The sequence below is a fragment of the Pseudoalteromonas haloplanktis ATCC 14393 genome (genome assembly GCF_000238355.1).
In the GTDB taxonomy this organism is placed as follows: Bacteria; Pseudomonadota; Gammaproteobacteria; order Enterobacterales; family Alteromonadaceae; genus Pseudoalteromonas; species Pseudoalteromonas haloplanktis.
This window is the reverse complement of sequence record NZ_AHCA01000012.1, coordinates 1-57,671: the sequence shown is the minus strand read 5'-3', so window position 1 is coordinate 57,671 and position 57,671 is coordinate 1. Positions and strand designations below refer to the sequence as shown.

The 57,671-nt window shown below is 41.1% G+C and carries 50 protein-coding genes, 2 tRNA genes and 1 pseudogene (1 of these 53 running past the window's edge); 33 read left to right on the top strand and 20 right to left on the bottom strand.

What is annotated here, in order from left to right:
- A protein-coding gene (locus PHAL_RS0118675) for a LysR family transcriptional regulator (protein WP_016709957.1) crosses the window boundary here: on the top strand, positions 1-209 show its end. The gene continues 661 nt to the left of window position 1, outside the view; 209 of the gene's 870 nt are visible here — the last part of the coding sequence; the start codon falls outside the window, past its left edge; the stop codon is at positions 207-209.
- A 67-nt stretch (positions 210-276) separates the two neighbouring features.
- Positions 277-768: a glutathione peroxidase gene (locus PHAL_RS0118670; protein WP_016709956.1), complete on the top strand. Its 492-nt coding sequence runs from the start codon at positions 277-279 to the stop codon at positions 766-768.
- Positions 769-817: 49 nt separating this feature from the next.
- Here the strand turns inward: PHAL_RS0118670 and PHAL_RS0118665 are convergent, their stop codons facing one another.
- The gene (locus tag PHAL_RS0118665) at positions 818-1,006 is read right to left on the bottom strand and encodes a PA3496 family putative envelope integrity protein (RefSeq protein WP_029216238.1); all 189 of its coding nucleotides are present in this window, start codon (positions 1,004-1,006) and stop codon (positions 818-820) included.
- 408 nt (positions 1,007-1,414) lie between these two features.
- On the opposite strand from PHAL_RS0118665, the gene PHAL_RS0118660 reads away from it, so the two are divergent.
- Positions 1,415-2,212, top strand: coding sequence for a YggN family protein (locus PHAL_RS0118660; protein WP_016709954.1), 798 nt, complete (start codon positions 1,415-1,417; stop codon positions 2,210-2,212).
- 69 nt (positions 2,213-2,281) lie between these two features.
- On the opposite strand, the gene PHAL_RS0118655 is transcribed toward PHAL_RS0118660, so the two are convergent.
- Positions 2,282-3,724 carry an aminotransferase-like domain-containing protein gene (locus tag PHAL_RS0118655; RefSeq protein WP_016709953.1) on the bottom strand — a complete coding sequence of 481 codons (1,443 nt, stop codon included), beginning with the start codon at positions 3,722-3,724 and terminating at the stop codon, positions 2,282-2,284.
- A 128-nt stretch (positions 3,725-3,852) separates the two neighbouring features.
- Between PHAL_RS0118655 and PHAL_RS0118650 the strand changes: the two genes are divergently transcribed.
- Positions 3,853-4,782 carry a DMT family transporter gene (locus PHAL_RS0118650; RefSeq protein ID WP_016709952.1) on the top strand — a complete coding sequence of 310 codons (930 nt, stop codon included), beginning with the start codon at positions 3,853-3,855 and terminating at the stop codon, positions 4,780-4,782.
- A 59-nt stretch (positions 4,783-4,841) separates the two neighbouring features.
- On the opposite strand, the gene PHAL_RS24620 is transcribed toward PHAL_RS0118650, so the two are convergent.
- Both PHAL_RS24620 and PHAL_RS24615 read right to left on the bottom strand, forming a co-directional pair.
- Complete coding sequence (locus tag PHAL_RS24620; protein ID WP_232321867.1) at positions 4,842-5,294, bottom strand: diacylglycerol/lipid kinase family protein; 453 nt, start codon at positions 5,292-5,294, stop codon at positions 4,842-4,844.
- Between the two features lie 74 nt (positions 5,295-5,368).
- Positions 5,369-5,710 carry a diacylglycerol/lipid kinase family protein gene (locus PHAL_RS24615; RefSeq protein ID WP_232321868.1) on the bottom strand — a complete coding sequence of 114 codons (342 nt, stop codon included), beginning with the start codon at positions 5,708-5,710 and terminating at the stop codon, positions 5,369-5,371.
- Positions 5,711-6,033: 323 nt separating this feature from the next.
- Between PHAL_RS24615 and PHAL_RS24405 the strand changes: the two genes are divergently transcribed.
- The 4 genes from PHAL_RS24405 to PHAL_RS0118625 all read left to right on the top strand — a co-directional run bounded on the left by PHAL_RS24405 (position 6,034) and on the right by PHAL_RS0118625 (position 7,857).
- Positions 6,034-6,174: a hypothetical protein gene (locus PHAL_RS24405; protein WP_016709951.1), complete on the top strand. Its 141-nt coding sequence runs from the start codon at positions 6,034-6,036 to the stop codon at positions 6,172-6,174.
- 211 nt (positions 6,175-6,385) lie between these two features.
- Positions 6,386-6,476: transfer RNA gene (locus PHAL_RS0118635), tRNA-Ser, on the top strand.
- Positions 6,477-6,527: 51 nt separating this feature from the next.
- Positions 6,528-6,620 (top strand) — tRNA-Ser (locus tag PHAL_RS0118630).
- 670 nt (positions 6,621-7,290) lie between these two features.
- Positions 7,291-7,857 carry a sugar O-acetyltransferase gene (locus PHAL_RS0118625; RefSeq protein WP_016709950.1) on the top strand — a complete coding sequence of 189 codons (567 nt, stop codon included), beginning with the start codon at positions 7,291-7,293 and terminating at the stop codon, positions 7,855-7,857.
- Between the two features lie 25 nt (positions 7,858-7,882).
- Here PHAL_RS0118625 and PHAL_RS0118620 read toward each other — a convergent pair whose 3' ends face one another.
- Positions 7,883-8,659: an amidohydrolase gene (locus PHAL_RS0118620; RefSeq protein ID WP_016709949.1), complete on the bottom strand. Its 777-nt coding sequence runs from the start codon at positions 8,657-8,659 to the stop codon at positions 7,883-7,885.
- Positions 8,647-9,789 (bottom strand): methionine aminotransferase, encoded by a 1,143-nt coding sequence (locus PHAL_RS0118615; protein WP_016709948.1) that lies wholly within the window; start codon positions 9,787-9,789, stop codon positions 8,647-8,649. The genes PHAL_RS0118620 and PHAL_RS0118615 overlap by 13 nt, the downstream gene beginning before the upstream one ends.
- Positions 9,790-9,879: 90 nt before the next feature.
- On the opposite strand from PHAL_RS0118615, the gene PHAL_RS0118610 reads away from it, so the two are divergent.
- The 5 genes from PHAL_RS0118610 (at position 9,880) to PHAL_RS0118590 (ending at position 13,225) form a co-directional block, all read left to right on the top strand.
- Positions 9,880-10,497 (top strand): methylthioribulose 1-phosphate dehydratase, encoded by a 618-nt coding sequence (locus PHAL_RS0118610; protein WP_016709947.1) that lies wholly within the window; start codon positions 9,880-9,882, stop codon positions 10,495-10,497.
- On the top strand, positions 10,494-11,180 hold the full coding sequence (mtnC, locus tag PHAL_RS0118605) for an acireductone synthase (RefSeq protein WP_016709946.1): 687 nt from the start codon (positions 10,494-10,496) through the stop codon (positions 11,178-11,180). The genes PHAL_RS0118610 and mtnC overlap by 4 nt, the downstream gene beginning before the upstream one ends.
- Positions 11,177-11,719 (top strand): 1,2-dihydroxy-3-keto-5-methylthiopentene dioxygenase, encoded by a 543-nt coding sequence (locus tag PHAL_RS0118600; RefSeq protein ID WP_016709945.1) that lies wholly within the window; start codon positions 11,177-11,179, stop codon positions 11,717-11,719. Before mtnC ends, PHAL_RS0118600 begins: the two co-directional genes overlap by 4 nt.
- A gap of 24 nt (positions 11,720-11,743) precedes the next feature.
- A complete protein-coding gene (locus PHAL_RS0118595) occupies positions 11,744-12,079 on the top strand; it encodes a gamma-glutamylcyclotransferase family protein (protein WP_016709944.1) in 336 nt (111 codons plus the stop codon).
- A gap of 81 nt (positions 12,080-12,160) precedes the next feature.
- On the top strand, positions 12,161-13,225 hold the full coding sequence (locus PHAL_RS0118590) for a RelA/SpoT domain-containing protein (protein WP_016709943.1): 1,065 nt from the start codon (positions 12,161-12,163) through the stop codon (positions 13,223-13,225).
- 3 nt (positions 13,226-13,228) lie between these two features.
- Here the strand turns inward: PHAL_RS0118590 and mtnA are convergent, their stop codons facing one another.
- Positions 13,229-14,254 carry an S-methyl-5-thioribose-1-phosphate isomerase gene (gene mtnA, locus PHAL_RS0118585; protein WP_016709942.1) on the bottom strand — a complete coding sequence of 342 codons (1,026 nt, stop codon included), beginning with the start codon at positions 14,252-14,254 and terminating at the stop codon, positions 13,229-13,231.
- A 132-nt stretch (positions 14,255-14,386) separates the two neighbouring features.
- On the opposite strand from mtnA, the gene mtnK reads away from it, so the two are divergent.
- Positions 14,387-15,604 carry an S-methyl-5-thioribose kinase gene (gene mtnK / locus PHAL_RS0118580; RefSeq protein WP_016709941.1) on the top strand — a complete coding sequence of 406 codons (1,218 nt, stop codon included), beginning with the start codon at positions 14,387-14,389 and terminating at the stop codon, positions 15,602-15,604.
- A 49-nt stretch (positions 15,605-15,653) separates the two neighbouring features.
- Here the strand turns inward: mtnK and PHAL_RS0118575 are convergent, their stop codons facing one another.
- Both PHAL_RS0118575 and PHAL_RS0118570 read right to left on the bottom strand, forming a co-directional pair.
- Positions 15,654-17,135 carry an FMN-binding glutamate synthase family protein gene (locus PHAL_RS0118575; protein WP_016709940.1) on the bottom strand — a complete coding sequence of 494 codons (1,482 nt, stop codon included), beginning with the start codon at positions 17,133-17,135 and terminating at the stop codon, positions 15,654-15,656.
- A 189-nt stretch (positions 17,136-17,324) separates the two neighbouring features.
- Complete coding sequence (locus PHAL_RS0118570) at positions 17,325-19,094, bottom strand: DUF885 domain-containing protein (RefSeq protein WP_016709939.1); 1,770 nt, start codon at positions 19,092-19,094, stop codon at positions 17,325-17,327.
- Positions 19,095-19,447: 353 nt separating this feature from the next.
- Here PHAL_RS0118570 and PHAL_RS0118565 point away from each other — a divergent pair, with 353 nt between their 5' ends.
- The 12 genes from PHAL_RS0118565 (at position 19,448) to PHAL_RS0118510 (ending at position 32,061) form a co-directional block, all read left to right on the top strand.
- Positions 19,448-20,434, top strand: a complete 987-nt coding sequence (locus PHAL_RS0118565; RefSeq protein WP_016709938.1) for a GGDEF domain-containing protein — start codon at positions 19,448-19,450, stop codon at positions 20,432-20,434.
- A 102-nt stretch (positions 20,435-20,536) separates the two neighbouring features.
- Complete coding sequence (ubiE, locus tag PHAL_RS0118560; RefSeq protein WP_016709937.1) at positions 20,537-21,292, top strand: bifunctional demethylmenaquinone methyltransferase/2-methoxy-6-polyprenyl-1,4-benzoquinol methylase UbiE; 756 nt, start codon at positions 20,537-20,539, stop codon at positions 21,290-21,292.
- Positions 21,293-21,332: 40 nt separating this feature from the next.
- Positions 21,333-21,938, top strand: coding sequence for a ubiquinone biosynthesis accessory factor UbiJ (locus tag PHAL_RS0118555; protein WP_016709936.1), 606 nt, complete (start codon positions 21,333-21,335; stop codon positions 21,936-21,938).
- 17 nt (positions 21,939-21,955) lie between these two features.
- Complete coding sequence (gene ubiB / locus PHAL_RS0118550; RefSeq protein WP_016709935.1) at positions 21,956-23,560, top strand: ubiquinone biosynthesis regulatory protein kinase UbiB; 1,605 nt, start codon at positions 21,956-21,958, stop codon at positions 23,558-23,560.
- A gap of 67 nt (positions 23,561-23,627) precedes the next feature.
- Positions 23,628-23,867 carry a Sec-independent protein translocase subunit TatA gene (tatA, locus tag PHAL_RS0118545; protein WP_016709934.1) on the top strand — a complete coding sequence of 80 codons (240 nt, stop codon included), beginning with the start codon at positions 23,628-23,630 and terminating at the stop codon, positions 23,865-23,867.
- A gap of 5 nt (positions 23,868-23,872) precedes the next feature.
- Complete coding sequence (tatB, locus tag PHAL_RS0118540) at positions 23,873-24,205, top strand: Sec-independent protein translocase protein TatB (RefSeq protein WP_016709933.1); 333 nt, start codon at positions 23,873-23,875, stop codon at positions 24,203-24,205.
- 47 nt (positions 24,206-24,252) lie between these two features.
- Positions 24,253-24,996 carry a twin-arginine translocase subunit TatC gene (tatC, locus tag PHAL_RS0118535; RefSeq protein WP_016709932.1) on the top strand — a complete coding sequence of 248 codons (744 nt, stop codon included), beginning with the start codon at positions 24,253-24,255 and terminating at the stop codon, positions 24,994-24,996.
- The gene (locus PHAL_RS0118530) at positions 24,997-25,527 is read left to right on the top strand and encodes a hypothetical protein (RefSeq protein WP_016709931.1); all 531 of its coding nucleotides are present in this window, start codon (positions 24,997-24,999) and stop codon (positions 25,525-25,527) included.
- Entirely contained in the window at positions 25,527-26,309 is a 783-nt protein-coding gene (locus PHAL_RS0118525) for a TatD family hydrolase (RefSeq protein ID WP_016709930.1), read from the top strand. The genes PHAL_RS0118530 and PHAL_RS0118525 overlap by 1 nt, the downstream gene beginning before the upstream one ends.
- 2 nt (positions 26,310-26,311) lie before the next feature.
- Entirely contained in the window at positions 26,312-28,162 is a 1,851-nt protein-coding gene (locus PHAL_RS0118520; RefSeq protein WP_016709929.1) for a sensor domain-containing diguanylate cyclase, read from the top strand.
- Positions 28,163-28,171: 9 nt separating this feature from the next.
- Positions 28,172-29,179 carry a porphobilinogen synthase gene (hemB, locus tag PHAL_RS0118515; protein ID WP_016709928.1) on the top strand — a complete coding sequence of 336 codons (1,008 nt, stop codon included), beginning with the start codon at positions 28,172-28,174 and terminating at the stop codon, positions 29,177-29,179.
- Positions 29,180-29,319: 140 nt separating this feature from the next.
- Entirely contained in the window at positions 29,320-32,061 is a 2,742-nt protein-coding gene (locus PHAL_RS0118510; protein WP_016709927.1) for an ExeM/NucH family extracellular endonuclease, read from the top strand.
- Positions 32,062-32,141: 80 nt separating this feature from the next.
- Here PHAL_RS0118510 and PHAL_RS0118505 read toward each other — a convergent pair whose 3' ends face one another.
- The 10 genes from PHAL_RS0118505 to PHAL_RS0118460 all read right to left on the bottom strand — a co-directional run bounded on the left by PHAL_RS0118505 (position 32,142) and on the right by PHAL_RS0118460 (position 44,611).
- Complete coding sequence (locus tag PHAL_RS0118505; protein ID WP_016709926.1) at positions 32,142-32,573, bottom strand: hypothetical protein; 432 nt, start codon at positions 32,571-32,573, stop codon at positions 32,142-32,144.
- A 412-nt stretch (positions 32,574-32,985) separates the two neighbouring features.
- The gene (fusA, locus tag PHAL_RS0118500) at positions 32,986-35,070 is read right to left on the bottom strand and encodes an elongation factor G (RefSeq protein ID WP_016709925.1); all 2,085 of its coding nucleotides are present in this window, start codon (positions 35,068-35,070) and stop codon (positions 32,986-32,988) included.
- A gap of 197 nt (positions 35,071-35,267) precedes the next feature.
- A complete protein-coding gene (locus PHAL_RS0118495) occupies positions 35,268-35,990 on the bottom strand; it encodes a response regulator (protein ID WP_016709924.1) in 723 nt (240 codons plus the stop codon).
- 93 nt (positions 35,991-36,083) lie between these two features.
- Positions 36,084-37,706 carry an ATP-binding protein gene (locus tag PHAL_RS0118490; protein ID WP_016709923.1) on the bottom strand — a complete coding sequence of 541 codons (1,623 nt, stop codon included), beginning with the start codon at positions 37,704-37,706 and terminating at the stop codon, positions 36,084-36,086.
- Positions 37,707-37,717: 11 nt separating this feature from the next.
- Positions 37,718-39,259 carry a tripartite tricarboxylate transporter permease gene (locus PHAL_RS0118485; RefSeq protein WP_016709922.1) on the bottom strand — a complete coding sequence of 514 codons (1,542 nt, stop codon included), beginning with the start codon at positions 39,257-39,259 and terminating at the stop codon, positions 37,718-37,720.
- Between the two features lie 3 nt (positions 39,260-39,262).
- The gene (locus PHAL_RS0118480; protein ID WP_016709921.1) at positions 39,263-39,730 is read right to left on the bottom strand and encodes a tripartite tricarboxylate transporter TctB family protein; all 468 of its coding nucleotides are present in this window, start codon (positions 39,728-39,730) and stop codon (positions 39,263-39,265) included.
- Positions 39,731-39,741: 11 nt separating this feature from the next.
- Positions 39,742-40,644: a Bug family tripartite tricarboxylate transporter substrate binding protein gene (locus PHAL_RS0118475; RefSeq protein WP_374954839.1), complete on the bottom strand. Its 903-nt coding sequence runs from the start codon at positions 40,642-40,644 to the stop codon at positions 39,742-39,744.
- 81 nt (positions 40,645-40,725) lie between these two features.
- On the bottom strand, positions 40,726-41,979 hold the full coding sequence (locus tag PHAL_RS0118470) for an OprO/OprP family phosphate-selective porin (RefSeq protein WP_016709919.1): 1,254 nt from the start codon (positions 41,977-41,979) through the stop codon (positions 40,726-40,728).
- A 202-nt stretch (positions 41,980-42,181) separates the two neighbouring features.
- The gene (locus tag PHAL_RS0118465) at positions 42,182-42,916 is read right to left on the bottom strand and encodes a substrate-binding periplasmic protein (protein ID WP_016709918.1); all 735 of its coding nucleotides are present in this window, start codon (positions 42,914-42,916) and stop codon (positions 42,182-42,184) included.
- Positions 42,917-42,964: 48 nt separating this feature from the next.
- The gene (locus PHAL_RS0118460; RefSeq protein WP_016709917.1) at positions 42,965-44,611 is read right to left on the bottom strand and encodes a methyl-accepting chemotaxis protein; all 1,647 of its coding nucleotides are present in this window, start codon (positions 44,609-44,611) and stop codon (positions 42,965-42,967) included.
- 295 nt (positions 44,612-44,906) lie between these two features.
- Between PHAL_RS0118460 and PHAL_RS0118455 the strand changes: the two genes are divergently transcribed.
- The 6 genes from PHAL_RS0118455 to PHAL_RS0118430 all read left to right on the top strand — a co-directional run bounded on the left by PHAL_RS0118455 (position 44,907) and on the right by PHAL_RS0118430 (position 55,141).
- Positions 44,907-46,184 carry an efflux RND transporter periplasmic adaptor subunit gene (locus PHAL_RS0118455; RefSeq protein WP_016709916.1) on the top strand — a complete coding sequence of 426 codons (1,278 nt, stop codon included), beginning with the start codon at positions 44,907-44,909 and terminating at the stop codon, positions 46,182-46,184.
- Positions 46,181-46,936, top strand: a complete 756-nt coding sequence (locus tag PHAL_RS0118450; protein ID WP_016709915.1) for an ABC transporter ATP-binding protein — start codon at positions 46,181-46,183, stop codon at positions 46,934-46,936. The genes PHAL_RS0118455 and PHAL_RS0118450 overlap by 4 nt, the downstream gene beginning before the upstream one ends.
- A gap of 1 nt (position 46,937) precedes the next feature.
- On the top strand, positions 46,938-49,391 hold the full coding sequence (locus tag PHAL_RS0118445) for an ABC transporter permease (protein WP_016709914.1): 2,454 nt from the start codon (positions 46,938-46,940) through the stop codon (positions 49,389-49,391).
- Between the two features lie 53 nt (positions 49,392-49,444).
- Positions 49,445-50,821 (top strand): sigma-54-dependent transcriptional regulator, encoded by a 1,377-nt coding sequence (locus PHAL_RS0118440; RefSeq protein WP_016709913.1) that lies wholly within the window; start codon positions 49,445-49,447, stop codon positions 50,819-50,821.
- Positions 50,821-52,104 carry a sensor histidine kinase gene (locus PHAL_RS0118435; protein ID WP_016709912.1) on the top strand — a complete coding sequence of 428 codons (1,284 nt, stop codon included), beginning with the start codon at positions 50,821-50,823 and terminating at the stop codon, positions 52,102-52,104. Before PHAL_RS0118440 ends, PHAL_RS0118435 begins: the two co-directional genes overlap by 1 nt.
- 88 nt (positions 52,105-52,192) lie before the next feature.
- Entirely contained in the window at positions 52,193-55,141 is a 2,949-nt protein-coding gene (locus PHAL_RS0118430) for a DUF3857 domain-containing transglutaminase family protein (RefSeq protein ID WP_029216235.1), read from the top strand.
- A gap of 772 nt (positions 55,142-55,913) precedes the next feature.
- On the opposite strand, the gene ylqF is transcribed toward PHAL_RS0118430, so the two are convergent.
- A complete protein-coding gene (gene ylqF, locus PHAL_RS0118425; protein WP_016709910.1) occupies positions 55,914-56,867 on the bottom strand; it encodes a ribosome biogenesis GTPase YlqF in 954 nt (317 codons plus the stop codon).
- A 470-nt stretch (positions 56,868-57,337) separates the two neighbouring features.
- On the opposite strand from ylqF, the pseudogene PHAL_RS23960 reads away from it, so the two are divergent.
- Positions 57,338-57,544 (top strand): annotated as a pseudogene (locus PHAL_RS23960) (transposase); the annotation flags it as partial.
- Positions 57,545-57,671 lie beyond the last annotated feature (127 nt).

Here is a 57,671-nt window from a genome sequence, read left to right as displayed (position 1 = left end):
TCAGCGCGTCTTTAGCTGGCTTAGGTATTGCTCACTTAGCCAGTGATATTGTTCAGCCCTATGTGCAACAAGGTCAGCTGGTAACTTTACTTGATGAATATCAAGTGACCGATAATGCATCTTGGCTGGTGTACCCTCGCAAGGATTTAATGCCCTACCGTGTTCGATTACTAATTGAATACTTATTAACTAGTTTTTCTAATGACTAAAATTTAAACTTTAAGTCTGTCGCTACACAGGATAAACTTTAACAAACAAAAATAAAAAACCTCCAATATGAACGACTTTTATCAGCTTAGCGCCACCAGCCTGCAAGGGCAATCTATTGAGTTTAATGACTTTAAAAACAAAGTTGTGCTTGTGGTTAACACCGCTAGTCAATGTGGCTTCACCCCACAATATGCTGGCTTACAAGCGCTGCATGAAAAATATCATCAGCAAGGCTTAGTCATTATTGGCTTTCCATGTAATCAGTTTGGCAAGCAAGAACCAGGCAGTGCCAAAGATATTGAGCAAGGGTGCTTAATTAATTACGGTGTAGACTTTGTGATGATGAGCAAGGTAGATGTCAACGGTGAACACGCTCATCCGGTGTTTAGGCACTTAAAATCGGCTTTGCCTGGGTTTTTAACACGTAAAATAAAGTGGAATTTTACTAAGTTTTTAATAGGCCGAAATGGCGAGGCAATTAAACGCTTTGCACCATTTACTAAGCCGCAGCAAATCGAAGGTGCTATTATTAAAGCCCTTAAAAGCAGTAATACGTAAACACTAAAAGCAATAAAGAGGCAATCTGCCTCTTTATCTAAATTATCACTTAGTCGTTTAAGTACTCATCCAAGTCATCTTCGCCCAAGTTTTTACGCAAGCGTTTTTGCTCAAGGTAGTCTTCCAACTTTTTCTTAACCTTTTGCTTATTCTTGTCGTGTTGATTACGCCCGACCATTTCGTACTCGTCTTCAACAAAATCGTCATCTAGCGCATCGTAACTAAATGTCTTACCCACAACCCACTCCATAAAGTGTTTGAGACCAATTAAGGATTTTTTATCACTGTCATTGGTGAAATTAAAAATGTTCAGCACAATTTCATACGTCGAAAGTGCACCAAAATAAAGCCACAACCCAATCTTAAAATGGTGTCATGTCAATATTGTGAATAAATAGCGCTAAATTTTAATTCTGGAAAGTGAGAGTTTTTTATCGAAACGATAAACATATTTTATTAATACAACAAAGTTAGTCAAAATGACTAAAAAGTAGTTTTATTATTATCTACTCATACGATTAAAAATATAAAAAAAACAACTAATACATTGTTTTATAATGTTAAAAATTATTGGCATCAAACTTGATAAGTTTTAAATACGAAAAATACGCACTCGTTAAAATCAACAAATTTGCAGGATATTAAAATGAAAAAATTACTATTAATCGGCTCTTTTTTTATTGCCACAGGGGCAGTAGCGCATACTGATAATGAGACTAATATTTCTTTCAGTGGCGATTCTTGCGACGTCGAATTTAAAAATGACGTGCGTATAAACCCAAATGAGCTAGAAATCTTTACCGCAGACAACAACACGATGAGTTTTGCCGAGCAAGGCGATCTAAAAATAAATGGCCAAACAGTGGCACTTAACAATCAACAACGCCAAGCAATTACGACGTATTCAAATAGCCTACGCAGCCAATTACCTGAAGTCGCAAACATTGCCCTTGACGGTGTTAAAATTGCTGGTGTTGCCATTGAAGAAGTGGCTAATGCATTTAATATTGATAGCCTGGATAGCATTAATGAGCTAATGGCTGATATTAAAGTGGAAGTTGAGAATACCTTTTATCAACAAGGTACATTTGTGATGGGACAGCAGAGTTTTCAGCAGTTTGGTGAAAACTTTGAAAGCCAGTTTGATGAGCAAATAGAAACAGCTGTGCAATCAGCCATGATGCAATCAATGGGCAGTATTTTAATGGCGGTAGGTTCAGAACTAATGGGCTCCGGCGGGGACATGCAAGCCTTTGAACAACGTATGGAGAACATGGGCGCAGAAATCGAAGCCAAGGTTGAGCAACAAGCGAATCAATTAGAAAAACGCGCTGACGCACTGTGTGGTAACTTTTCTACCATTGCAGAGCAAGAGCAACAACTGGTGAAACTAGTACCAGAATTAAAAGATTATCAACTGTTTAGCTATAAAAAAAATAACTAAGCAGAGTCTTTAGTTAACGACAAAAATTTGATATCCCTTTAGCAGCACTCTTTTTAAGGTGCTGCTTTTTTATTTTTTCGCTAAATGAATAAGTTCACCCAGTGTTTTTATGGCTTGCTCAAGTTTTTCAGTCCACGGCAAACCATAACTTAACCTAATGCAATTACGGTATTTATTGGTGGCAGAAAAAATGTAGCCTGGAGTAATACTAATGCCATTTTCAAGCGCAAGCTGAAACAGTTTAACGCTATCATAACCGCTACCTAGCTCAACCCAAATCACACAACCACCTTGCGGATCGCTGATCCGCGCAGTACTCGGAAACGCTTGTTGTAAACACCAGATCATCCGCTCTTTGTTATTTCGTAAACGCTGTTTCAGTAGCTTAAGATTACGCTCGTATTCACCGCTTTGCACAAACTCATATAACGTCCACTGATTGATCAACGAAGTCGAACAACTCAATGCACGTTTATAGCGCCGAGCTTGGGCAGCAAACTTACCAGCAATCAACCAACCAACGCGATAGCTCGGTGCTGCCGTTTTTGAAAACGATGCACAAGTGAGCACCAAGCCTTTGGTTGAATAGGTTTGCGCAGGTGTGCCACGTTGTGCAGTAAAGTGTAAGTCACCGTAAACATCATCTTCAATCAATACCACATTATGAGACTCTAATAATGCGACCAGATCTTTACGCTTATTATCTGGCATAAAGCTGCCAACAGGATTATTAATCGAGGTAGAGAAAACACACGCTTTAATATCATGATCCTGTAAAGCCTGACTCAGATCATCAAGCCAGATCCCATCATCAGGGCATAATGGGATCTCAAGTGCTTTCAACCCTAAACTTTCGATCAGTTCAATAATGCCGAAATAGCAAGGCGACTCAATGGCGATCACATCACCCGCTTTAGTCACACATTTAAGAGCGATTGCTAACGCCTCTTGCGCACCATTAGTGATCACCAACTCTTGCGGGTCAACGCCAATACCAAAATCTAAATAACGATGTATCAGTTGCTTTTTCAGCGGGGCAAAACCATCAATTGCGCCATAATTAATGGCTCGGCTACCAGCAATAGACATAACTCGGCGCATTGTCCGGCTAAGCATTTTATCGGTGGGTGCCGCCGCCACCGGATTAGCAATGCCAAATGGCACCACATCTGCTTGATGGATAGCATCATAAACTTGCTCTATCAACACTTGCATATTCACTGCAACTGGCTCACGGCTGAGTTTGACTCGCTTAGGCCGTGCTAATGGCGTAGTCGATGACTTTAAAAAGTAGCCTGATTTTTCACGTGCTTCTACCAAACCTTGTGCTTCAAGTGATTGATAAGCCAGTTTAACCGTCGGAATACTTACTTTAAGTTTATCGGCCATTTTGCGCAGTGAAGGTAGCTTTTCACCGGGCAGTAAAGTTCCCTTCTCTGATAATTCACGGATCAACTGCATAACTTGCAAGTATAAAAAGTCATGATTACTTTTACTGACAACTAACGACATCTGAAACCTCTTAAAACAGTCCTATCAACAGTCAAAATCTGTATAGGTTGCATTTCTAGTTTTCTGTATATGTTAAGTATACAGAAGCGTATTAAAATAAACACTTAATCGACATACTAGGATCGGCCATGAAAAGCATCGCGCTTTATATTATCACTGTTTTGATTTGGGGCTCGACGTGGCTTGCAATCGAATTTCAACTTGGCGACATAGCCGTAGAAGTATCACTATTTTATCGTTTTAGTTTAGCGGCCATATTAATGTGGGTTTGGGTAAGTGTTAAAAAGTTACCAATGAATTATAGCCGTCGCGACCATGGCTTTTTCATATTATTGGCACTGTGTAATTTTGGTCTAAACTACTTAGTACTGTACTGGGCGCAAAATTATTTAACGTCTGCCATGGCGTCAATCGCATTTTCAATGTTATTACTTATGAATATCGTAAATACTCGCTTATTCTTTGGTAAGCCGATTGCAAAACGAATTTACAGCGGTGCATTAATTGGTGTTGTTGGCATCGTCAGCTTGTTTTGGCCACAATTACAGCAGTTCGACTTAAGTAATGGGGCGTTGGTCGGTTTACTACTTGCTTTAGCCGGTACGTTTGTGGCCTCATTAGGTAATATGGTGAGTGTTCGTAACTCTCAACAGCAAATTGGCGTTATGCAAGGCAATGCTTGGGGCATGCTCTACAGTGCGATTGGGTTGTTATGTTATGTATTTATAACCGATGCTAGTTTGAGCTTCTCTGCACCTGCGAGTTACTGGTATTCATTAGTTTATTTAGCTGTACTTGGCACCGTAATAGCTTTTGCTTGTTACTTTGCACTATTGAAAAACATCGGCCCAGAGCGCGCCAGTTATGTCATTGTGCTGTTTCCGTTAGTTGCAGTGATTTTAAGCACACTGTTTGAAGGTTTTATTTGGCAGGCCAATACGTTTATAGGCTTTAGCTTGGTATTAGTAGGTAACGCCATTGTACTGACCCCCACAAAAAGAATTAAAGCATTTTTTGCAACGCGTTCATTGCTGCAAAAAAGCTCCATCCCCAGTTAGAATGCGTATATACGCAACTAACGCCAAAGCGCCTACTTGTTAGGCGCTTTTTTACAACCTTAAACTTGTGTAACGCTGCTCTTGGGTATGCAAAAGCGTAGTGCTTGTGGATGAATTGTTACTTTAGCTGGCGAGACACCGGCCAGCTCACCATCTGCCTCTAATGGTAAATCAGGGGTTTGGATATATGCTGTGGTTAATCGCTGATAATTAAGCCCTGACATAGCGTGGTGATTACGTAGCAATAAACGGATAAAACTATATAAATTACCAACTAAACCCCGTGCAGGCATACCGTAGCACTCTAAATAACCATTATTTAATTCTGCTTTAGGCGCTATCCGCAGCCCCCCTCCAAAATAATGGTGGTTAGCAAATACAGTAATCAAATTATGATACTTAACTGGTTGCCCAGCCAAGCGCCCTGCTAGCCATTTAGCCTGATAGCCCAATAAATGTTTAAAACCAGCAAAACTATAACCTAATGCAGATAATGCTGGTTTGCTTTGCAATGCCTGTACTACATGGGCATCAAAACCAATCCCTGCAATATTAATAAAGTAACGACTATTTATTTGTCCAATATCTATTTTTCTGAGAAATCACTAAAAATAGCAGTACGCCAAGCTGAGATTGTACAACCAAAGCCACGGGCAAAATCATTACCCGTTCCTTGCGGTAATAACGCCAATGTACAGTTTAATCCCATTAATGCATTTACAGCCAAATGCAGGCTACCGTCACCACCGAGCACAACAACGCGCTTTTGTGATTGAGCCAACATCGTTATTTTTTTGCAGTCATCTGTAAAATCCCCTGTTGTGTAGACAAGAGTGTAACTAATTTGCCGTTTTTGGCATTGCTTTAGCAACCAAGCACAATTTTTTTTATGTTTTTTTTGCGTACTTGGTTTAATAATTATGAGCATCTGGATACCAGCCATTTTAAAAACATGACAACAGACATTTTCAAAAAATAAATTAATCTGAATATTTAATCACTTTTTGTATCTTGTAATGCATAAAAAGTGACATTAAAAACTTAAAGCGACTATATTTAAAGAGTTAATACATTTTAACTATTCATAGCCATGCAAAAAAATTGGAAAAACCAAACTTAACCGCAAGTTAATAAAAGCAATTCACATTAGTTATTTTTATCCGACCACCCTAGTTTTTATCGTTTTATTTTTGTGCAATTTAGAGTCAAAATAGCCGTGTTGTCAAAACAGACATAACCCGGAGCAAAGTAATGAACCCAGTAAATACATTAAACGAAAATGCAGCTACTCATGTTGCCGTAAAACCAACCAATCGCAAAGCGAAAATGCTTGCTAAACTTAACCGTTTCGGCAAAAAGCTCGCTCTTGGCGGCGCAGTTCAATACAAGTAATCACCCAACCATGATTACTTTAGCGGTGCAGCAAACACCCAACCACTAAATGAAACCACTTATTTAGCTCCCTCGTTTGCTGCAACCTCTTCTTTAAGCTCCTTAAAAATCCCTTTTTCATAAAAAAAACCACTTTTTAGAACAAAAAAACAGCAAACGATCTTTTTCCTATTTACACACCCCAATCACCTGCGTATTATTCTTTCCCAACGGAGAGATGGCAGAGTGGTCGAATGCACCGGTCTTGAAAACCGGCAGGGGTTTATAGCCCCTCTAGGGTTCAAATCCCTATCTCTCCACCATTATTACGTTTTGGTGGTTCACTCGACTATCAAAATGACAGTTTATGCGCCGGAGAGGTGGCCGAGTGGCCGAAGGCGCTCCCCTGCTAAGGGAGTATAGGGTTTGTAGCTCTATCGAGGGTTCGAATCCCTCCTTCTCCGCCATTTATTAAATTAAACCGCTTAATTGCGGTTTTTTTATGTCCGTAACCTTTACACCGATGAAGGAGGGTGAGAACCCTCGATCAGGGTTCGATAAAATGTCTGGAACATTTTAGGCCGCAGCAAGCGTCGCGAAGCGATTGATTACATGGACGTAAGCAAGCCCATCCCTCCTTCTCCGCCATTTAATAACGAAGAAAGCCCCGCAATTTATTGCGGGGCTTTCTTCGTTATTAAAAATGGCAGAAGGAGGGTGAGAACCCTCGATCAGGGTTCGACCAAACTTTGTCTGGAACAAAGTTAAACGCACGTAGTGCGGCCCGAAGGGTAAAATATAGGGATGTATTTTTTCACATGTCAGGAACATTTGGGGCCGCTGCAAGCGCCTCCCGCAATTGATTACATGGACGTAAGCAAGCCCATCCCCACGTTTGACGCACATATCAGCATAAAAAGCCTATCGTTTTATGTCCGTAACCTTTACACAGCTCTAATACCAATCGACTTAAATTTTACTTTTCACAAAGAGAATTTAATAACAATATAAATCAGCAGGTTAATCTACCTTCTATGATATAAAACTCATGCAATGTCGTCATTCATGGCGAAAACTATGCTCCACGAATTCTTTTTGCTAATGTGCTAAAACAACTCAATTTAAGCACTAGAAACTATGACTAACACCATAACTGAATTTGAAAAAATGCTTGCTGGCTTGCCTTATAAAGCCTCAGAGCCTGAACTGGTAAAAGCACGTAGCCTCGCTAAATTGGCATGTCATCAATTTAATTTGGCAGACCCTACAACACCCCATGTACGAATTAAAATTCTTGCCGAGTTACTAAAGTTTAAAGGCAAAGCCTATCTTGAGCCAATGTTTTATTGTGATTATGGTTTTAATATTGAACTGGGCGATAACTTTTATGCGAATCATAACTTAACTATTTTAGATGTCTGCAAAGTCACAATTGGTAATAATGTGATGTTTGGCCCAAACGTGATGATATCGACAGCCACTCACCCGATTGACCCTATCGAGCGGCGCAGTACTGAATCAGGCTCCCCAATTACTATTGGTAATGATGTTTGGCTTGGTGGCAACGTTTCGGTTTTGCCTGGGGTGAGCATTGGTGATCGCTGTGTAATTGGTGCAGGCAGTGTGGTCACTAAGAATATTCCTGCTAATTCAGTAGCCGTGGGTAACCCCTGTAAAGTGATCAGAAGTATTGAGGCTAAATAAATAGCCTCTCCGGTTGTTACGCCGGTTAATCCTGCAAACTAAACCCATCTGCATCTAAATGCGCGGGGAAGCTTTGTTTAAATAGCTCAAGTGGGCCTTTATCAAGTGTGACGGTTACAACTTGCGAGCCATTATCTTTAGCAATAGCTAACGTATCACCTTTGAAGTCATACACTGCAGTGCCGCCATTATGCGCAATCCCATTACCATCATCACCGATGCGATTAACGCCAATTACATAACACTGATTTTCCATTGCCCGTGCCATCAGTAAAGTGTCCCACACTTTACGTCGTGCTGCTGGCCAATTGGCAACATTCACCATGACATCGTAATCATTACGATTACGTTGAAAAACCGGAAAACGTAAGTCGTAACACACTTGCGGTAATATTCTAAAGCCATTCAATTCGAATACTTCACGCTGTTGCCCAGCACTGACAAAGTCACCTTCTTTGCCTAAACAAAATAAATGACGTTTGTCGTAAAACTGCACGTTGCCGTTAGGCCATACCCAGTAAAAACGGTTGGCTTTTTTGTCGCCTTGCTTAACTAGCACTGAGCCTGCTATCACAGCATTCGCTGACTTTGCGCTCGCAATCATCCAAGCAAGTACGTTCCCGTTTTCAGGTTCGGCACAATCGAGATTAATAGCAAACCCTGTAGCGAATGTTTCTGGTAATAATATAAGCTCAACTGAATTGTCTACATTGGCTATTTTAGCGCTAAAATGTGCCAAATTAGCATCTTTATCTAGCCAGTTAAGCGATGTTTGTATAAGTGCTAGGGTTAAAGTTGACATAAAATCTCCGCAGCTTGTAGCAGTGTGGCATCGTGTTTTGCAAAACACAGACGAATCACTTTATCGTTACTCGGTTGCTGATAAAATACGCTCAGTGGAATTGCCGCAACCCCCGCTTGCTCGACTAACCACTGGCAAAATTCAACATCATTCAAATCAGATACATCACTGTAATCCAGCAGTAAAAAGTAAGTACCTTCACTTGGTAAAATCGTAAAGCGGCTCTCTTTGAGAGCATTGCTCAACACATCACGCTTTTGTTGATAAAACTCACTCAATTCGTCTACATGTTCACCTTGTTGCTCTAGCATATCGGCCAATGCATGCTGCGCGGGGGTAAAGCTTGAAAATGTCACGTACTGGTGAATTTTACGAAATTCGACAGCCAGTGCTACAGGAGCAATACAGTAACCCATTTTCCAACCTGTGCTATGAAAGGTTTTGCCAAAGCTTGAGATCACAAAGCTCCTAGCAAACAGCTCTGCATCGCGTAGCACACTTAAGTGGGGCTGGTTATCAAACGTAATATGCTCGTAAACTTCATCACTTATTACATATAAATCATGCTTGCTTACCAACGCTTTCAAGGCATTTATATCGTGTTGTTTTAACGTTTTTCCGCTTGGGTTGTGTGGCGTATTGATAATAATAGCGCGGGTTTTACTATTTACAGCCTCAGTAACCGCTTGCCAATCAATTGCGTAATCAGGGGCATGCAGTGCAATATTTACTGACTTACCACCGGCCAATTCTATTGCCGGTTGGTAAGAGTCATAAGCAGGGTCAAACACAATCACTTCATCACCTTCACGCACAAGTGCTTGAATGGCTACAAACAAAGCTTCCGTTGCACCGGAAGTGACTGTTACTTGCTGCGTCGCGTCTATTTCCGCTGCATATTTACGCTTAACCAATTGCGCTATTTGTTGCTGCAAGCGCGGTACACCTGATGACGGCGAATATTGATTAACTCCTTCAAGCACATAATGATTAAGTTGTTTTTTAAGTAGCTCTGGCGCATCAAACTCAGGAAAGCCCTGCGATAAATTAATCGCGTCGAATTGATTTGCTAATGCGGTCATTTGACTAAAAATACTGGTGCCTAAATTTGGCAATTTACTTTCAAACACTGGTTACCCTTAATGATGGTTTTGCGCCCAAAGCGATGCTATCATTGCTATTAACAGAAGTATAGCCGTCTAAACTAGCTAGAGGAATGTATGCATAACAATACCGCTATTTCAGAACTTATAGAAGCAGGAAAGTGGATCAGTCAACGTGGTTGGGTACCTGCCACAGGTGGTAACTTTTCAGCACGAACCAATACTGGCTTTGTGGTTACTGCCAGCGGTTTTGATAAAGGCCAATTAGCACCCCATGCTTTTATTGAACTTGATCATGCCGGTTCACGTAGTGCTAGCGCAGCAAAACCCTCTGCTGAGACTGAATTACATTTAAGTATGTATAAACTGATTCCTTCAGCTCACTTTGTATTACACACTCATTCGGTTGCAGCAACCGTTTTATCACGAGTTATTAAAGGCCACAGCCTGGATTTACACGGCTATGAGATGCAAAAATCATTAACGGGCATTACCTCACATTTAGAAACCTTGAGTATTCCAATCTTTGATAATGACCAAGATATCGATCGCTTAAGCTTATTAGTGAGTGATCACCACCTACATACTCCTATTGAGCATGGCGTACTTATCCGCGGCCACGGCTTGTATGTCGTGGGTCGAACAATTAGCGAGGTTCGTCGTCAGTTAGAAGGTCTTGAATTCTTATTTGCATGTGAGCTAGAACGCTTAAAATTAGTAGGATTAGAATCATGATCAAAGCACTACTGACCGATATTGAAGGCACCATTACCCGCATTTCATTTGTTAAAGAGGTGCTATTTCCTTATGCCGCAAACCAGCTCCCTGAATTTGTCAAAACTCATCAGACACAAAGCGCGGTAGCAGAGCAAATTGATGCTGTTAAAACGATTATAGAACAACCCAATGCCAGTATTGATCTAGTAATTAACACCTTACTTGAATGGATCCGCGACGATAAAAAAATCACCCCATTAAAACAGTTGCAAGGCCTCATTTGGCAAACTGGCTATGAAAATGGCGATTTTACCGGCCATTTATACCCAGATGCCTACCAGTTTTTAGTTGCGCAGCAACAAGCTGGTCAGCAACTATATGTGTACTCTTCAGGTTCAGTAAAGGCGCAACATTTGATTTTTCAATACTCAGATTTTGGTGATATCCGCCCATTATTTACTGACTACTTTGATACCAAGGTTGGCGCAAAACAACAACAAGCAGCGTATGAAAACATTATTGCGCAACTACCACTTGCCGCTAATGAAGTCTTGTTTTTAAGTGATGTAGCCGCTGAACTTGATGCCGCCAAAGCCGCTGGTTTAAAAACGTTGCACTTAATTCGTGATGGTCAAGCACGCTCGCCTGAACATAACTATATTAATGATTTTAGCCAATTTACTGCGGAGCATTTAGCATGAGCCAATTAACTATTTTTGCTGATTGTAACGGCAGTAATGCCTTATTAAGCACTCAAGATGCAACACAAATTGCCGCTGAACTAAATAAAGTGAATGTCCGCTTTGAGCAATGGCAAGCAAGCGCTGCGATCACGGCTGATACCAGTCACGACGAGATCATTGCCGCTTATAACGCCGATATTGAACGTTTAAAGCAACAAGGCGGTTATCAAACCGTGGATGTTATCTCATTGGCTAAAGGCAACCCAGCAGCGGCTGATTTACGTGCTAAGTTTTTGTTTGAGCACACTCACAGCGAAGACGAAGTGCGCTTTTTTGTAAAAGGCCAAGGCTTATTTTGCCTACATATTAACGACAAGGTTTACCAAGTGCTGTGTCAACAAGGTGATTTAATTTCAGTACCAGAATTAACCCCGCATTGGTTTGATATGGGCAGTGAACCTGAATTTACTGCGATCCGTTTGTTCAATAATACCGAAGGCTGGGTTGCACAAAGTACCGAGTCTGAGATTGCTAAGCAATTTCCTTTATTGGACTAGCCATCATTTAGTAAAGGAGTTTAAATGGAAAAATTATTTTCCTACGGCACACTGCAATTAGAGCAAGTACAGCTTGATACCTTTGGCCGCTTGCTCGAGGGCCAAGCCGATATTTTAACGGGTTATATAGTGGGCGAAGTTGAAATCACCGACGCCGCTGTTTTAAAAAGCAGCGGCCAGCGTTTTCACCCGGCCTTAATTAAAACAGGGCTAGCAACAGATACCGTAACCGGCACTATTTTTACGATTACCTCAGAAGAACTTGCTAGCGCAGATAGCTATGAAGTTGATGACTACCTACGTATAGAAGAGTCATTTCATAGCGGCATTAAAGCTTGGGTGTACGTGGCAAAAGGTTAAGCTCATATCAAGGATGACTTAAACAACTTAACTCTGTAGTATATTTTCAGTGTTAGTTTTACTCAATTAAGTGAACGTGAAATGGTCAACGAACAATATCAAAAGTCCAAACAACAACTTGCGTATTCTCGTAAGCAAGTTGAAAAAGCTGGCCGTATTTTTCGTAAACAAGATGGCGATTTTGAGTTTGCTACCGAAGTCATTCAAAATTATCGCGCGGCTCATTTATACCCGCTGACCATCATCAAAAATTTAATATGGAAACACGTAAAAAAACTCAACCTGCTTGATTCTGCTACTATTGTACGTCGCTTAAAACGCTTACCGACAATTATTGATAAACTGCAACGTGAGTCATTAGACGGTAAAAGTGAAAATGCCATCAGCCTCAAACGTATGCACGATATAGGTGGTTGCAGAGTTATTTTAGACAATTTAGATACCCTGTATAAGCTCAATACGAGTTTAGATTCAAGTCGAACAGTCCATAGCGTAAAGTCATATGATTATATTGAAAATCCTAAAGCCACTGGCTATAGGGGGATTCATCGTGTCTATAAAAGCTATAATAATTTAGAGTCTCACGATTACAAAGGTTTTCAAATAGAAGTTCAATTACGTACTCGACTTCAGCATTTATGGGCAACTACAGTCGAAATCGTCGATATTATTGAAAAAGAAACACTGAAAACCAACCCACAAGCCGCTGATACAGATTGGCAGCGATTATTTTTTATTATGGGTGAATTCCTTGCCGTTAAAGATGGCTCAAATCAATTAAGCGATGAACAATCACAAAGCTTTATTGATGAGTTAGCTGCTTTAAATAAAAAGCTCGCAGCATTTCATAAACTCGATGCATTTAACCGTGCATTTCAAGTTGACGAGATTAAAAATAAATCAAAAGATACAGGTTTTGCCTTACTTGTTCACAATACCGAAACTCAAATGGGTCGGGTTTTTTTGTACGCAGCCAATAAAAAGCAAGAAGCATTAACGCACTATGCAGAGCAAGAGCGACAAACTCACAACAACGTATTATTAGTAGCAGGAAATGACTTAAAATCTATCGAAAAAGCCTATCCCAACTACCTTAATGACACTTCTGAATTTCTTTCAGAATTCAGCCGTGTATTACTGGGTTAAATTTTAATTTAAGTCTTTCAGTTTACCAGCTAACACTTGTTGTTGCTCATAAACACCAGTATCGAGCACCCAGCCGGTAATGAGCTTTGCAGGCGTTACGTCAAATGCTGGATTGTATACTTGAGCATTTGTCGGTGCCCACAGCGCCTCACCAAAACTGCCACTTACACCGCGCACTTCTGCGCTATTGCGCTGCTCAATTTCAATGTCTGCGCCGCATGCTGTACTTACATCTAAAGTGGTTAATGGCGCTACTACATAAAATGGGATGTTATGAAAATGCGCCAATACGGCTAAATTATAAGTACCGACTTTATTAGCGAAGTCACCATTGGCGGCAATACGATCAGCACCAACAAAAATTTTATCCACTTTACCCGCAGCCATTAAGCTCGCTGCCATATTATCGCAAATCAAAGTGTAAGGTACTTGCCAGCGCTCAAGCTCAAATGCGGTTAAACGCCCGCCTTGTAATAACGGACGTGTTTCATCCACCCACACATGAATATCGCCATGACGTTGCTGAGCTTTATAAATAACACCCAAAGCTGTACCAATCCCAGCTGTTGCTAAAGCACCTGTATTACAGTGAGTCAGAATATTATCACCACTATTAACCAGTGCTGCGCCATGCTTTGCCATGCTTTCACACAGGGCGATATCTTCATTAAACAGGCTAACAGCGGCACTTACAATTGCCATTACATAATCATCTTGCTGTAACGCAATGCGTAACTTTGCCATGCAATGCATTAAATTAACCGCAGTTGGTCGCGTGGCTTCTAAATCATCAATCGCCTGTGCTAATGCTGCTTTAGCTATGCCTTGCTCAGCTAGATGGGCAACCAGCAAACTCGCTCCTAAGCCAATCAAGGGTGCGCCGCGTATTTTTAGATTTAAGATCAATTCCCTCATACTAGCTACATCATCACACACATGCCACACCTGCTGATGTGGCAGCAGGTATTGATCTAGCACGCTGAGTGTATTGTTTTGATATTTTAAGCTGCTCGCTATGAGGTCTTGCATGATTGATCCTGAATAATCGTTAGGCTGAGGTTATTTTACAGTAGTTTTCAAAACGCACAACCCAGAAGTGTAGACATCTAAACGGTTGAAGGTATAGAATGCTATTGTTTATCATTTTCTGAGAGTACGCCCATGGCCGAATACGTTGCCTTTAATGCACAGCATGCAATTGATTATATTAAAAATCTTGTAACTAAAGATGGCTATGATTTGTTTGATCCTGACCAAACGTTATCGGCTTATGAATTTGGCGATGGCAATTTAAACTTAGTATTTAGAATCAGTGATGAGCAAAATAATAGCGTTATTTTAAAACAAGCCCTACCTTATGCCCGCTGTGTGGGTGAGTCATGGCCATTGACACTAGACCGAGCACGTATTGAAGCCGAGGTTTTGCTCAACCATAGCGCATTAAGTCCAGATTATACCGCCAAAGTACTGCATCATAACCCAGAGCAAGCACTGACTATTTTAGAAGATCTCGGCCATTTGCAAATACTGCGCCGTGCACAAATAAACGCAGAGCAATTTCCGCTTTTAGGACAACATGTTGCTCACTACCTAAGCCACACAGGTTTTTATAACTCAGATTTTTACTTAACCGCGCAAGATAAAAAAGCTAAAGTCAGTCAGTTTACTAATCCTGAATTATGCCAAATTACAGAAGACTTATTTTTTAACGATATTTTGCGTGAGCATGAGCGTAATAACTACCCAAGCGAGCTACAAAGTACAGTTAGTAAATTACAAAATAATGCCGCACTGCATTTAGCGATCGCAAAACTAAAAGCTAAGTTTTTATCGTGCCCACAAACTCTATTACATGGTGATATGCATAGTGGCAGTATTTTTGTCGATCAAAATACGACTAAGATGATCGACCCTGAGTTTGGTTTTTTTGGCCCTGTTGGCTTTGATATCGGATCATTTATCGGCAACTTATTATTAAACTACTGCGCTCAAAATGCCCGTATTAATGAATTTGTTAGTCGCCGCAACTACCACTCCCATTTATTGACCTGCTTACAAGAGAGCTACACTTTATTTGAACAACAGTGGCTAACATTAATTGCCGAGCAAACAACGGATAACAATTTAAAAGCCGCCGGTTATGGCGAGTATTTTATGCAGCAAGTATTGCAAGACGCGATTGGCTACTGTGGCACAGAGCTTATTCGTCGTACCATCGGCTTAGCCCATGTTGCTGATATTGATGGCATTGAAGACGAGCAAGCGCGTTTAGAGGTGCAACGTCATACCTTAGCGCTGGGTGAGCAATTAGTGCTTAACGCCCATACCTGCAATAGCAAAGAAGCGTTTTTCTCTTTATTGATCAGCCAATTAAATTAAGCTTCAACATTCAGTAAAAAGGCGCTTAAAGCGCCTTTTTACTCTCTAATTACTGATAATTTTCATACATTTTATCAAGCGGCTCTGACAGGCCATTTTCTTGCACAACGCGTACATGTTGTCGACCGAGTTCACGGGCACTAAATACTCCGCATGAGTGGGCAATTAAACCCGCTCCATAATGAATATACTTATTATAGTTGGCGACACGCTGGGCTTTATCATTCACATCCAAGCCACGCTGTAGCCGCTCATTATGCGTAGTAATACCTGTTGGGCAAGTATCTTTATTGCATTGCAGCGCCTGAATACAACCCAACGCAAACATATGACCACGTGCTGAAACCACAAAGTCTGCGCCTAGCGCTAACGCCCAAGCAACTTTTGACGGCACAATCAGTTTACCTGACGCAATAACCTTAATCCGCTCTCGTAAGCCATGCTTTTCCAGCATATTGACAACTAACGGTAAGCTTTCTTTCAGCGGTAACCCTACAGAATCCATAAGTGGCTGTGGTGCAGCGCCAGTGCCGCCATCAGCACTATCAATAGTAATAAAGTCAGGTGCCGATTCAATGCCGCGATGATTAATCTCGGCAAATAGCGTTTCCAGCCATGCATAAGCACCAATCACCGCTTTAAACCCTGTCGGTTTACCTGTAGTTTCTCGCACGCTAGTAATCATATCCAATAAGTCGGCAGGGTTTTTAACTTCAGGGTGACCATTTGGGCTTATTGAATCGTGACCTTCTGGGATACCACGAATAGCGGCAATTTCAGCGGTTACCTTTTTCCCTGGTAGCATACCGCCTTTACCTGGTTTCGCTCCTTGACTCATTTTAATTTCAAACATTTTTACTTGTTCATGGGCAGCTATTTGTTTGAGCTTGTCATGGCTTAACTTACCTTGCTCATCACGTACACCATATTTAGCGGTGCCTATTTGAAACACGATATCAGCACCGCCTTCAAGGTGATAAGGACTTAACCCTCCTTCACCGGTGTTCATCCAGCAACCAGCCAGCTTTGCACCTTTTGACAATGCACGCACTGCCGGTTTTGATAAAGCACCAAAACTCATGCCCGACACATTAAACAGCGATTTAGTAATATAAGGATTTGGGCAATAAGGACCTAAGGTAACTGCACTGGGTTCGAGCGCCTCTTCATCTAAGGTAGGAAACGCACAATTCATAAACATTACTGTGCCGGTAACCTCCAGGCTTTGAGTGGAGCCAAACGCGGTAGTACGATCAACATTTTTAGCTGCTTTATAAACCCAACTACGATCAGCGCGGTTAAATGGCATTTCCTCACGGTCCATTGCAAAGAAATACTGACGGAAAAACTCGCCTTGGCGTTCAAAAAAATAACGAAATCGACCAATTACCGGGTAATTACGCCTAATTGCTTGTTTTGATTGAGTAACATCACTAATGTAAAAATAGATCACCACTAAAACTAAACAGCCCAGCACCACAATAAATAAACTGGCAAACACATCAATACTAAAAACAATAAAATTACTCACGCAACACCCCTTGCTGATTATTTTCTCATCTTACTAATACTGAAACGCATAGCCTAAGCTAGCTAGCAAAATTTATTAATAAGGATTCTATTACAGTAGAGAGCATATAAGCAGATTAAATTTCAAGCAAAATGTTTTAATGGATCACTGCAATTATTACAGTGATCCAGATATGATTAGGCTAGCTGTTTATTTAGCCAGCTCAGTTTGAATATATTGATGGATTTGCTCTTCTAATACCGACATTGGCACAGAGCCATGGCGAAGTATCTGATGGTGAAACTCACGCACATCAAAATCTTGGCCCAGTGCTTGTTCAGTCTCTTGACGTAAACGCTTAATTGTCAATTCACCAATTTTGTACGATAAAGCTTGTGCAGGCCATGAAATATAACGATCGGTTTCTGTTTTTACGTTATGTAATGAAAGCGCGGTATTTTCGCTCATAAACTTCATGGCACGATCACGGCTCCAACCATACATATGCATTCCAGTATCAACCACTAAACGAGCAGCACGCCACATTTCATACGTTAAACGACCAAAGTTACTATATGGGTCTTGATAAAAGCCCGCTTCAATGCCTAAATATTCAGCATATAGTCCCCAGCCTTCACCGAACGCAGATAAATAAGCATCTTGACGGTAGCTTGGCAAATTTTCTAACTCCGCATTAAGCGAAATTTGTAAATGGTGGCCAGGCACAGCTTCATGAAATGTCAGCGCTTCTAGTACATATAAAGGTCGCTTATCCAGTGCATAAGTGTTTACCCAGTAGAAGCCAGCTTGATCGTCACGGCTTGAACCTGAGTAACGCCCAGTAGTGTACTTAGGCGCTATGCTCGCCGGAACTGGCGCAACACCATACGGCATACGTGGTAAGGTATGGAACAGCTTAGGTAATTGCGCATCCATTTTTTTAGCGATATACGATGCTTCTTTTAAAAGCTCTTCAGGTGTTTTGGCATAAAATTGAGGATCCGTACGTAAAAAATGCACAAATTCGGCAAATGTGCCTTCAAAACCCACCTGCTTAATCACTTCATCCATCTCAGCCCGAATACGTGCCACTTCTTTTAACCCTAGTTCATGGATTTCTTTCGGGGTCATATCTGTGGTGGTGTAATATTTTGCACGATTAGCATAAAACGCTTCACCGTTAGGTGTCGACGAAATACCAATATCAGTACGCGCACCAGGTTGATACTCGTCATTAAAAAACGTTAAATAGCCTTGGTAAGCTGGGATCACTTGCTCTTTAATGATTTTTTTCGCTTGTTGTTGCAAAGCAAAAAACTCACTTTCAGCAAGGCCTGCGGTATTATTTAAAAATGGTTTATAAAACTCAGATTTAGTGACGTCATCGACAATATAGGCACTGATCGAATCTTGATAACCAACGAGTACCGCTTGCGGTTGTGTTAACCCCACCTCTAAACCTTTGCGCATCCAGCCAATATTTTGCTGGAAAAATCGTGGAACTTGTTGCAAACGCTCAAGATAAAGCTGGTAATCAGCCTGCTTCTTGTAATCTGAACGTGATACCATAAACGATAAGCTGGAATGAAAACCATACTCTGAAGTCAACGGCATGTAATGACTATTAAATACATACTCATCAACACTATTTTGCACTTGGCCACGAATAATAGTGAGATTAATACGATTTTCTTCACTGAGTTTATCTTTATCAATCGCATCTAACTGTGCTAACAACTCAGTATTATGCTGGTATTTTTTTTCCAGAAATTCTGCTGATAAATTAGTGAGCAAATAACCATCAACACCTTCGGGATTGCTATAAGGGCTAATGCTTTTACGGTAATCAACAATTGATTGCGCAACTTGCGTAAATTGTTGATTATCATCAATTGCAGTCATTTGACAAGCTGTTAATGTGCATGCCAAAGCGATACTTAATAGTGAATGTCGCACAACGAATGATGCTGATTTTTTCATAATTTGAGATCTGCTACATAAAACGTGGCGTTTAACCTAACCTAGACAACTAAAATAACCAAAAAAATGCGACCAAGGGCGATAAATGCGAGGTTAAATTAACCGCGACTATTGTCTAGTAGTTAATCAGCGCGCCATAGGCTTAAGCAGATTGCTGAGAAAACCAGCGATTGAGCGAGAAAAATAGAATTTTCGCCCCCAAATTACATCTTTTTACTTTTAAATATTCCCGATACAGATTAATGTAAGGTTATGTCAAACGCTAGGATTGCGTAAATATCTCATGGAGAGAGTTCTTTAATTTCACTGTTACGTATATTTAATTGGTGTATACAATGATGTTCCATGATTCCATGGCTATTGCTCAAGAAAAAATGACCAAGGTATGTATCTTTTTAGAACATCACGTATTACCACCGACTCCACTTAATTATCACGTTGTTTATACCTACGTTAGCCAAGCGAATACTCATTTAAACACCACCATTGATCGCGCAATTGCCCAAGGCCAAGCAATTGATTGTGTCTATATCGAGCAATTATATTTCGATTACATGGATCACGCTCACAAAGCTGAAACAAATATGGTTCGTAATGTCGACGGTATTATTAATTCATTATCACGTAGCGCGCATTCAACCGAAAAAGATATTATCCGCTTTGCAAGCCAAGTTAGTGATTGCGTACATTCGCTAGATGAGAACAATGTTTCTCAAAGCCGCCAAGCGCTTGAAACGTTAAACAAACAAACCGCTCATTTACTCACCCAACACAAACAATTTAAGCAAGAGCTGATCAAAGCAAAACGATTACAAGAAAAAACCCAACAGCAACTTGTGCAGTTACGCAAACAACATATTACTGATCAACAAACAGGCCTATTTAAACGTCATTATTTAAATCAACAAACTCAGTTATGGCTAGACCAAAATAAATCGGTGTGCGCCATTGCTATCCAAATCGATAACTTAGATCATTTTATTGATAATTATGGCGATGTAATTGGTGAAGTCATTTTGAGTAAAGTCGCTAAACAAATTCAAAAATATGTATTTGAAAGCGGCCTTCCGGGGCGTACTAGTAAAGATGCCTTTACCATCTTGTTGGCTGATATTGACCCTGAAACAGCCAATGTTATTGCTGAGAAAGTCCGCAATGGTGTCGAAAAACTACGCTTTGTCAGCTCTAAAAATGGTATCAAGCTGCCAGCAATCAACCTGTCATTAGGTATTGCCAAACATCAAGATGAAAAAGATTTTAATAATCTTGCTCGCAAAGCTTCCAATGCTGCACATAAAGCGAGATCACTTGGCCAAAGTAGTTTTATTGCTGGTCAATAGTCTTTAATCAGTTTGATCCACAAGCAATTTAACTAGATTCAAATTGCACCCCACAGGCACAATCAAGTACACTAGTCTTTATTACCACGATAGAGATTAATCATGAACGAGAATCCAGAAAAGACTACGCATTTTGGTTACAAAACCGTTGCCGAAACAGAAAAAGCCTCCATGGTTGCCGATGTGTTTCATTCTGTTGCGACTAAATATGATGTAATGAATGATCTCATGTCGTTTGGTATTCATCGCTTATGGAAACGTCAAACTATCGCCAGCTCAGGGGTTCGTAAAGGTCATCATGTGCTGGATTTAGCCGGTGGCACAGGAGACTTAACCGCTAAGTTTAGCCAGCTAGTGGGTGATACAGGGCAAGTTGTCTTAGGAGATATCAACTCATCAATGCTTAAGGTAGGCCGTGAAAAGCTGCATAACTTAGGTCTTGTTAGCAATATCGACTACGTGCAAATGAATGCCGAAGCACTGCCTTTCCCTGACAATAGCTTTGACTTAATTACTATTGCTTTTGGCTTACGTAATGTTACCGACCAAAACAAAGCGCTGCGCTCAATGTACCGTATTTTGAAGCCTGGTGGCCGTTTACTGGTACTCGAGTTTTCTAAACCAGAGCATGAAGTACTCAGTAAAGCCTATGATTTTTACTCATTCAACCTGCTACCAAAAATGGGTGAACTCGTTGCAAATGATGGTGAATCATACAAATATTTAGCTGAATCGATTCGTATGCATCCTGATCAAGAAACACTAAAAGCAATGATGAACGACGCAGGGTTTGAGCAAACAACATATCAAAACCTAACAGGCGGAATTGTTGCATTGCATCGCGGCTTTAAATATTAACAGTCGCCAAGCTCATCACATTGATTGCTAAGGTATTGGTATGTTAAATAACTTTATAGTCGCTATCGTAGAGCGTATTTTAAATACGGCACTTAAGCTCGACCCAACCCTTAGCAATAGACTTGCCGCCATTGCTCAACAGCGCTTATTAATTGATATACGCGATTGGCAGCAGCAGTTTTTAGTTGTATTTACTGGTCAGCAACTGCATATCTATAACACCACTGAACAGCAATTTGATTGCATGATCAGTGCTGATATACAGACCTTAATGGCCCTTAAAAACCCAGCCATGCTCACTCAATTAATTCGCCAAGACAAGCTTGATTTGCAAGGTGACCTCAATATCGCGCAAGGTTTTAGCAATGCCTTTGCAATGCTTGATATCGACTGGCCTGAGCACTTATCAGGCTATCTGGGTGATGCCGCAGCTCAACAGTTATGGCTGCTGTTGCAACAAGCTCAGCAACACGGGAAAAAAACCAGCATGCAACTGGCAACGACAGTAACAACTTTATGCCAAGACGAACTTAAGGTGACCATTCACCCTTTAGAGCTGGAACAATTTAAGCAACACACACGTCAACTGAAAAGTCATACTGCGCAACTTGAGTTGCGAATTAACCAATTACTTCAAGCTAAATAAATCAGTAAGGATTATTTGTGTCAGCTGCTCGGCTTTATAACATCACTAAAACCCTGCTTAACTATGGTTTAGATGAATTAATACCATCACAAAAAATACCTTGGTACGGCAAAGTAAGTCGCGCTTGTTTGTTTTGGTTGAAAAACAAACACCCCGAAAAACCTGCGGGTTTAAGGCTGCGCTTAGCACTACAGCAATTAGGGCCTGTGTGGATAAAATTTGGCCAAATGCTATCGACTCGACGTGACTTGTTACCTCTGGATATCGCTTTAGAACTGGCTTTATTGCAAGATCAAGTACAGCCATTTGATGGCGTGTTAGCACAAAAGTTAATTGAAACTGCCCTTGAAATAGAGGATATCAGCGAATATTTTAGTGACTTTGATCAAACACCGTTGGCATCCGCATCCATAGCACAAGTACATACTGCAACCTTAATTGATGAACAAAACCAGCCACAAAATGTGGTGATCAAAGTTATTCGCCCAGATATCAAAAATCAAATTGATGCTGATTTAGCGCTCATGGAACAGTTTGCCAAAGTAGTCGCCAAATTAATCAATGAAGCGAAAAGGTTACGCCCTGTAGAAGTTGTTAAAGAGTATAAAAAAACCTTACTTGATGAATTAGACTTACTGCGTGAAGGCGCTAATGCAATTCAATTAAAGCGCAATTTTGAGGGGTCTGAGTCCCTTTATATTCCGTATGTTTATAGTGACTACAGCCGAGTAAATGTATTGGTTATGGAACGTATCTATGGCATTCCGGTGTCTGATACAGATGCACTCATTGCACAAAACACCAATATGAAATTACTCGCTGAGCGAGGCGTGGAGGTGTTTTTTACCCAAGTATTTCGGGATAGCTTTTTTCATGCTGACATGCATCCGGGTAATGTGTTTGTCTCTTACGATACACCTGAAAACCCAAAATTCATTGGTATAGACTGCGGTATCGTTGGCACTTTAAATAAAGAAGATAAACGCTATTTAGCAGAAAATTTTATTGCATTCTTTAACCGTGATTATCGTCAAGTGGCACAATTACACGTTGATTCAGGATGGGTACCAAAAGATACCAGTGTTGAAGAATTTGAGTTTGCCATTCGTACTGTCTGCGAACCAATCTTTAATAAACCGCTTGCCGAGATTTCATTTGGTCACGTACTAGTTAACCTATTTAATACCGCTCGTCGCTTTAATATGCAAGTTCAACCGCAATTGGTTCTACTGCAAAAAACCTTGTTGTATGTTGAAGGTTTAGGTCGACAGCTATATCCACAGCTAGACTTGTGGAAAACAGCCAAACCCTTTTTAGAGGAGTGGGTAAAACAACAAGTAGGTCCTTGGTCGGTGCTTAAGCAAGTCTATGCAAACTTGCCATTTTGGGCTGAAAAAATGCCCGAGCTACCTGATTTAATTTATCAGAATCTAAAACAACAACAGCAACACAATCAACCAGCATTGCCACAACCATCGCATAAGCCATTGTTACTTGGTGTATTTGCAGGCGCAGCAATGATAGTTTCGGGGTTATGTTATTTACAACATGATTTTATCGCTACCGTGGTTGCTGCAAGCTGTTCACTAATTGGCTTTGTTTTAGCGTGGCGAAACGCATAAACTAAGTGCTATTTAAACTCTGCTGAGTATAATCAGCGTAAACATACAATGAAATTTGGAGTAAACCATGGGTTTTGGCGGTATTAGTATTTGGCAATTATTAATTGTACTAGCAATCATTGTGTTACTTTTTGGCACAAAAAAATTACGTGGCATTGGCGGTGACTTAGGTAATGCAGTAAAAGGTTTCAAAAAAGCAGTATCTGATGACGAGCAAAGCAAGCCTGCAGAACCCATTGAGCAAGCAAATAACCCTATACAAAATAAAGAGTCTGCTGATAAAAGCAAAGAAGACCATAAGGTTTAATTAGCATGGGTATGTGGGAACTGGTTGTGGTGTTAATCGTCGGCTTAGTGGTGCTCGGCCCTGAGCGGTTGCCCGTTGCTGTTCGCACGGTAAGCCGCTGGATAAAAACGATAAAATCTTTAGCAAATTCAGTTAAGGCCGAGGTCAACGAAGAGTTAAGAGTGCATGAGTTGCATCAAAATTTAAAAAAAGCTGAACAGCAAGGCATGCAAGATCTCAACCCTGCCATAAAAGACTCGGTTGACGAGTTGCAAAAAGCGGCTGAGTCCGTCACACACAGTTATAAAAAAGCCTCTTCGGATCTAACCAAAAAAGCGAATATTGATGAACAAAAATGAAATTATTTTTGTTAGCTGTGGTCTATATATCGGTAACGAGTTAAATTATGACTGAACAAGTAAAATCCGGCTTTGTAAGTCATTTAATCGAACTGCGAAACAGGCTAATGAAAGCCTTATTAGCTATTTTGCTATTTTTTATAGCATTGGTTTATTTCGCAAACGATATATACAGTTTTGTTGCCGCGCCCTTAATTGCGCATTTACCAAGCACCGCAACTATGATAGCCACAGATGTAACGGCACCATTTTTTGCACCATTTAAGTTAACCTTATTTGTCGCTTTGTTTGCAGCGTTTCCGGTGATATTACATCAAATATGGGGCTTTATAGCACCAGGGCTATACCAGCATGAAAAGCGCATGCTAATGCCTATTTTGGCATCAAGCATTGTACTTTTTTATAGCGGGATCGCATTTTGTTACTTTGTAGTGCTACCAATTATTCTTGGGTTTTTTACCAGTGTCGGCCCAGAAATGATGACCCTAGCACCGGATATTAGTAGTTACTTAAGTTTCGCGTTAAAGTTATTTTTTGCCTTTGGTGTGGCCTTTGAAATCCCTGTAGCTATTATGCTGTTGTGCTTCAGCGGTGCGACGACAACACAGAGTTTAAAAGAAAAACGCCCCTATATTGTGGTAGGTGTTTTTGTGGTGGCGATGTTTTTAACACCGCCCGATGTACTTTCACAGTCATTATTAGCATTGCCCATGCTACTGTTATTTGAATTGGGGTTAATTTTAGCGTCTTTTTATAGCGCTAAGCCTCAGCAAAATGAGTCAGAGGAATAAATGAAAAAACAACTACTGCCAATACTTGCTTTGCTAAGTATTCCAACGGTTCATGCCAACGATGTAAACCTTCAAGCTTTACAGGCTTGTACATTTGTAGAAAATGATTTTAACCGCCTACTTTGTTACGACAACACTATGGCAGGTAAATCATTAAGTAAGCCAACCACCTCGAAAACGTTAACACCTGCTACAAATAGCGCTGCGCCTGCGGTTGCCGCAACTACAGGCACTGCTGTCGCGAGTGAGCAGATAGTTAAAACGAAGAACGAAAACTTTGGCCTTGAACATAAAGAAGCAGCTAAAGATAACGACGATGAAATTTCTGCCATCGTAACCAGCGTTGAAGAAGCACCGTATGGCGAGTTAATTATTAACTTAGATAATGGTCAGCAATGGCGCCAAATTGGTTCTGACAGCTTACGCCTTACTGCCAACGACACAATTGTGATCGAGCGAGGTTTGTTCAACTCCTTTTTATTGAAGAAAGAAGGTCTGAATCGTTCGATCCGCGTTAAGCGCACTAATTAATGACCACACTCCTTATTGATGCTGGCGTAAACCTCACCAATCATCAATTTGACGATCAACATTTGGCTATCATTACTCGTGCAAAAGCACACAATGTTAGTCAAATGCTGTTAATTGGCTGCGATATTGATTCTAGCCAACACGCCTTAGAGCTAGCAAAGCAATATCAACTGCTCGCAACTGCTGGCATTCATCCACATGATGCCAAATCAGCAGATGAACAATTAGAAATACAATTACGCGCATTGGCAGCCGCCCCACAAGTAGTCGCTATTGGCGAGTGCGGATTGGATTATAATCGCGATTTTTCTCCTCGCGAGATTCAACGCTCCGTATTACACCGACAATTAGCGTTGGCAGTAGCACTAAACCTTCCGGTATATTTACATGAACGTGATGCCAGCGAAGATATGCTTGCAATCTTGCAACAATACTCTATCCGTGGTGTATTACATTGCTTCACCGGTGACCAACATGCACTTGAGCAATATTTAACGCTAGGTTTATATATTGGTATTACCGGTTGGGTTTGCGATGAGCGCCGTGGTAAGCAGTTACAACAACTTATACCAAGTATTCCACTTGAGCGGTTATTGATAGAAACGGACGCGCCGTTTTTAATTCCACGTTCGATAACACCAAGACCAAAATCTCATCGTAATGAGCCAAGCTATTTACCACATATCTGCGAAACGATTGCCACCTTAAAAGGGTTAGAATTTACAACCGTTGCAGAGCAAACTACACTTAACTTCCAACAGTTATTCAACCATAAGGGCTGATAATGAAGCGTGTTTGGTTGCTGCTATGTAGCTTGCTATTGATTTCATTTTCATCTCATGCCACGAATATCGTCTTAGATAAAAACTTTAAACGCTTGCAAGATATTCCTTTTGAGTACTCATTGCAGCCCCTAACACTCAACCAAGCTAAGTTAGCACCCAATCCACAATGGCAACAACTCACAGATCAAGCGCTCAATTTAGGGGTAACAGACCAAGCTGTATGGCTTCGTCTACAAGTTAGTAATACTGAAAACTCACCTCTAGCGCTACTGCTCTCAATTGACAACCCATTATTAGATAAGGTTGCGGTCTATCATTATGACGGGCAAAGTACCTTATTATTTAAAGAGATTGGTGATGCTTTACCACTGAATAATCGGCAAATTAAAACAGAGTCTCTATTAGTTAAGCTGGTGCTGCCACCAAACAGTGACTCAAAATTATTACTACGTGTTGAAAGTAAAAATGGCGTTAGAGTCCCTTTAAGTCTTTGGCAACACGATGAATATTTAAAGTATAAAAGTAAATTTAATCTAATGTACGGCTTGCTCGTCGGGTTTATTCTCTCGTTAGCAATCACATGTTTGGTGTTGTTTGGTTTTTCACGCAAACACTACTTTGCACTTAGCGGTGGCATTTTAATTACTTTGTGGTTACTGCTCATTTATTTATATGGGTTTGGCTATCGCTACTTTCACCCTTCGGTCCCCGCCTTGCAGCAAGTTGCAATCCCTACAATGTTAATGCTTACAGCATACTTGTTTAAGCCGTTACTTGAGCAACTACGTAAAAATATTAATGTTTATCTACACCCTGTGCATAATTGGTGTAATAGGTTGCTTGGCATCAGCCTGTTATTCATTTGGTTGCTGCCGCCAAATGCTATGATTATTATCAGCTTAGCAGCTCCGACAGTGGTAATGTTTATGCATATCACTGCAATCACCTTAGATATAAGAACCAAACGAACACAACCATTAATAGCTTTGTTAACAGCGGCAATCGTGTATTTCTCCGCTTTACTTTACTTAATCAGCGTGGTTTTTAATGTTTATGATTTTAATACCCGTGGTTTACCATTTGTATTCTTTAGCTTTTTAATCTGTTCGCTCAGTCTAAGTTTTGCCACTATTAAACATTACTTAATCGAGCGTGACGCACAAGTCGCCGCCCAACAAAGTAAAATAGCACAAAGCGAAGCTCATGATGCCTTACTCCAAGAGCGTTTAGAATTACAAGAACAAGCCAGATTAGATCTCGAAGCAAATATTGAAGAGCGTACGTTTGAGCTACAAGTTACGCTGCGCGAATTAGAAGAAAAAAACCGCGCTCTCGAACAAATCAATATGGAAGATCCATTAACCAAAATCAAAAATCGTCGCTACTTTGATAAGAAACTTGTCATGGATTTGCGCCGCTCTCGTCGCGAACAAACTCCATTGAGTGTCATAATGCTCGATATCGATCACTTTAAAAGCATTAATGATACTTATGGCCACCTAATTGGCGACCAAACTATTCGTGCTGTCGCAGACATTATAAAAAACCGCCTAAAACGACCTCTCGACGAAGTGGTCCGTTATGGGGGAGAAGAGTTTGTCGTTTTACTCCCCAACACGGTTCTCAGTGGTGCTATTGAGTTAGCAGAGCAAATACGCCAAGCAATCATGGATACGGCTATTACTGTTGCAAATACTGAAATCAAATTTACTATAAGTGCTGGTGTATATAGCGCCATCGCTGAAGACATTAATAACCCTGGATTATTCACCGGCTGCGCTGATCAAGCACTTTATCATGCCAAACAAAGTGGTCGTAATCGTGTAGTTAGCTTTCCAATTTTAGACTAGGAGCAAATAATGGCCCAATCAGGTCTCGACCTTTTCCCTTACACTCGCATGCGCCGCATGCGCCGCAGTGATTTCTCTCGCCGTTTAATGGCTGAAAACCAACTCACTGTAAATGACTTAATTTATCCAGTATTTGTACTTGAAGGCAACAACCGTCGTGAGGCGATTGAGTCAATGCCGGGTATAGAGCGTTTATCTATCGACCAACTCCTTATTGAAGCAAAAGAGCTAGTCGCATTAGGTGTGCCAGCTATCGCTATATTTCCGGTTACTCCTGCTGACAAAAAATCATTATTAGCCGAAGAAGCCTACAATGATGATGCACTTGCACAACGTACTGTACGCGCTTTAAAAGCAGCATACCCTGAACTTGGTGTGATCACTGACGTCGCACTTGATCCATTTACGGTACATGGTCAGGATGGCATTATTGATGAAGACGGCTATGTGATTAACGATGTCACTACTGAAATTTTAGTAAAACAAGCGTTATCCCATGCTGAGGCTGGTGCAGATGTTGTTGCTCCTTCGGATATGATGGATGGTCGTATTGGCGCTATTCGTGAAGCGTTAGAAGCAAATGGGCATATTCATACACGTATAATGGCTTACTCAGCTAAATACGCTTCAAGTTATTATGGACCATTTCGTGATGCAGTCGGCTCAGCTGGCAACTTAAAAGGCGCTGACAAAAAAACCTACCAAATGGATCCTGCAAATTCTGATGAAGCAATTCGTGAAGTTGCACTCGATTTGCAAGAAGGCGCTGACATGGTAATGGTTAAGCCCGGCATGCCTTATTTAGATGTAGTACGTCGTGTCAAAGATGAGTTTGGCGTACCAACTTTCGCTTATCAGGTTAGCGGTGAATACGCTATGCATAAAGCGGCTATTGATAACGGCTGGTTAGCCGAAGAAGCGACTATAATGGAATCTTTATTGGCATTTAAACGTGCTGGTGCAGATGGCATTTTAACTTATTTTGCCAAGCAAGCTGCGCAATGGCTAAATAAATAACAGCTCATAGCGCTAATTTTAAAAGAGCGTTAATACGCTCTTTTTATTTTCATTTTATTAACAATTATTATTTTATTTGTCATAAATTACCCTTAAACTGTTTGTCCCATTCGGGACACAATACACGGGAAAAAATAATAATGTTAAATACAAAAATAACGCCATTGGCGCTTGTTATTGCAAGCCTCAGTGCACCAGCTTCAGCTAACTTAATCATCTCTGAATATGTAGAAGGTGGCGGTTACAATAAAGCAATTGAAATTTATAATACTACATCCACAGCTGTATCTCTTGACGGTTATACCCTCAATTTATATTCAAACGGCAGTGAAGCCCCTTCCACAAGTGAAGAATTATCCGGTTCTATTGCCGCAAATAGTGCTTATGTCATCGTCACGTCAGATGATCGAGCTGTAGAAGAGCTAAAAGCCAAGGCCAATATATTCAGTGGTACTGTTAACTTTAATGGTGATGATGCTTTTACACTTACGCTCGGTGATACCATTGTTGATAGCTTTGGCCAAATAGGCGTGCGCCCTGATAATGGTCAATGGTCAGCGGGTGGTGTTGTCACTAAAGATAGAAGCTTGCGTCGTAAATCAGATATCACGTCTGGACGTACCGATGCCGCCGCGACATTTGATCCAAGTGAGCAATGGCTACAATTTGATAAAGATGACTTTTCGGGCTTAGGTTTCCATGGGGAAAATAATCAACCGGATCCAGAGCCTGAACCTGAGCCGGTTACACCACTTGAATGTGGTGCAGCTAAAACCCTTATCAACGCAATTCAAGGTGAAGGCGGTGATAGCCCTCTATTGAACACAGAAATTGAGCTTGAAGGTATTGTAACTGCTGATTTCCAAGGCGCAGAGCAATTAAATGGTTTCTTCATTACATCACTGGAAGCTGATATTGATACTAATCCTTTAACGTCTGAAGGGGTATTTGTTTACTTTGCTGATAGTGAGGTCAATGTCGGTGATCATGTACGTATCAAAGGAAATGTTGCTGAGTACTACAACGCCACACAAATTGGTAACGTTAGCCAAATAGAAGTATGTGCTACGGGCCTGACAACCACTGCAACAAAAATATCACTGCCTGTTTCTGAGGTAGCGGATTTAGAAGCCTATGAAGGCATGCTAGTGACCTTAGAACAACCCCTTGTTGTTACCAATAACTATGGCTTAGGGCGTTATGGTGAAGTTGATCTAGCAACAGAGCGTTTATATCAAGGCACACAAATAGCCCTACCTGGGGATGCAGCAAATGCAGTAGAAGTTGAAAATGAGAAAAAACAAATTTTACTTGATGATGGCTCAACAAAGCAAAACCTTGATCCAGTTTCATACCCTGGTACAGGCTTGGACGCATACAACACACTGCGCTTAGGTGATACTGTAAATACCGTTACAGGTGTTCTAGGGTACAGCTTTGATCGCTATCGCATTCACCCAACAATCCAGCCCGCTTTTATTGCAACAAATCCGCGCACAGATGCCCCAGCTCTGCATGCTGATGCCGATCTACGTATTGCAAGCTTTAACGTTCTTAACTACTTTAACGGTGATGGCCAAGGTGCAGGTTTCCCAACCAGTCGTGGCGCAGACAGTGAAGCTGAGTTTATTCGCCAGCAAGCAAAAATTGTTAGTGCTATTGCTGCTTTAGAAGCAGATGTTATCGGTTTAATGGAAATCGAAAATGATGGTTTTGGCGCAAATAGCGCTATTGCGAGCTTAGTGAATGCGTTAAACGATGAAGATAGCACTAATGAATATGCATTCGTTAATTTCAATGTTGATAAAGTAGGTACTGATGAAATAACAACAGCCCTTATTTATCGCGCGAATAAAGTAGCCCAAGTCGGCACTGCTGCAATTACAACGGAATATCCATTTGACTACAGCAATCGCCCACCAATCGCACAAAGCTTCAAATCACTTGAGTCTGAAGAGGTGTTTACTGTTGCTGTTGCACATTTGAAATCAAAAGGATGCGGTAGTGCAGATGGCAATAACGCCGATTTAGGCGATGGTCAAGCATGCTGGAATGAAATTCGCGTAACTGGTGCCAATGCCTTTGCGGATTGGCTAAACACCGCACCTACAGGTATCGATGATGAAGATATCATTTTAGTCGGCGATATGAATGCATACGCAATGGAAGATCCAATCCGCGCGTTTGCTGATAAAGGGTTTAAGAATGTTGTTGCAGAATTAGACGGCAATACCTTTAGCTATTCATATAGCTTCTCAGGCCGCCTGGGTAGCCTAGATCATGCTGTAGCTAGCCCAAGCTTGCTAACTAAAGTAGTGGCTGCAACAGACTGGCATATCAATGCAGATGAGCCAATCAGCTTAGACTATAATGTTGAGTTTAAATCAGATTCACAACAAGCAAGTTTATATGCTAGTGATGCCTACAGAGCATCGGATCATGATCCTGTGATTGTAGATATTAAATCTGCTATTGCTGAACAGCCAACACCAGAGCCACAAGCGCCGGTATTATCACCAGAGCAAAGCTTCAGCGTGTTAGAAAACAGCGCTATTGGTACAGTTATAGGTCAGCTGGAGTTCACTGACGCCGATGCGCAGTACACACCGGTTGTTGAATTTATAGTTCAGGGTCACAATGGCGTAACGATTAATCAGCAAGGCCAGTTAATCGTCGCTGGCGACTTAGACTTCGAATTTGAAAAGAAAATCACATTAATGGTACAAGCTAAAGACAGTGCGGGTAACTTATCAGATGCGCAACTTGTCTATATTAATATCAACAATGATGAATCAGATGACGAAGATGATGACTCCGGCTCACTATTTTGGCTAACATTATTAGCACTGCCGCTAACGTTGTTACGCCGTAAAAAAGTGTAATATGAACTAAGCTCTGATTGTAATAGGTTTACTCTTAAGAGTTCAGGTTAATAAAAAGGCCGCTATTTAGCGGCCTCTTTTTATGCATTACAGGGTGTTTGCTGTAGTTTATCGCAACTACTTTTATTTTTCTTATACCAACACTTAATCGACTGCTGAGTTTGCGTATCAAACTGCCAATTATAAAAGCGAACGACCTTGTTATTTTCTAACGTTACGACAAGCACAGTTAATAATTTGAATGAATGAAAATGTATATCAACTATTTCATCTGCGTTGATATATTTCTTACCAAATCCTTGAGAGTAATAAATTCCCGCTTTATAACAGTGCAAAAATCGTAAATTGATTATATTTAGAATTGAAATCATAAATATAATCGGCGTAATTATTAAAGCTAAAACAGTTTGATTTACAGTAAAGATAAGTGTTAATGAAAAAGTGACCAGCGCCACAATTAAAATTATCACTAACTGTAACAACCAATTTGGGCTCAATTTAATTGCGTTCATATAAACGTCCTAAAAAGTACCTGTTTATGTCTCTTTCTTCGAGAGACTTCCATTTCCCTTATATAACCATAAAGATGGCCATAAGTTATTATCTTACCCGCTTTAGTTGATCGTATTCAAGTATTTGCACTACTTTTTCCCTAGGTACAAACGATTAGTTTCAATATTCTGAATAATACTCCATTCAGATAATACTTATTAACGGGTCAGATTATAGAAAGAAGGAATAAATGATTAGTTATATTTGAGTAGCATTTACAGCGCTTAAACGAGAAATTACCTAAGCGATAACAACAGCAAAAAGTCATAACATCAAAAAAGTGTACCCGTTTATTTATGAGGGCTTTATTTTGATTATAGAAACAAAAAACCCGCAACAAGTGCGGGTTTTTTCAAAGATTTAAAAGGCTAATTATTTAGCTGCTTTTTTCTCTTTTTCTGCAGCGATTACAGTTTCAGCTACGTTTTGTGGACATGGTGCATAGTGTGAGAACTCCATAGAGAACTGACCACGACCTGATGTCATTGTACGTAATGAACCGATGTAACCGAACATTTCTGATAACGGAACGTCTGCTTTAATACGAACGCCTGTTAAACCAGCTTCTTGGTCTTTCATCATACCACGACGACGGTTAAGGTCACCGATTACGTCACCAACGTGATCTTCTGGCGTGAACACGTCAACTTTCATGATTGGCTCAAGAAGTTGTGCGCCCGCTTTAGGGATCGATTGACGGAAAGCGCCTTTAGCAGCGATTTCGAATGCGATTGCTGATGAATCCACGGCGTGGAAGCCACCGTCGAAAAGTTCAACTTCAACGTCAAGCACAGGGAAGCCAGCTAGCACACCTTCGCTCATCATTGACTTAAAGCCTTTCTCAACTGCAGGCCAGAATTCTTTAGGTACGTTACCACCAACAACTGTTGATTTAAACGTGAAGCCTGAAGCAACTTCGCCTGGCTTGATGCGGTAGTCGATTTTACCGAACTGACCAGAACCACCAGATTGTTTCTTATGCGTGTAGCTATCTTCGATTTCACGAGTGATAGTTTCACGGTAAGCAACCTGTGGTTGACCAACGATAAGGTCTACACCGTAAGTACGCTTAAGGATATCTACTTTGATATCTAAGTGAAGCTCACCCATACCTTTAAGGATAGTTTCGCCTGAATCTTCATCAGTCTCAACTTGGAAAGATGGATCTTCTGCAACCATTTTACCGATAGCAACACCCATTTTCTCATTACCGCCTTTATCTTTAGGCTGTACAGCAATCGAGATTACTGGCGTTGGGAATACCATTGGCTCAAGTGTTACTGGGTGCTTTGGATCACAAAGAGTGTGACCAGTTTGCACGTTTTTCATACCTACGATTGCAATGATGTCACCAGCTTGTGCGCTAGTTAATTCGTTACGGTCGTCTGCTTGCATCTCAACCATACGGCCAACACGCTCAGTTTTACCAGTAAACGCGTTAAGGATAGTGTCACCCTTGTTAAGTTTACCAGAGTAGATACGTACGAAAGTTAATGCACCGAAACGGTCATCCATGATCTTAAACGCTAACGCTTTGAATGGTTCGTCAGCAGATACGATTGCGAATTCACCGTTTTCATTACCTTCTTCGTCCATAAGAGGTTGAGGATCAACTTCTGTAGGCGCTGGTAAGTAATCAACAACAGCATCAAGTACTAACTGCATACCTTTGTTCTTGAACGCAGAACCACAGTATGTAGGGAAGAAAGCAAGGTCACGAGTACCTTTACGGATACAACGCTTGATATCTTCTAAAGAAGGTACTTCACCTTCCATGTACGCTTCCATTAGATCATCGTCTTGCTCTACAGCAGTTTCGATTAGCATTTCATGGTATTCATCAACTTTGTCTACCATGTCTGCAGGAACGTCTTCAACTGTGTAGTTCTCTGGAAGACCAGTTTCGTCCCAGATGTATGCTTTTTTAGTTAAAACGTCAACAACACCACAGAACTCATCTTCGATACCAATTGGTAACGTCATGATTAATGGGTTTGCGCCAAGTACTTTACGTACTTGCTCTGTTACACGGTAAAAATCAGCACCCATACGGTCTAATTTGTTTACGAAAATAACACGTGCAACTTCTGATTCGTTAGCATAACGCCAGTTAGTTTCTGATTGTGGTTCAACACCACCAGAACCACAGAATACACCGATGCCGCCATCAAGTACTTTAAGTGAACGGTATACTTCAACAGTGAAGTCAACGTGTCCAGGAGTATCGATAACGTTAAAACGGTGATCTTTCCAGAAACAGCTTACAGCCGCAGACTGGATAGTAATACCGCGCTCAGCTTCTTGTTCCATGAAGTCAGTTGTTGATTCACCATCATGAACCTCACCTGTTTTATGGATTTGACCAGTAAGCTTTAGGATACGCTCAGTAGTCGTGGTCTTACCCGCATCAACGTGCGCGAAAATACCAATGTTTCTGTACTTCGATAAATCTGCCATTATTTTACTCTTAATAAAGTCGAAAAATTATTCGGCGGGAGTATAGCATTACTTAATGCGAACATCACCATAGAAGTCGCTTAAAATGCAATCAATTCTAGAAAATATTTTTACTGCTGTTCTCTACATCTTAATTTCACATAACTTAGAACAACAAAAAAACCAGGGATCACACTATAAATCAGATAGATAAACTGTTATCCCATTTTATAACAACGCTCAGGTCGACCTATGCTGCCATAGCTTTGGTCGGCACTGACTTGCTCTGCTTCTAGCAAATACTCGAGATAGCGCCGTGCCGTAGAGCGGCTAACGCCAACTAAATCGCCCATTTGTTGTGCTGTAAAAGGTGTTTTTTTATGCTCTTTAAAAGCATCAATAATTTTTCTTAAGGTGAGTTGATCAACACCTTTAGGTAACCTGACGGGGGCCTTTGTTTGTTCATTTGAGCCGAATAAGGTGTCAACCATTGATTGCGTCACTTCGTTGGCATCCGACAAGCACTGTTGGCGTGATTCAAATCGTGCTAATGCTTGATCAAGACGATTAAGCATTAATGGCTTTACCAAAAAATCACAAGCACCCAACTGCATGGCTTTTTCAAGCGTTTCGACTTCCTTGGCTGCGGTCAATAGCATGACATCGCTTTTAATCGCACGTGCCCTTAATTCACTTAATAAATCGAGCCCATTACCGTCTGGCAAGTGAATATCCAATAAGATTAGATCAGGCTCTATCGCCTGCAATAACCCGTTAGCCGTACTGAGATTAGCGGCAATTCCAACAACCTGATACTGACCTTGACGCAAGCTTTGTCGCGCAGTTTGATTCCCTGCAACCCCATTAGGTAGCAACAAGTATTGCGCAAGCAGCTGTGCAACCTCTAGTTCATCTTCGATGATAACTACTGAATATGTCATTTTTTATTACTCATTTTTAGCATTGCTGCGCTATCGCATTTACTTTTGTTATAATTTGCTTCGTCGCAGCTTATCACCCTAAATAACTTGCTGTTACTTAGGAATATAGACGCTCAGTCGAGCCCCTTTTAAATCTGACTCACCAATTTCTAAACTGCCACCACAGGAGTCCAAATTAGTTTTTACTAAATATAACCCAATACCATGTTCTGCACCGCTTTTAGAACTATATTGTGGGGTAAAAATTACCTCGTGATCACTGCCCAAACCGAAGCCACTGTCTTCTACATCAAACAATAAAGTTTGACTGGTTTCATCCACGGTTACTCGTACATAAGGCGTGCGTTCTTCACTGGCTCTGATCGCTGCATCAATGGCATTATCAATTAAATTCCCTAATATTGACACTACCCGTTCTAACATTTCGGTCCGCTCTATCGCACCGAGTAAGCTATCTGGATTTAGCTCAAGCACTACATTTAACTCACGTGCTTTATGATATTTACCGACTAATAATCCGGCTAGAACAGGATCTTGAATGCGCTCTAGCAAGTGGTGGATCTGCGCTTGTGAACCTTGACTTTCTTGACCAATTAATTCGATAGCTTGCTCATTTTTACCCATCTGAATAAGCGCACCAATTAAGTTTAGCTTGTTCGAATAATCATGTGTTTGCACTCTTAAAAGCTCTGCAAAGGCTTGTACTTTAGTAAGTTGTTGGCTTAAGTATTCAAGCTCATCTGCAGGACGCAGGGTCAGTAAAATACCATCGGCCTGTCCTTGCACTTGCAATGAAAAACGCGAAAGCACTAAGCGCTTATCCGCTGCAAATAGTTCAAAGCCAACCATTTTTCGGCGTTGGTTACGCAGTAAAAATTCAGCATGCTCTGGTAGTAAATCTTTAAGCGTGAGTGATTTATTGCTACAGGCCGCTGGTTTATCTAAAATTTCACAGGCTCGCTGAGTTAGCTTTCGCACGCGACCATCAGGATCAAGTGCTATCACGCCGCTGCGCATAGTATTTAAAATGGCATCTTGCTCTGAAAACAACCGTGCAATTTCATCAGGTTGCAAACCAAAAATGGCATTGCGCACTCGCTGTCCGATAAAAATAGCGGCAATAATACTCAACGCCACTAACAGCAAACCCCAGATCATAATTTCGACAATGCGCGCTCTGATCAACGGCTCAACCGACTGCACTAAAAAGCCAACCGATACTAAACCTATAATGTTTTGCTGTTCATCATAAACTGGCACTTTACCGCGAATAGATTCACCTAAGCTGCCTTGTGCCACTGAGATATAACGTTCACCTCTTAACGCCGCTTGGCTATCGCCGCCAACCATCCGCTTACCCAGTTTATTACTATCAGGGTGGGCAATCCGATGGGCATTTTTATCGCCAATAACAATAAAATCTGCGTCAGTAAGCTGACGCAGATTTTCTATTTCTTGGTTAATTGCCACCAAGTTACTGGGATTTTTTAACGCCTTCACAACCTCATCGCTTGATGCAATACTAGTCGCTACAGCAAGTGCCTTATCACCGATGTGATTATGTAAACTTTGTGCAGTAATTTGATACACCAAGCCGCCAAACAACACCGCTTGCAATACACATAGTCCTGTTACCCAAATTATGAGTCGCGTTTCTAAACGCTTGGGTCTTTTAACCATGCTTTGTAACGGGTTTTGCTTCTTGGTGTTGCTCATGATTACCTCAATTAAGCATGCTCTTGTTTCTCTTTCAGAGCCACTTTATCTGCTCGGCGCTGAGTTATAAAGTCTTTTAATGGAAATAACAACACCACGATTGAGATTACAAAAATACTCAAGGTCAATGGACGTTCCCATAAGAAACTTAATGAACCATCAGAGATCATCATTGAGCGACGGAAGTTACGTTCAATCATATCACCTAAAATAAAGCCTAGTAGCAATGGTGCCATTGGGAAAGCCAGCAAGCGTAATACCAGCGCTACAACAGCAAACCCAACCATCATAAATAAATCAAAAGTATTAAAGGAGACTAAATACACCCCTATTAAGCTGAAGAACAAAATCATAATAGTGAGCACTGATTTTGGCATCGCTAATACTTTTGCAAAATATGGGATCAACGGTAAGTTCAAAATCAGCAATACGATATTACCAAAATACATGCTAACGATAACCGCCCAAAACACACTTGGGTTTTCTTGCATCAACATCGGACCTGGTTGAATACCATAAGCAATTAATGCACCTAACATAATCGCTGTAGTGCCAGAACCAGGAATACCTAACGTTAATAGTGGTACGAACGAACCTGTACAAGCTGCATTATTAGCAGACTCAGGGGCTGCTAAACCACGTAATGACCCTTTACCAAACTTCTCTTTTAAGCCTTTAGGGGCTAAGTTGCGCTCAGTGGCATACGCCATAAAGCTAGCAATGGTTGCACCGGCACCCGGCAACACGCCAATAATAAAGCCAAGGATAGATGAACGACCCACCGTAGGTGCCATCTCTTTAACTTCTGCTTTAGTCAGTTTAGTTGAACCAATTTGTGGGGTATCTGAATCATTAATGCTCTTCACTTCTTTTTTCTCTGGGCGCACAACATTGATTAACGCCTCAGCTAAGGCAAAGGTTGCCATTGCCACGAGTAAAAAGCTAATACCATCAAGTAAATCCGCTTGGCCAAAAGTAAATCGCTCTGTACCAGATGATGGATCAATACCGACGGTTGCAAGCATTAAACCAAACACTGTCATCATCATAGCTTTTAAAAATTGTCCTTTATTCGAAAAAGCAGCAATCGCTGTTAAACCTAAAAACATCAGTACGACATAGTCAGGGGATTGAAAGCTCAGTGATACTTTTGCCAACAAAGGCGCAGCAACCATCAATAAAATAGCGCCCACTGTTCCGCCTATAAAGGAAGCGTACGCAGCAATCGCCAATGCTTTACCAGCATGACCTTGCTTAGCAAGCGGGTAACCGTCAAAGGAGGAGGCAACCGTGCCTGCAACCCCTGGGGCATTGATCAATATAGATGAGGTTGAACCGCCAAAAATTGCACCATAATAAACCCCAGCCATTAAGATCATGCCTGAATCGGCACCGATGCTATAAGTAATTGGGATCATTAATGCGATTGCTGTAATAGGGCCCAAGCCCGGTAGCATGCCAATAAAAGTACCAACAAAACAACCTACTATCACATACAACAGGTTGTTCCAGTCGAGTACGGTCGACAAACCCAACATAATTCCATCAAACATAACTTAACTCCACAGGTTGCCAGGAACCAAATAAATACCGAGCACTTGGGTCATTAAGAACCAAAACACTACCGCAACAGGAATAGAAGCCAGCAATAAAATCTTCTTGCGACGCTCTCCCATAACAAAAAAACCCACTAATAAAAACACACTGGTTGATATTAAAAAGCCAATTGGTTCAAGCATTGCGCTGTACAACACCATTAATATCAGCAAGCCAAATGTTCTTAATACATGTGATTTTTCAAGTACATCATCCGCATTTGTTTTTTCTGTTGGTTTAAGTAAAGTAGCTCCAATTGAAAGTAAGCAAACGATAATACCGAATGCCGCATATACTTTAGGTAAAGTGGCGGAGGTAACGGTTTCATACTCTTCAAATGGGAGTAATGGAATTTGCCATGCAACAATGGCGTATAGTGTAAATAGCGCCAAGAATAAACTTGGCCCTAGTAATTCGCGATTCAACATCAGAGCCTCGATTAACGTAACGTACGAATAAAGCCGAGTTCTTCCATAACAACTTTAAGCTGTGCTTCTTGCTGCTCAAGTGACTTTATAAATTGATCTTTTTCTTGAAATAGGTTTAACCAACCATTACGTGCACGCACAACTTCCCACTCAGGAGTCGTTTGTAACTTACGTAACTTCTCGGTGTATTGTGCAAGTTTGTCAGCAGGTAAGTTAGGTGCGGCAAAAAAGCCACGCCAGTTAATAAACTCCATGTCATAACCTAATGATTTAAGCGTTGGAATTTCTGGGTAATCCGGTAATGCTTCACCCGATGTGACCGCTAGAATACGTGCTTGGCCGCCATTGGCCACTTCTAACGCTTCACTTAAACCCGTTGAAAGTAGGTTAACTTCGCCCGATAACAAGCCCGCTTTTGCTTTACCACCTGCATCATAAGGGATATAGCGAAGGCGACGACCATCAATACCCGCGGCTTTAACTGCTTGTGCTGCAACTAAATGATCCATGCTGCCACGTGCCGAGCCACCCGCCACTTTTACAGAGCTTGGGTCATCCTTCATGGCGGCAACCACATCTTGCCATGTTTTATATGGTGAATCGTTACGTACCACGAATGCACCATAATCGGCAATCATGCTGGCAACGGGTGTTAGATCTCGGTAGCTGTAAGGAATTTTACCGGTTAATGCACGCAACACGATGGGTGTTGAGTTAACCATCAAAATATCGCCTTTTTTAGTACCAGACTCAATCAAGTAGGCGATTGCACGGCCACCGCCGCCGCCAGACATATTTTGGAATGAAGCATTGTCCTCAATGCCCGATTTCACTAAACCTTCACCAACGCCACGCGCTGTTGTATCCCAACCACCACCCGGACCACCTGGTACTAAAAAGTGAATATCAGCCATCGCAAATGGGCTGCTTAATACTAGCGATGCCGCCAGTACTGTGGTTTTAAATGATTTAAATAGTTTCATAAAAACTTACCCCTAAAATAAATACTGAATACGTGCTGCAAGGCCTAACCCATCATCTTCATCGCCAATCAGATCAACAGCACCAGGACCCTCAACTTCGGAGTAGATCACATTGGCCATAAACTTAATTTGTGAAGAGTAGTAATAGTTTGCACCTGCGGTATAGGTTGTTACTTCAGTACCCTGGAAGTCACTGGTGGCATCGGCACCACTTACGCGTGCTACCAATTCCCACGCATTTTTAATACCTTTAGGTTGAGAAAAAACCGCACTACCTTTCGAGTAGCTTTTTTGCGAACCATCAAGAAAGTAGCTTGCCGTGACAGCGTAAGCATCAAAGCGCTCACCATTAAGAACTGAACTTGCTTCTAATGTGTCTAACTCGCGAGTTGCGTATTCGGCTTCAACGCTAAAACCTTTGTTTTGGTAAGCAGCTTCAAGACCCATTTGCTCAAAGCTATTCAAACGAACTAATTCACCACCAGCCGCATAGTTAAGTAAGCGTGTATTGGTACTGCGTACTTCGCCACGAGCCAGTGCGCCGGTTAATACACGGCCACCCATGTCACGTTTCGAATACCAGCTACCTAAGTGAAGAACACCATTATCGAGATCTTTTTGCCACGTCAAACGACCAGTAAGTGACAGTGCGAGTGAGCCATCATCATTATTGTTACCATTAGCGCCGAACGCTTCATTTTTATAAACACCTAGTGCATAACGAAAACCACTATCTTTAAAATACTGGTATACCGATGTACCCCATTGGAAATAAGGCGATACGTTATCTGCCAGTGAGCTACGCTCAATCGTGGCAATATGCTTTGAACTGGTTAACGCGTTTAACGAGATATCTTCACGCAATTTACCAACTTGCACTTTTAAGCCATTACCAAAACCACTGTAACGCAAACGTGCCATCACGATTTCGCCACTGTTATCTGCAAAATCTAATAGCAATTTGTTATCCCAGTCACCATGCTCACTTTCAACATATAAACGAGCGCGACGTACAAAAAAGTCGCTGGCATCTTCACCAGAGCGGTTAGGGCCGGCGTTGTAAGCACCATCAAAGTGGTTATAATCCACTTGTAAACGGCCACCAAATTCTAGGTTGAAGGCTTTATTGCCTTTCATTGAGTCGACTTCTTTTTGTAGCTCATCCAGTTGCTGTTGTAATTTTTCAGTATCAGTGGCAGCTAATGCTGAGGTACTTGCTAGTGCTGCGGCAATGGCTAAAGCCAATTGTGTGTTACTTGCTTTCATTATTTTCTCCACACCTGTGTATAATTTTGTTGTCGTTTAGATGAGCTACTGCAATCTGCTATCTAACATCGAGCATAGTGTTAACGCTTGATTAACGAAATGTTTAGAAGTTAAGTTTCATTGATGTTCGTTTCGTGCTTTTTGACCATAAAAACCATGACCAATATGAACACAATAAGAGGTTGATATAATTAGTGTTATTCTATTTTCGTGGTGTTTTTTCAGTTTCAGTCAATAAAAACTGATCAAACTGTTGGCGTTGCTCCTGTGTTAAAATTGGCTTTTTACGGCTAAAAATAAAAAAAACGGGGTCACGATGCACTAAATAAGGGTGCATTATAATAGTGGTTAATTGTTGTTCACGAATAAAGTATTGACCAGCTAACTCGTTTTCGATGCTTATATCACCGTAGTTACGGCTCAACATCATCAGTCGCTGCGGCATCGTTGCTACACTTTGAAAGTTATCGCTAAAGGAAGGTTCTAAGCGGAGGTAATCAATTTCAGGACCTGCATATTGACCAGTGTCGAATAAAATTAACGGTTGCAATTGTAGTAACTCAATCAGAGTACGCTTTTTTAAAAACTCAGCTTTATTTATAAACAGCCGTTGTACATTATCTCGGTAACTCAATGAGAAAATAGCCGAGCGATTCAATGCGTCCGTGTATTGAATGCCCATCATCATGTTCACTTTTCCCACCGCTAAATACCGTTTTGCGCGCTCTACATTCGGCATTTTTACAAACTCAAAGCACACTCCCACAGCGTGTAATGCTTTGCGGGCTAGATCAACGTCGACTCCTGCATACTGGCTGCCTTGAAGGTAACTATAAGGTGGTGAATTGTTTACAACCGCAATTTTCAGCGTCGCATTACACTGAGCAAATAATGAATAACTAACCAACAAGCAACAACAAACAACGAGCTTTATCATAGGCTACCTATCAATCTATAAATTGAAACGTGCGTTCTTATACTTTGACTACACTTTAAAGTTACTCACCAATTGATCCAATTGCACACACTGCTCTGATAGTGCTTGGCAAGAGCGCTCAGCATGATCAACTCGCTCTAACATTGTTGCGCTTGAGGTTGCAATGCGCTGTACATTCACGTTCACATCTTCACTTACTTGACTTTGCTCAGTAGCCGCTGTGGCAATCTGCATGTTCATGTCATTAATAATAGTAACGGCATCGTTGATCCGTTGCACCGATTGTGCCGCACCATGAGAATGCTCAATGGTTTTCTGGCCGCTGGCAGTGCTCGACATCATAGCGGTAACAGCTTGGTTAGTGCCTAATTGCAGCTTTTCTATCATATCGTTAATTTCGCCCGTACTTTCTTGAGTACGGCTTGCCAACGAACGCACTTCATCGGCTACCACGGCAAAACCACGCCCTTGCTCACCAGCACGAGCCGCTTCAATGGCAGCATTTAATGCTAGTAAATTCGTTTGTTCAGCAATGCCGCGGATCACATCCAGTACGGTTGCTATGTTAGCTACATCTTGCTCTAACGTATTTATTACATTACTTGAGTTGGTGATCTCCGCCACTAGATCATTAATTAAATTAATTGTTTCTTCTATGGTTGCTTTAGCTACATTCGCGTCGTTACTCGCATCACTCGTTGCATCTGCAGCATCATTGGCATTTTGACTGACATTGTCACTGGTGGTACTCATTTCATTTACAGCCGCCGCAACTTGCTCACTCTCAACTTGTTGATTGCTCGCTTCGCTTAGCACGCTGGCTGTAATACTTTGTAAGTTTTGTGTTTCACTACGCACCTGCTCTGAGGATTTCACCACAGCCAATACCGTAGTATGGATTTTACTAATAAAGGTATTAAAAGATTTCGCAAGTGCACCCATTTCATCGTTTGATTCAATTTGCAGTCGCTGCGTTAAATCCCCCTCCCCTGAGGCTATATCTTCGAGTGCGCTTTGCATTTTTATCATCGGTGATAATATGATTTTAGATAGTAGCCAAGTAGCTGCTATCGATAAAACAAAGCTAACGATAATACCAACCTGTAAAACTCGGCTCGCAGTAGCTTCTTGCTGTTCACTAAATACTAGAGAATCAGCTAATTTAGCATCGATCTCATCACGCATTGCTGTCACGTTTTTTCTAATACGTCCCAGCACTACCTCCATCTCTTGTTTATTTGATGCTAAATAGCTCGCAGCAAATGTTTGATCAGCAAATAACTGCTTGTAATGATCTGCCCAGATCACCACATCGGCTTTAATATTGTTAATACGGTCATTATTGATATTGCTGATATAACCCAATTTCACTAAATTAAGTGGGCTAGATAAACGTGCATCAACACGAGCTATATTGTCTTCATATTCTTGTTTCTGCACTTGGTAGTTTTCTAGATCCCCCTGACCCAACACCATACTCAAACCAGCCGTTTTTACCTGAAACAAGTCACGATAACCATCTTCCAAGTTATCTAAAACCGTTCTCACTTCTAAACTAATAAAGTTATTAAGTTTTTGTTGTGAATGAAAAGTATATAAAACATATCCCGACAAAACTGAAAAAATCACCAGCGCAACCACTACTGGGATAGCAAACTTAGCGCGGAAACTTAAATTATTTAATAAGCTATTCATAAATACCACTTAACCAATTAAAGAAAAATTACATGCAGCCCATTACCAGAGATACAACGTGTAGTTAAAAGGTAGACTGGTAACGTTGTTTTTCCAAATAAATAAAATGAACAGAATTACTAAACAAATAACCCGCTTTACTATGCGATTTACTTTCCCGCTTTCTTCTTATATTCCCATTAATGGGAAGCCGCAATAAAAACAAAATGAAAATATACTTTATTTTCAATGCATTAAATGTGGCATGTAACTCGCTTTAGTCTCCATAACTATTTTACAAATCAATAACCACATCATGGATATAGACAGCACGCTAAAACGTAGTAACAAAACAGTCTCAACCAAAAAGCTCATTTTTGGTTTAGTCGTCATTGGCGCTATGCTTATCAGCTTCGCCTTAGTGCAATGGTTCTCACCGCACACAATTCCAGCCAGCCAATTACAGATTGCCAGCGTTAGCCAAGCCGATTTTATTGTAAAAGTGCAAGGATTTGGCCGATTGAAATCCAAATATCAACGTTATTTAACCAATACTGACGTTGCAATGGTCGAGGCCATCCATGTGTATCCAGGTACGCGTGTTAGCAAAGACACGGTTATTATCAGCTTAGTAAACCCGCTTCAAGCGCAGCGTTTATCGGTCGCAAGGCTGGAGCTTGCACGCCAACAAGCAAGCTTTAGCGAGCAAAAAATCAATCAACAAAGTCAGCTATTAGAGCGCGAAGCTAACCTCACCCTTTTACAAAGTGAGCTTGAAAGCGCCCAGCTTAAAAGCGAAGCAGAGAGTCAATTAATCGAGCAAGGGATTGTCTCAAGCCTTGATTACAAACGCAGCTTACTCACCGTAAAACAGCTACAACAGCGCGTTGAGATTGAACAAAAACGCCTCGCGCAATTAGCGCAAATGCATTTACAGAGAATTAAGGTCCAACAAGAACTATTACGTCAATTTGAGTTGAATTATAAGGTACAACAGCAAGCTTTTGATGACCTGCAAATCACTGCGGGCATAGATGGCATGCTGCAAGAGCTCAACGTTGAACTAGGCCAAAACCTCACTCCAGGGACCCGTTTAGCGGTAGTGGGGTCTGATAGCGCCCTCAAAGCAGAGCTCAGTATTAAACAAAGTGACGCTGAAAAAATTGCACTCAATATGGATGCTCGCGTAAATACCTTTAGCAACTCAAAGCAAGGTGAAGTGGCAGCCAAAGTGACCCGAATTGACCCTATTGTTAGTGATGGCCGGGTAATGATTGAACTCGACCTTATTGGCGAATTACCCGCTAATGCTCGCCCCGACTTAAGCATTGAAGGCCATGTTATAAGCGACATTATTGCTAATGCACTGACCATTAAATTACCGCAAAAAGCAAAAGCTCATTCAAAAGCGATGCTTTTTAAACTTAATCCCAACACTCATTTAGCCGCCCCGATAGATATTGAATTTGGTACACTCAGTGATAATAAAATTCAACTTTTAAGTGGCGCTACAGTGGGCGAACAGCTGATCATTTCAGACCTTTCTAAATGGCAGCATTTGGCAACTATAAAAATCGAACAGGAAAGTTTATGAACAACAATACGCTTATCTCATTAAAGAACATCGCCAAGGTTTATCGCAGCCAAAATGTTGAAACCTATGCTTTAAAAAACATCGACCTGACTATTAATGAAGGTGATTATATTTGTATTAGCGGCCCATCGGGTTGTGGTAAATCAACACTGCTGTCTTTACTTGGCTTACTCGACAGCCCTACCGAGGGACAATATTTAATTAAAAACGTCGATACTAAAACCCTTGATATGGACCAACAAGCCGAGCTGCGCAATTTACACATTGGCTTTATTTTTCAGTCATTTAATTTAATAGATGAACTCTCGGTATTTGATAACGTGGCGCTTCCGCTTACTTATCGAGAACCCGCTATGAGCCAAGCCGATATTCAAAGTGCAGTAAAACACGCGCTTGATGAAGTTGAAATGGGGCACCGCGCTCAACATAAACCCAATCAACTCTCTGGTGGTCAACAACAGCGTATTGCCATTGCTCGCGCCCTTGCCGGTAAACCCAGTATTTTATTAGTGGATGAGCCAACCGGTAACCTCGACTCTAAAAACGGCGATGCAGTGATGGACTTACTTGATGCACTGAACCAAAAAGGCACCACCATTTGTATGGTAACCCATGATTTGCGCTACGCAGGGCGGGCAAAAACTCAGCTAAAACTTCTCGATGGCGAAATCATCTCGTATTCGCAAGCACGCCAAGATGCGCATACTGAAAATACAAGCGCCGTACCCGCTGATACTGCAGAGGTAATTTAGCATGAGTCGTTTAACTAAAACACGCAGCCAATTACGCTTAGCATGGGCATCACTGATGAACGCACCGGGGTTTGTTACCGCCGTTGTAGCCACCTTGGCGCTCACGCTCGCGACGTTATTTGTAGTACTAAGCCTAGTAAATAGCTACTTTTTAAAACCCCTTGATGTATTTGATGAAAGTCGCATGGTGGTGGTTGAGCAAAGCCTAACCTATAACGATTACGATGCGGTTGGCTTTCAAAGTTATCAGTCGATGGTGCACTGGCTTAAAAACAATCAAAGCTTTGAGCGCACCTTTATGATAAATGCCGCTGAACATGTTTTTTCAAACTTAGACGGACAACCTAAAGAGGATGTGCTGTATGTAGGCGGTGAATATTTTGAACTCCTTCATACTCCCTTTGTACTCGGACATGGCTTTAAAAAGGGCGGAACCATAGAGGAAGCCAATAATAGCGTAGTCATTTCAGAGAAGTTCTGGAAAGAACACTTTAATAATGACCCTGATATAATTGGTAAATCCTTAAAAACAGCCAGCGAAGATGAAGGTAATGGGCATATAATAATAGGTGTTGTAGCGGCTAATTTCAGCCCCCCCTATATGATTAAAGCAGGCTCTGTTGAAGTTTGGTATCCAACTAGTTCTGACCGTCGGTTTTTCCATAATGATAACTGGCAAAGCCCGTGGACCAACACGTTTAGAAACCTAAAACTAATTGCAGTATTAAAACCTGGCGTCACTAACGAGCAAGTAAAATCCGACTTAAAAGCCCAAATTGATAGCATAAAATCTGAGTGGCTAAATAATGGCGGTATAACTGATGTAAAGCCTGTTGTTACACCGTATCGCGAGGTTGAGCTGGGTAATAATGACCAATTAAGTTTAATGATGCTCGCTGGTGCGTTAGGGCTACTCGTTATTGCCGTACTAAACGTCAGTACCTTGTTCTTCTCCCGGGCTCTAGCGCAACATAAAACATTAGCATTACAAGCTGTACTGGGTGCAAAGCGTAAAACGTTATTTAACAGTATATTGCTGCAATCTCTTATTTTAATGAGCATATCGGTCAGTATTGCACTGTTTTTATCTATCTGGGGAATTAGGCTCTTTAAAGTATTAGCCGAGGGACGCTTGCCACTCGTGAACAGCTTGGCTGTTGATACTAATTTGGTGCTGATAGCGGTAGTTATGTGTATTGCTTTAGCGTATATATTCTCAGTGATCACTGCTCGTTTAGTTAACTACAAAACTTTAAACAGCCAAATGCAAAACAGTGGCAAAGGCGGCGTGTCGCAAGTGTCTGGACGTACTGTGCGTATACTAATTGGCACACAAATGTTTGTGGCCGCTTTATTAGTTAGCTTTTCAATTATGATTGTTAGCAAAGCGCTCGACACCATTAATCGCCCACTGGGTAGCGACACTGAAAACCTGTACTTTGCACAGTTATTTCAAACTAATAATGATGCAACAATAGCTGAGCGCTATGAACAAGTTAAGCAGTATCAAAAAGTATTACAAAATAGCGAAGGCATTAAAGATGTTGCACTTGGCCATAGCCCTGTGACACCAAGGCAAAATGCCACTAGCTTGACCGATGTTGAAGGTAAAAGCTCAATCTTCTTCCCAAGCCAATGGGTCGGCTCTGATTATTTTGCTTTAGTCGGTACAAAAATACTCGCTGGGCGCACCTTTAGTGAGCAAGCAATTCGCGGTGAAACTAACGAGCTATTGGTATCTATCAGTGTCGCAAAATGGCTACTACCCGATCAAGACTATACAAATATTATCGGTAAAAGCTACAGAGGGTTAGAAGACAAAATGTTTGAAATTGTCGGCATAACGGAGGATTTTAACCACCCTAAATACTACGACGAATCATTTGGCCGACACATATGGTGGCCTGCACAACCTCGCAGCTATATGTTTGTTATTGAAACAGAGCAAGGTGTTGAGCTTACCAGCAAGCACGTTTTAAGTTTATTAAGAAAAGCCAATAGTCACCTAACCTTATGGCAATTTAGAGACTTACAACAAGAGTACGATGATTTATTGTATATGAGCCACCTAACCGTTGCACTGTGTAGTACCTTGGCATTATTTACTCTATTATTAGCAGCAATAGGTATATTTGGCGTACTTAGCTATAACTTAGGCCTGCGTCGTTATGAATTTGGTATTCGTATGGCACTTGGGGCTAAAAAAGCACGCCTATTTAAACTCATGAGTAAAGAAGCTGTTATCCCTGTACTCATTGGTTTTATTCTAGCCCTAGCAACCGTATTAGCGGGTTACTTAGTGTTACAAGAGCAGCTTATTTCGTGGTTAATTTTAGACGTGCGTTTACAACTAATGGCATGGTTTATCACTTTGATTATTGCAATGTTCGCCTGCTTTAGGCCACTCTTGTTGTTAATTAAAGCCAAACCTATGGCCGCACTTCGTAACGAATAATAATGATAAGGGTGGCCCAAAGAGGGCCACCACGACAGGATCATACATATAAAATGGACCCAATTTTAGTAATCGACGACCAAGCCGATGTTCGCATGGCCGCCATCGTGGCGCTAAACCAGCTTGGCTTGCAATGTATTGAAGCACAAGGCCCTGAGCAAGCCCTCGAAATTATAAACAGTAATGCAATTAGCCTTATTTTGCTCGATATGAACTTTAGGCTCGATACCACTTCCGGTGAAGAAGGACTGCGATTTTTAAAGCAACTGCAATCAATTAGTTCAACCACTCCAGTTATCGTAATGACCGCGTGGGCGAGTGTTGATGTCGCGGTAAAAGCGATGCAATTAGGCGCTGTTGATTTTGTTGAGAAGCCTTGGAATAACTTGCGTTTAACTAGCGTTGTACAACAGCAACTAGCGCTGAAAAAAAGCAATCATGATAATGCCTGTTTAAAGGCGCTAAACTTGCCAAAAAGTACTGATTACATTGCAAATTCAGCGGTGATGCAACAATTACTAACACGCGCTAAACGCGCCGCAAAAACCGATGCCAGTATTTTAATCACCGGAGAAAATGGCACCGGTAAAAGCCTACTCGCAAACTATATTCACCAACACTCTAACCGCTGCGAGCAACGCTATGTGAGCGTAAATATTGGTGCTATTGCGCCCTCTTTATTTGAAAGCGAATTATTTGGTCACAAAAAAGGCGCCTTTACCGACGCCAAAAAAGACCGCCTTGGCCGTTTTGAAATAGCCAATGGCGGCACCTTGTTTTTAGATGAAATAGCCACCCTGCCGCTAGAGTTACAAAGTAAAATGCTGCGCGTGCTAGAAAGCCAAGAGTTTGAAGTATTAGGCTCAAGCCACACCCAAACAGCGGATGTACGCATTATTGCTGCCACTAACGCAGAGCTGGCTAAAGCCATTGAAGCGGGTGAATTTCGCCGCGATTTATTGTTCAGACTCAACACCATTGAACTGCATATTCCGCCACTGCGTGAGCGCCCCGAAGACATTATAGAATTAGCCCATCACTTACTTGCAACGCACAGTAAAAAATACCAGCGTGAAGGCATGTCACTTTCAGCAGCTGCGACCAAAGCACTTACGAACTACACGTGGCCGGGCAATGTCCGAGAACTTAGCCATTGTATTGAACGTGCCGTGATCATGAGCGATAACGACAATATTGACGCCAGTGATTTAATTCTTGAACAACCCAGTAGTGATACAAGTAACAGCGCAACAAGTGAATCATTACCGTTGCTGCCACTGGAAGAACTTGAAAAACAGATGATCCAAAAAGCGCTGGCGCAATTTAATGGGAATGTTGTTGCCGCGGGTGAGTTTTTAGGTTTAAGTAAATCGGCGATTTACAGACGAATCGATAAACATCAGCTTGATTTAAAAGAAGCAGACTTTTAATGGCCCGCACTCACTCGCTCGAACAGCGCCTAATGCGTTATGCCGCCTTAGTGATGTTTGTTGTATTAATGCTGTGTATTTTGCTTGTAATAACGTGGGAGCTCGATTGGTTTGCAAGCATTAGTATAATGCTCCCCGTCGTCGCAGTAAGCCTGTTTGCAGTAGTCAAAAGCTACAAATTGACCCTTGATGTTATCGAGCGCTTTGGTACACAACTCGATGCCCTCGCTAACAACGAGAGTAATAGCTGGCATTTAGCGCAGTATCAAAGCGGGCGTGTCGCCAACCTTAAAAATGACTTTACCAAGCTCAGTAACAAAATAGCGCAAAGTAAACGCCACTATATGCAAACCGAAGAGTTCGTGTTTGAGTTTGCCAGCATGCTTGATTTACCTATTGTTATTTTAGATCCTCACGGGCAAGTTTACTTTACCAATAAAGCATTTTTAAACACCTTAACAGCCCCCAATGTTGAGGGGTTAAGTAGCGCCGATTTAGGGTTAGTTTATAGCGACGGTAGTTGGCAAATAGAGAAAGAGTCTCGTTTTAAGCGCCGCTTTATCGTATCAGCACAAACATTTTGGCGCTCAGGGCGAAATTACGAACTGCTTACACTATTTTCAATCGAACAACAGCTGCGCGCAAATGAACAAGACATTTGGCAGCGCTTAATTCGTGTGCTCAATCATGAAGTGCGCAACTCCTTAACGCCAATTTACTCCATGAGCCAGTCACTGCAAACCATGAAACAACAAGGGCAAATAACCCCGAGCCCAGACCTTGCCCAAGATATGCTACAAGTGATTGAAAAACGTGCGCAACATTTATTAGATTTTGTAAATAGCTACAGCGCGTTTGCAAAGCTCCCCACACCAAACAAACAGCAAATCAATAGCGAGCAAGTGAACTTACGGCTACAGGCAATATTCCCTGAGCTCGTAATTCACTCATCTCAGCCAGTGAATTTTACCGCCGATTTAGGTCAGCTTGAGCAAGCACTTATTAACCTAATAAAAAATGCCTTTGAAGCGGGCGGTAACACGCCCCCCACACTTAACTGGCAACAGCAAAATGATGGCGTTGTGATTGAGCTGACTGACAGCGGCACAGGCATTGCCAACCCCGACAACCTCTTTGTGCCATTTTACTCAACTAAAGCCCAAGGTGCAGGTATAGGTTTAGTGATCAGTCGCGAGCTCATTCGTAATCAAGCTGGCCAGTTACAATTATTAGCCAACCCACACGATCGAGGCACACAAGTCATAATTTGTTTGCCAATATAATCCCCTAGATTTTATTGGCTTATATTCCTTTGCTTGGTAATCTTGTAGCCAAAAGGACACTCAAACTTTACCAATAAGAAGAACAATAATGAAATGGACTCAATTAGCAACGAGCATGTTCTATGCTTTTTTACTCATGATCAGTTTTTTAAGTGCAAGCCAAGAGTACCAAATACAGCCAGCCGAAGACTGGATAGAACAGCGCACATTGATCACGACTGAGATCCCCACAAACAAAATCGCAGATGGCACTTATTATTTATTACTCGATACGCAAATAAAGGCCACAGAGCAACAACCCTCACAACGTTACACTCGTACCGTTATGCAAGCTGTAAATCAATCAGGTATTGATTACATCAGCCAACTGAATATTGATTTTGATCCAAGTTATCAAACGCTGGAGCTCAACGGCTTAGGCATTATTCGTGACGGACAATACATAGATAAATTAGCCAGTGCGCAGTTTAAGGTATTGCAGCGTGAAACCGATTTAGCTAATCGCATTTACAACGGCAGTTTAACGTTAAATATTATTGTTGATGATATGCGTACGATGGATAAGCTTGACTACAGTTACACTATTACTGGTCGCAACCCCATTTATCAACATTTTGCGGCATCTCGCACCTTAAACTGGTCCGTACCGGTGGCGCAGCAGTTTATGCGCGTGCTATGGCAAAAGGACGCACCTTTATACATCAATACCGTCAATGGCGAAGTTGATATAACCGACACCCCTTTAGAGCTCGGGCATGACTACCAAATTAGTTTGCAAAATCAGCCAACGGTTGCATCTTCAAACCAAGTTCCTCACTGGTATAGTCCTTATAAACAAGTATTTTTCTCAGAGTTAAAATCATGGCAAGACGTAGCAAATTGGGCAGTTCCGTTATATGAATCAGCAATAGAAGTAACCCCCTCTATTACACAGGTTGCCGATGAAATAGCCCTAAACAACCCAGCGATTGCTGACCGTATTGCAGCCGCATTAAAATTTAGCCAAGACGAGATTCGGTACCTAGGTCTTGAAATGGGCACAAACTCCCATCAACCGACTTCAGCTTCTGAAACTCTGGCACTTCGCTACGGTGACTGTAAAGACAAAACCGTTCTGCTTATTTCATTACTAAAAGCAATGGACATCAAAGCTTACCCTGCCCTAGTAAACACAGATGAGGGAAAACGGCTGATTGAACTGCCCGCCTCTGCTCGTGTGTTTAATCATGTCATCGTTACCCTTGAGTATGCAGAGCAACGCTATTGGCTAGACCCAACAATAAACTATCAAACCGGAACCCTAGCACATTTAGCACAGCCTAATTATGGTTATGCCTTAATAGTTAAACCTTCCGAATCACGTCTCACGGCTATGACTCCACCTGTCGATGCAGTCGCAATTAAAAGCTATGATAATTACACCATCGCCGTTGAACCTGAGCAAGCTGCAACATTTCAAACTCGCTACATTTATAGCCAGTTTGAGGCAATAAATAGACGCAGTTCGTTAGCACGCAATGGGCTAGATAAAATAGCAAAAGATTACCTTGAATATTATCAAGGCTATTTTAAAGGCATTACCATTGATAAGCCGATGACAGTGACTGAAAGCACAAATAATGGCGAGTTTCTAAGTGACGAGTTTTACCTTATTAATGACTTTTGGCAACCTGACGACGAAGGGTTAAGAGCTGACTTTTATGCCTCAGATATACAAAATAGCGTTTACGAACCCGATCAAATCAATCGTACAGCGCCGCTGTATTTTAAATACCCCAACAATATTGAAACCGTAATTAAGGTTAAGTTTTTAGAGCCTAATTGGCATTTTGATAATGAGCAAAGCGAAATTGATAATGCTTTTTTTAATTTTAAAAAAACCACCCACTTTGTGGAAGACACCTTAACACTTAACTTTTCATTTAATGCCAAGCAAGATCATATTCCAGCCGCTCAGATTAAACTTTACCTGAGCGAACGAGCAAAACTCATCGACGATACACAGTTTGGCATTGTTAAATATGTAAGTGCGGATACCACTGACGGCTTTGCGCTAGAAGATGATTGGATCATTTTAGTGTTACTTGTTTATCTACTTGCGATGCTCTTTTTTATTGTCGCATGGCGTATTGAATCAGCAAAACGCCCGACATTTAGTGATGCACAGTTTTACCCTGTTACAAATGCTAAGTTTATTCTTTATAGTATCCTCACCTTAGGGCTATTTATAAACTATTGGAGCTACCGAAACTGGCGGGCGATTAAAATACAACAAAATAGTCATATCATGCCAATTGCTCGCGGTATTTTTGCACTGTTCTTTTTCTACTCGTTATTTTTAGAGCTCCTCGCGCACAGTCAGGAGCACCATAAAAAGAATAAAGTCATGCCAAATGCGCTGGCGTTAATTATCTGGTTACTACTTATGGTGCTTACAGCGACAACGCGTTTTAGTGCTTATGCAACGATTGGTTTGTGTATTATTCCATTTATTTGGCTGCCGATGGTTAATTATATTCAACATATAAATCACTCATCTGAAGCACTGACATACAATTCAAAATGGCGCGTAAGAAACATCATTATCAGCATCATGTGGGCACCTATTTTATTTTTAGGGTTACTCCAAGAGAGCTATTTGATTCCCAGCACATCAATTGTTAAAGGTGATAAATTATGGCCATATCAAGTGCAATTTATGAAACGTCAGCAACTAATACCTCTGGATGAAGCTATCTTATATTTTTATAGTGATGCATTTATTGATTTTCGCAGTGATGGTAATGGCATTACTGACAACTATATATTTAGTTACTGGCAAAATGAACAAGGGCAAATTGAGTCAAACTTAAAGCACTTCAAAGATATAACTAGCATAGAGGTGACTTATGGTAAAACTCAACTAGATAATACGCTGATCAAAGTTATTGATCAGCAAGGCGAGCATTTCTTACTTATCGTCGACAGCGAAGGAAAAGCAGATACAGAACTAGTTAAGCGAATAAACCGCCGCTTAGATAGCAACAACCAGAGATAGATTCAACAAACCTATCTCTAATGAATATTTACTTGATATGAGAAATTATTTTAACAGCCAAGTCTTTGCTTTGTTTGTATTTATTTAGACACAAACAAATAAATGAGAATTATTTTCAATTGAGTGTTGACAGTTCTTTAGATCTAACTGATAATCAATATCAACAAGACGGCAAAACATAACGACTTGTACGGAATAAACTGAATTTGTTTCTCGACCCTGAAACACGTGTGGCGCACGTAAACTGCTAAGGTTTCCTGTTTCTAACCGCAACGCCCCTTGATGTTGGTGACAGGTAACCGCCCTACTTTACTTGCTACATTGCTCATATCGGTGACGGTAGATATGAAACTAAAAAGCCCTTACGGGCTTTTTTTATGCCAAAAATTCCTATATAAAAATTTACTTTTTATATAACCGACTAAATTTAATAGAAAAATAAAACAAACAAAACTTAATGAGAATTATTTTCAAATAGGTGTTGACACTTTTTGAAATCTAACTGATAATCAATATCAACAAGACGATAAAGCACTACGGCTTGTACGGAATAAACTGAATTTGTTTCTCGACCCTGAAACACGTGTAGCCCACGTTAAAGCTATGGTTACCTGTTATTAATCGCAACGCCCCTTGATGTTGATAACGGGTGACCGCCCTACTATTTTACTTGCTACATTGCTCATATCGGTGACGGTAGATATGAAACTAAAAAAGCCCTTACGGGCTTTTTTCATGTCTAAATTTTAATAGGCTAACCGGTATAAAACAATTAACGGCGATTTTTACGAGCGCGGGCCCTACGTTGTTTTTTCTCTTCTTCTTTAGCCGCTTTTTTAGCCTCAGCTGCAGCACGAAGCTCAGCAACCATTATTTCTTCCTCTTCACGCATCGCAGGCGTTTCCATGGTGATACGACCTATAATGCCATCGCGTAATTCATTAATGAGAATTTCCGACATTTTATAGGTATCAATTTGATTGCCACCGCGAATACAGCCGCGCTTTTTTCCCGCCATTTCAACAAACTCCCAATCATTTTCTGGTAATTCATCGATTTTATAACGTACCTTTAAAAGCTCAGGGTAAGCACGCAATAAATACTCAGCGGTATAACTTGCCACCTCTTCATATTCAAGCGCAGTATCACGTATCGCACCTGTCGCACCTAAACGGTAGCCTGAGTTTTCGTTTTCAACTTTTGGCCATAACATACCCGGCGTGTCATAAAGCATAATACCGTCTTCAAGCTTAATACGCTGCTGTGCTTTAGTAACCGCGGGTTCGTTACCAGTTTTAGCGACTATGCGACCGGCTAACACATTTATTAGCGTTGACTTACCGACGTTTGGAATACCCATGATCATGGCTTTAATTTGCTTATCGGCACCGACTTTATGCGGCACCAGCTTTTTACACAGCTCATTAATACGATGAACCTCAGCTGCTTTATCATTACCAAACGCAATCGCCTTTACGCCATTTTCTTGCTCAAAGTAATCCTTCCATGCCTGGGTCATTTTAGGATCAGCTAAATCCGCTTTATTCAAAATTTTGATGACCGGCTTACCTTCACGCAAAGTAGCCACCATCGGGTTTTCACTACTGTAAGGAATGCGCGCATCAAGCACTTCAATGATCACATCCATCTGTGGCATGATTTCTTTAATTTCATTACGGGCTTTATTCATATGCCCAGGGAACCACTGTATTCCTGCTCTACTCATTTGATATGTAAACCTTTTATTTCAACCCATAACACCATGGGTACTTAATTAAGTGCTATGCGGGGTACTGGGTGAATAACTTCGATTTATCACCTCACTAATGATCCGTAGTTTACTACATAATCCCTTTAAACTTCTCGTTTAAATGAAACCAGTAGTATATCTCAGCTACATAAGTACAATTTATGTTTATGGACAAAAATACACCAATGGTTTATATCTTCTACAAATAAAGAAGTAAAAGCTCCACCTTCTAAAGAAGATGGCTTTGAATTAGCCGCTAAAAGGGGGCATTGTTTACGCCAGTGTTAACTGAGCTTGTTCTTGCCAGACTGAAAGCCTATGAGAAAATAAAGCTATCACCTTGTAAGATGGCTCTAAAGCATTTAAACGCTTTATAGCGCAAGCTCGTCATTATTGAGTTTGTATTGAACACCAAATCTATCGTAAATGTATTTGTGCGTATATCTTCACTTATCAACCTCCCACCTTATTCGCCAGAGTTAAATCCAATAGAGCAAGTATGGAGTTGGATACGGCAACACTGTCTGTCTAATCGCGTGTTTAGTGGTTACGAAGAAATAGTCGAACAGGTGTCGCAAGCGTGGAATAAATTCATCTCAGTGCCTGATACGGTTAAAAGCATATGCTCTAGAGACTGGATAAAATTGACTTAATCTTTATGCAGATTGGTATGACAGCTGAAAACTACACTATAGGATGACCTGCTACATTCGAGTTTCGAGTTTCGAGTTTCGAGTTTCGAGTTTCGAGTTTCGAGTTTCGAGTTTCGAGTTTCGAGTT

Excerpts from the sequence above, each read along its gene's own strand:
- PHAL_RS0118610 (WP_016709947.1), top strand. The coding sequence starts at position 9,880 with ATGCATAACAATACCGCTATTTCAGAACTTATAGAAGCAGGAAAGTGG.
- tatB (WP_016709933.1), top strand. The coding sequence starts at position 23,873 with ATGGGTATGTGGGAACTGGTTGTGGTGTTAATCGTCGGCTTAGTGGTG.
- PHAL_RS0118620 (WP_016709949.1), bottom strand. The coding sequence starts at position 8,659 with ATGTCAACTTTAACCCTAGCACTTATACAAACATCGCTTAACTGGCTA.
- hemB (WP_016709928.1), top strand. The coding sequence starts at position 28,172 with ATGGCCCAATCAGGTCTCGACCTTTTCCCTTACACTCGCATGCGCCGC.
- PHAL_RS0118625 (WP_016709950.1), top strand. The coding sequence starts at position 7,291 with ATGACTAACACCATAACTGAATTTGAAAAAATGCTTGCTGGCTTGCCT.
- PHAL_RS0118555 (WP_016709936.1), top strand. The coding sequence starts at position 21,333 with ATGTTAAATAACTTTATAGTCGCTATCGTAGAGCGTATTTTAAATACG.
- PHAL_RS0118520 (WP_016709929.1), top strand. The coding sequence starts at position 26,312 with ATGAAGCGTGTTTGGTTGCTGCTATGTAGCTTGCTATTGATTTCATTT.
- fusA (WP_016709925.1), bottom strand. The coding sequence starts at position 35,070 with ATGGCAGATTTATCGAAGTACAGAAACATTGGTATTTTCGCGCACGTT.
- PHAL_RS0118430 (WP_029216235.1), top strand. The coding sequence starts at position 52,193 with ATGAAATGGACTCAATTAGCAACGAGCATGTTCTATGCTTTTTTACTC.
- mtnA (WP_016709942.1), bottom strand. The coding sequence starts at position 14,254 with ATGCAAGACCTCATAGCGAGCAGCTTAAAATATCAAAACAATACACTC.
- PHAL_RS0118505 (WP_016709926.1), bottom strand. The coding sequence starts at position 32,573 with ATGAACGCAATTAAATTGAGCCCAAATTGGTTGTTACAGTTAGTGATA.
- PHAL_RS0118660 (WP_016709954.1), top strand. The coding sequence starts at position 1,415 with ATGAAAAAATTACTATTAATCGGCTCTTTTTTTATTGCCACAGGGGCA.
- PHAL_RS0118525 (WP_016709930.1), top strand. The coding sequence starts at position 25,527 with ATGACCACACTCCTTATTGATGCTGGCGTAAACCTCACCAATCATCAA.
- ylqF (WP_016709910.1), bottom strand. The coding sequence starts at position 56,867 with ATGAGTAGAGCAGGAATACAGTGGTTCCCTGGGCATATGAATAAAGCC.
- tatA (WP_016709934.1), top strand. The coding sequence starts at position 23,628 with ATGGGTTTTGGCGGTATTAGTATTTGGCAATTATTAATTGTACTAGCA.
- PHAL_RS0118655 (WP_016709953.1), bottom strand. The coding sequence starts at position 3,724 with ATGTCGTTAGTTGTCAGTAAAAGTAATCATGACTTTTTATACTTGCAA.
- PHAL_RS0118450 (WP_016709915.1), top strand. The coding sequence starts at position 46,181 with ATGAACAACAATACGCTTATCTCATTAAAGAACATCGCCAAGGTTTAT.
- PHAL_RS0118570 (WP_016709939.1), bottom strand. The coding sequence starts at position 19,094 with ATGAAAAAATCAGCATCATTCGTTGTGCGACATTCACTATTAAGTATC.
- PHAL_RS0118495 (WP_016709924.1), bottom strand. The coding sequence starts at position 35,990 with ATGACATATTCAGTAGTTATCATCGAAGATGAACTAGAGGTTGCACAG.
- PHAL_RS0118480 (WP_016709921.1), bottom strand. The coding sequence starts at position 39,730 with ATGTTGAATCGCGAATTACTAGGGCCAAGTTTATTCTTGGCGCTATTT.
- PHAL_RS0118455 (WP_016709916.1), top strand. The coding sequence starts at position 44,907 with ATGGATATAGACAGCACGCTAAAACGTAGTAACAAAACAGTCTCAACC.
- PHAL_RS24615 (WP_232321868.1), bottom strand. The coding sequence starts at position 5,710 with ATGCTCATAATTATTAAACCAAGTACGCAAAAAAAACATAAAAAAAAT.
- PHAL_RS0118465 (WP_016709918.1), bottom strand. The coding sequence starts at position 42,916 with ATGATAAAGCTCGTTGTTTGTTGTTGCTTGTTGGTTAGTTATTCATTA.
- PHAL_RS0118600 (WP_016709945.1), top strand. The coding sequence starts at position 11,177 with ATGAGCCAATTAACTATTTTTGCTGATTGTAACGGCAGTAATGCCTTA.
- PHAL_RS0118530 (WP_016709931.1), top strand. The coding sequence starts at position 24,997 with ATGAAAAAACAACTACTGCCAATACTTGCTTTGCTAAGTATTCCAACG.
- PHAL_RS0118650 (WP_016709952.1), top strand. The coding sequence starts at position 3,853 with ATGAAAAGCATCGCGCTTTATATTATCACTGTTTTGATTTGGGGCTCG.
- PHAL_RS0118440 (WP_016709913.1), top strand. The coding sequence starts at position 49,445 with ATGGACCCAATTTTAGTAATCGACGACCAAGCCGATGTTCGCATGGCC.
- PHAL_RS0118445 (WP_016709914.1), top strand. The coding sequence starts at position 46,938 with ATGAGTCGTTTAACTAAAACACGCAGCCAATTACGCTTAGCATGGGCA.
- PHAL_RS0118460 (WP_016709917.1), bottom strand. The coding sequence starts at position 44,611 with ATGAATAGCTTATTAAATAATTTAAGTTTCCGCGCTAAGTTTGCTATC.
- PHAL_RS0118475 (WP_374954839.1), bottom strand. The coding sequence starts at position 40,644 with ATGGCTGATATTCACTTTTTAGTACCAGGTGGTCCGGGTGGTGGTTGG.
- PHAL_RS0118670 (WP_016709956.1), top strand. The coding sequence starts at position 277 with ATGAACGACTTTTATCAGCTTAGCGCCACCAGCCTGCAAGGGCAATCT.
- PHAL_RS0118470 (WP_016709919.1), bottom strand. The coding sequence starts at position 41,979 with ATGAAAGCAAGTAACACACAATTGGCTTTAGCCATTGCCGCAGCACTA.
- PHAL_RS0118510 (WP_016709927.1), top strand. The coding sequence starts at position 29,320 with ATGTTAAATACAAAAATAACGCCATTGGCGCTTGTTATTGCAAGCCTC.
- ubiE (WP_016709937.1), top strand. The coding sequence starts at position 20,537 with ATGAACGAGAATCCAGAAAAGACTACGCATTTTGGTTACAAAACCGTT.
- PHAL_RS24405 (WP_016709951.1), top strand. The coding sequence starts at position 6,034 with ATGAACCCAGTAAATACATTAAACGAAAATGCAGCTACTCATGTTGCC.
- tatC (WP_016709932.1), top strand. The coding sequence starts at position 24,253 with ATGACTGAACAAGTAAAATCCGGCTTTGTAAGTCATTTAATCGAACTG.
- PHAL_RS0118565 (WP_016709938.1), top strand. The coding sequence starts at position 19,448 with ATGGCTATTGCTCAAGAAAAAATGACCAAGGTATGTATCTTTTTAGAA.
- PHAL_RS0118590 (WP_016709943.1), top strand. The coding sequence starts at position 12,161 with ATGGTCAACGAACAATATCAAAAGTCCAAACAACAACTTGCGTATTCT.
- PHAL_RS0118595 (WP_016709944.1), top strand. The coding sequence starts at position 11,744 with ATGGAAAAATTATTTTCCTACGGCACACTGCAATTAGAGCAAGTACAG.
- PHAL_RS0118490 (WP_016709923.1), bottom strand. The coding sequence starts at position 37,706 with ATGAGCAACACCAAGAAGCAAAACCCGTTACAAAGCATGGTTAAAAGA.
- PHAL_RS0118485 (WP_016709922.1), bottom strand. The coding sequence starts at position 39,259 with ATGTTTGATGGAATTATGTTGGGTTTGTCGACCGTACTCGACTGGAAC.
- mtnC (WP_016709946.1), top strand. The coding sequence starts at position 10,494 with ATGATCAAAGCACTACTGACCGATATTGAAGGCACCATTACCCGCATT.
- mtnK (WP_016709941.1), top strand. The coding sequence starts at position 14,387 with ATGGCCGAATACGTTGCCTTTAATGCACAGCATGCAATTGATTATATT.
- PHAL_RS0118435 (WP_016709912.1), top strand. The coding sequence starts at position 50,821 with ATGGCCCGCACTCACTCGCTCGAACAGCGCCTAATGCGTTATGCCGCC.